We start from the raw sequence: 56,785 nt of genomic DNA, 5'->3' as shown, positions 1-56,785 counted from the left end.
CGGTGAGCCGTCCCGCGCCCAGCGGCAGGGAGACGGCGGTGTCCGGCTCCTCGTCCAGCCCGTAGGCGATCTCCAGGGAGCCGCCGCCGATGTCGAGGAGCAGCAGCTTCCCCGCCGACCAGCCGAACCAGCGGCGGGCGGCGAGGAAGGTGAGCCGGGCCTCCTCCGCTCCGGACAGGACGCGCAGGTCGACGCCGGTGTCGGCGGCCACCCGGGTGAGTACGTGGTCGTGGTTGGTGGCCTCCCGTACGGCGGAGGTCGCGAACGGCAGGAGGTCCTCCACGCCCATGTCCTCGGCGACTTCCAGGGCCTCCTTGACGGTGCCCGCCAGCCGGTCGACCCCTTCGGCGCTGATCGCACCGCGGTCGTCCAGCAGTTCCGCCAGCCGCAGCTCCGCCTTGTGGGAGTAGGCGGGCAGTGGACGCGCACCGGAGTGCGCGTCCACCACCAACAGGTGCACCGTGTTCGATCCCACATCGAGGACACCGAGTCTCATGGGAGAGCACGCTACTGCGGGAGGCGGGTCGCAGTCGCCCCGGCCCGTACCCTGGGGCACGTGGCGAAGACGAACAACGCGAAGCAGGGCAAAAGCCGGGACATGGACGGCGCGCGGCGGCGCGCGGCGGGCGAGGAGGTCCCACTGGACCACGCGCGGGCCTGGGTGGAGTTCGCGGATCCGGCGGACGAGGAGCAGGTCTTCCGCTGCGACCTGACCTGGCTCACCTCCCGCTGGAACTGCATCTTCGGTCAGGGCTGCCAGGGGATCAGCGCCGGCCGGGAGACCGACGGCTGCTGCACGCTGGGAGCGCACTTCTCCGAGGAGGACGACGAGAAGCGGGTCGCCCTGCACGCGGCCCGGCTGACCCCGGAGAACTGGCAGTTCCACGACGTGGCGGCCCGGAGCGGCTGGGTGGGGACGGACGAGGACGGCGAGCGCAAGACCCTTCGCCACGAGGGGGCCTGCATCTTCAACAACCGCCCCGGGTTCGCCGGCGGCAGCGGCTGCGCGCTGCACCTGCTGGCCCTCCAGGAGGGACGCGAGCCGCTGGAGACCAAACCGGACGTGTGCTGGCAGTTGCCGATCCGCCGCACCTACGAGTGGGTGGAGCTGCCGGACGGCGAGCAGAAGCTCCAGGTCTCGATCGGCGAGTACGACCGGCGGGGCTGGGGCTCGGGCGGGCACGACCTGCACTGGTGGTGCACCGGTGCGACCTCGGCGCACGGCGGCGGTGAACCGGTGTACGTCTCGTACCGGCCGGAGCTGACGGAGCTGATGGGGAAGGACGGCTACGACCGACTGGCCGAGCTGTGCGAGCAGCGGCTCGCCTCGCAGTTGCCACTGCTGGCTCCGCATCCGGCCGACCCGCCCCGCTGACCGCGCGGCGCTGCGCGCACACCGGAGGCCCCGCTCCGTCCGTGCGGGGCCGTGCCTCCGGCCGTTGCGCCGCTTCGGCCGCGGGAAAGAACGGTTGTGCCGGACAGTGGCGCTCAGCCGGACGGGTCCGGATTCGGATCGGAGGGGCCCGGGTCCGGGTCGGAGGGGCCCGGGTCCGGGTGGGACGGGCCAGGGTCCGGGTCGGACGGGCCAGGGTCGGGGGAGCCGGGGTCGGAGGGGCCGGGATCGGGCGCCTGTCCGCGGCCCTGCACGGTGATGACCGCTTCCCGGTCCTGCGGGGAGGCGATGCGGATGCGCGCCGACCAGTCGCCGGACGGCTCGCGCGCCCGGTCGACGGTGACCCGGACGGTCACCGATTCGCCCGGGGCGAGGGTGCCGGAGCTGCTGCTGAGCAGAAGCCAGTCCGCCTCGCCGTACGCGGACCAGTCGACCGGCGCGCCGCCCGACGCGGAGAGCGTGAGCAGGGTGGCGTCGCCGGAGGACTGGGCGGAGACGGTCAGCCTGCCGGGGCCGGGCCGGGAGGAGCTGCCGGAGTCCCCGGAGCCGCTGCCCGGACGGGCACTGCCGGAGGCCGTGCCGTCCTCGGCGGAGGTGGGCTCCCCGGTTTCGCCGTTCCCGGCGTCCTCGCCGCCGTTCTTCCCGATGCCCGCGCCGGGGTCGGGCGTACGCCCTCCGGACTGCTCGGAACCGTCCGCGCGGCCGGCGTGACGATAGGGGTAGGTGTCGAACTCCTCGGAGTCCTGGGCCTCGGCTGCGGAGACCGTGCCGCCCCGTTCCTCCTCGGAGAGCGGCGCACCGCGGTACGCGGCCCACAGCGCGAGCACCGGTGCGGCCACCACGGTGGCGACCACGGTGGTGGTGACGGCGCGGCTGCGCAACCGCTCCCGGCGCGCCCGGCGGTCGCGGGGCTCGACCGGGAAGCCGCGGCGGTTGAAGCGCGGCAGGTGCAGCAGCCGGGCCCGCAGCGCCGCCGCCATCGCGGCGTTGACGGCGGGGCGCGGTGCCTCCAGCACCGCGAGCCGGCCGGCCCCGGCGGCGCCGGTGCCGGGCCACGGATCGCCGGAGGAGCCGAGTTCGGCCGCCCGGCGGCAGTCCCGGCACTCGTCCACGTGCCGGACGAGCTCCCTGCGCAGGGCATGGCCGAGGAGCACCTGGTGGTCGCCGGCCAGCCTCGCGACGGCCGGGCAGCCGCCGTTGTCCAGCACCGAGAGCGCGGCGCGGGTACGCTCGACCTCGCAGGCGGCGCTGGAGGACAGCGCCTCGGCGGTGTCGGTGTCCAGCGCCAGGACGGCGGCGACCTCGTGGACGGGCAGTTGGTGGCGCACCGCGAGTTCGAGCGCCTCGCGCTGCTCGGGGGTGGTGCCGGCCGCCTCCGGCCAGGCCAGTGCAGCGAGTTCCTGGCGGCGCCGGGTGGCGACCGCTCCGATGACGCCGGGCGGCTCGGGTCTCCCGGTGGCGGTCGAGAGCCGGCGCAGGCAGGACCACCGGGCCAGCGCGTACAGCCACGGCCGGTGCAGCGCGGTGTCGGCCGGCGCGCGATCCCGCTTGCGCCGGCTCTCCGCGATGGCGAGGGCCTCGCCCAGCGCGGTGACGGCCTCCCCGTGCTCGCACATGACGGAGAGGCAGTAGGTGAACAGGCCGTCGAGACAGCCGTCGTAGAAGTGTGCGGGCGGACGCTCGGCAGTCGAGAGCGCGCCACGGCGCGCCGGATGTGCGCTGGTGGTGTTCGCGGGGTTCTCACGCCTGCTGCTCATCACCCGGCGACCGTAGGGGAGCAACCGGTCGTTCTCCGGTTGCCTGCACAGGTTTAACCCTTACGGGTGACAATCTCGCTCGAAAGGGGACAGTTATCGCCTCTGATTCCCTCGTTCCGGCGACTCCTGCGGAGAAGACCGCCGCCCAGGCCGTACGAGGCGGTACAGCACCCGGCCCCGGCGGGCACTGTCCGACCCCCCGGCTACGGTGAGCCGCATGGCTACCCGCAAGTCGTCCGCCAAGGACCGTCCCACCTACCGTTGCTCGGAGTGCGGTTGGACCACCGCGAAGTGGCTCGGCCGCTGCCCGGAGTGCCACGCCTGGGGAACGGTCGAGGAGGCCGGCGGGACACCCGGCGCACGGACGACGGCCCCGGGCCGCGTCTCCGCCCCCGCGGTGCCGATCGCCGAGGTCAGCGGCGCGCAGACCGCCGCGCGCTCCACCGGCGTGCCGGAGCTGGACCGCGTGCTCGGCGGCGGCCTGGTGCCCGGCTCGGTGGTGCTGTTCGCCGGGGAGCCGGGCGTCGGCAAGTCCACCCTGCTGCTGGACGTCGCCGCCAAGGCCGCCGGCGGCGACCACCGCACGCTGTACGTCACCGGCGAGGAGTCCGCCGGGCAGGTGCGGATGCGCGCGGACCGCATCCACGCCCTGCACGACGACCTCTACCTCGCCGCCGAGACGGACCTCGCCGCCGTGCTGGGCCATCTGGACGCCGTCAAGCCGTCCCTGCTGGTGCTGGACTCCGTGCAGACGGTCGCCTCCGCCGAGGTGGACGGCGCGCCCGGCGGCGTCTCGCAGGTGCGCGAGGTCGCCGGCGCGCTGATCCGGGCCTCCAAGGAGCGCGGCATCGCGACCGTCCTGGTGGGCCACGTCACCAAGGACGGCAGCATCGCCGGCCCGCGGCTGCTGGAGCACCTGGTCGACGTGGTGCTCCAGTTCGAGGGGGACCGGCACGCCAGGCTGCGGCTGGTGCGCGGGGTGAAGAACCGCTACGGCGCCACCGACGAGGTGGGCTGCTTCGAACTGCACGACGAGGGCATCGTCGGACTGGCCGACCCCTCGGGGCTGTTCCTGACCCGCCGCGCCGAGCCGGTGCCCGGGACCTGCCTGACCGTCACCCTGGAGGGGCGGCGCCCGCTGGTCGCCGAGGTCCAGGCCCTCACCGTCGACTCGCAGATCCCCTCGCCCCGCCGGACGACCTCCGGCCTGGAGACCTCCCGGGTGTCCATGATGCTGGCGGTGCTGGAGCAGCGCGGCCGGATCAGCGCCCTGGGCAAGCGGGACATCTACTCCGCCACGGTCGGCGGCGTGAAACTCTCCGAGCCGGCCGCCGACCTGGCGGTGGCGCTCGCGCTGGCGAGCGCGGCGAGCGACACCCCGCTGCCGAAGAACCTGGTGGCGATCGGCGAGGTGGGGCTGGCCGGCGAGGTGCGCCGGGTCACCGGCGTGCAGCGCCGACTCGCCGAGGCGGCCCGGCTCGGCTTCACCCACGCACTCGTGCCCACCGACCCCGGCAGGGCGCCGGACGGCATGCGGGTGAAGGAGGTCGCGGACATCGGGGAAGCACTCGGGGTGCTTCCTGCGCGGAGCTCCGGCCCGCAGGCCCCGAGCCGCCGGTAGACTTTGCCCCGGTCTCGCCCGTACGCACGACCGAAGGAGCGCCGTGGCAGCCAATGAACGGGCAGGAGCCGCTGAAGGGCTGATGCGCGCCTCACTCAGCGCGGTCGCCCCGGGCACCGCTCTGCGGGACGGCTTGGAGCGCGTTCTGCGCGGCAACACCGGCGGACTCCTGGTTCTGGGAATGGACCGCACGGTCGAGTCGCTGTGCTCGGGCGGATTCGTCCTGGACGTGGAGTTCTCCGCGACCAGACTGCGGGAGCTGTGCAAGCTCGACGGCGCCCTGATCCTCGACAAGGACATCACCAAGATCGTCCGTGCCGGGGTGCAGCTGGTTCCGGACGCCGCGATCGACACCGAGGAGACCGGCACCCGGCACCGCACGGCGCAGCGGGTCTCCATCCAGACCCGCTACCCGGTGGTCTCGGTCAGCCAGTCGATGCACCTCATCGCGCTGTACGTGGACGGCCAGCGGCGGGTGCTGGAGGACTCCGCGGCCATCCTGTCGCGGGCCAACCAGGCGCTCGCCACCCTGGAGCGGTACAAGCTCCGGCTGGACGAGGTCGCCGGCACCCTCTCCGCCCTGGAGATCGAGGACCTGGTGACGGTCCGCGACGTCTCCGCGGTGGCCCAGCGGCTGGAGATGGTGCGCCGGATCGCCACCGAGATCGCGGAGTACGTGGTGGAGCTGGGTACCGACGGCCGGTTGCTGTCGCTCCAGCTCGACGAGCTGATCGCCGGCGTGGAGCCGGAACGTGAGCTGGTCGCCCGGGACTACGTGCCCGAACCCGTGGGCAGGCGCACCCGTACGGTCGGCCAGGCCCTCGCCGACCTGGACCGGCTCAGCCACACGGAGCTGCTCGAACTCCCCACCGTGGCGCGGGCCCTGGGGTACAGCGGCGCGCCCGAGACACTTGACTCGGCCGTCTCACCGCGCGGTTTCCGGCTGCTCGCGAAGGTGCCCCGGCTGCCGAACACCGTGATCGAGCGCCTGGTGGACCACTTCGGCGGCCTGCAGAAGCTGCTGGCGGCGAGTGTGGACGACCTCCAGGCCGTGGACGGCGTCGGCGAGGCGCGGGCCCGCTCGGTCCGCGAGGGGCTCTCCCGGCTGGCCGAGTCGTCCATCCTGGAGCGCTACGTCTGACCTGCCGGGGCGGCACGGTCGGAGGCCGGTGCGGGGCGGTCCCGCGCCGGCGGGGGTCAATCCTTCGCGAGCACGAACGAGGTCTGGGCGGTGCCCAGTCCGGGAACGACCACCTCGGCGAGGTAGGTGCCGGCCGTCGCCGTCGCGGGTGAGGGCGTCGCGCACTGCGGGGCGCTGCGGCTGCGGTCCCAGGCGACCTCGTGGGTGACCTTCTCCCGGGCGGGGATCCGCAGTCGGGTCGCGCCGCCCGGGGCGCAGTGGTCGGAGGCCCAGACGACCTCGTCCTCCGCGTCGGAGACCGTGATCACCGCGCTGCCGCCCGCCACGTCGACCCGGCAGTCGCTGCCGCCGGTGTTCTCCACTGTCAGCTCCAGCTTCGGGCGCTGCCCGGGCGCGTAGGTGTTGCGGCTGCTGACCAGTGACACCTTCGCGGCGCCCGACCGGCAGGGGGACAGCCCGGCGACCGCGGAATTGCCCGCGTCGCCGGCCCCGCCTCCGCCGTCCTCCGCGCCCCCGGCGCCGTCGTCGGCCCCGCCGTCCTCGCCGTCCGCACCGCCGTCGGAACCGTCCTCGGCGCCGCCGGAACCGGACGCTCCGCCGGAGTCCCCGGAACCTCCTCCGGAGTCCGCGCCGCTGCCCTCGCTGCCCTCCTCGCGCCCGCCGGGGCGTCGGCTGTCCACCGGCCCGGAGCTCGACGGTCCGGGCGTGATGGAACTGGCCGCGCCGTTGCCGCGGTCGTCGCCCCCGCCTGCCTGCTTGTCGCCGCCGCCCCCGCCGGCGGCGAAGAAGGCCCAGGCGAGCAGCAGCACGAGCAGGGCGACCACGGACAGCGCGACGGCCCTCCGTCGCCAGTAGATGGAGGAGGGGAGCGGCCCGATCGGATTGCGCAGAGATCCCACGCGGAAACCTTACGAGACATCAGGCGCCACGCAGGGCCGTACCCGCCGCAGATCACGACAACTTTTCGTATCAGCGGCACTGGTTCCCGCGATCGGCGCCGCCGGACGCGCCCGGTCCGCCCGGAAGGCCCGTGTACGGCGCCGGCCCGGCCGGAACGAGGGCGAGGCGCCCGTACGGCCGGTTCCGGCCCGGTGCCGGCGCGCGTCGTTTCGCCCCGGCCGCGCGCCGTGCCAGGATCGGAGCTGCCATGACTACCACTGCCGCCACTGAGGCCACTGAGGCCACTGCCGACGAGCACGGCGCGACCGCACTCCACGCCCCGGTCATCCGCTGGTTCGAAGCCCACGCCCGGGACCTGCCCTGGCGCCGCCCCGAGGCCGGCGCCTGGGGGGTGATGGTCAGTGAGTTCATGCTCCAGCAGACACCGGTGAACCGGGTGCTGCCGGTGTACGAGCAGTGGCTCGCCCGCTGGCCCCGCCCGGCCGACCTGGCCGCCGAGCCCTCCGGCGAGGCCGTCCGCGCCTGGGGGCGTCTCGGCTACCCGCGGCGCGCCCTGCGCCTGCACGGCGCCGCCACCGCCATAACGGAACGGCACGGCGGCGACGTCCCGTCCGAGCACGCGCAGTTGCTGACGCTGCCCGGCGTCGGCGAGTACACCGCGGCGGCCGTGGCCTCCTTCGCCCACGGACGCCGCCACCCGGTGCTCGACACCAACGTGCGCCGGGTCTTCGCCCGGGCCCTGAGGGGCCAGGAGTACCCGCCCAACGCCACCACCGCGGCCGAGCGCCGGGTGGCTCGGGCGGCGCTGCCGGCCGAGGACGCGGTCGCGGCCCGCTGGGCGGCGGCCACCATGGAGCTGGGCGCGCTGGTGTGCACCGCGCGCACTCCGGCGTGCGGGCGCTGCCCGATCGCCGACCGTTGCGCCTGGCGGCTCGCCGGTTCACCGCCGTACGAGGGCCCGCCGCGCCGGGCGCAGAGCTACGCCGGCACCGACCGGCAGGTCCGCGGACGCCTGCTGGCGCTGCTCCGGGAGTCACCCGAGCCGCTGCCGCAGTCGGCGCTGGACCGCGCCTGGCACGAGCCCGTCCAACGGGCCCGTGCGCTGGACGGGCTGGTCGCCGACGGGCTGGTGGAACCGGTCGGCCAGGACGTCTACCGCCTTCCGCACACCTGAGCCGGCCCGCGTACCCCGGGCCGCCGCGGTCCGCGCACCCGGCCGGCCCCGCCTCCCACACCGGGGCAAGGCGGCTGTTACACGACCGACGGGTTCCTGCCGGGTCCCCTTGCCCCTGCCATCGGGGGGCCGAGACAACACCTCCGTAGTGTCTTGTCCGTGCCGGCCGGACGGGGGCGGCACCCGCCGCACGCAGCTACGGAAGGCTCGCGATGACCGCAGAGGTGCTGGAGTTCGAGGAGTACGTACGCACCCGGCAGGACGCCCTGCTGCGCAGCGCCCGGCGTCTCGTCCCGGACCCGGTCGACGCCCAGGACCTGCTCCAGACGGCCCTCGTCCGGACCTTCGGCAAGTGGGACGGGATAGCCGACAAGTCGCTCGCCGACGCCTACCTGCGGCGGGTCATGATCAACACCCGCACCGAGTGGTGGCGCGCCCGGCGCCTCGTCGAGGTGCCCACCGACGTCCTTCCCGACGTGGCCGGGGCCGGTGACGGAGCCGATCAGCACGCCGACCGCGAACTGCTGATGGACATCCTCGGGGTGCTGGCGCCCAAGCAGCGCAGCGTGGTCGTGCTGCGCCACTGGGAGCAGATGAGCACCGAGGAGACCGCGGAGGCGCTCGGGATGTCGGTGGGTACCGTTAAGAGCACGCTGCACCGGGCGCTGGCCCGGCTGCGGGCGGAGCTGGAGAGCAGGGAGCAGCAGTGGCACCAGGAGCCGGCCCGGAAGCGGCGCGGCGGCGCGTTCGCCGCCGCCTGACCGCAGTCACCGCGGGGCTGACCGCGGTCCTGCTGGCGATGGTGCTGTCCGGCTGCGGTGGCGGCGGCGTCCGGGTGGAGGACGCCGACGCGGCCTCGGGCCGTGCCGAGTCCAAGGCGTCCCCACTGCCCGCGTCCCCGCTGCCGGAGTCGTCCGCGCCCGCGGACGAGGCTCCGCAGTCCGACCCGTCCGCCTCCGCCCCGGGTACGCCGCAGGACGGGCTGCCCGCGGAGTCCGGTGGGCGGCTGCCCACCGCCGCTGCCCCCGTCACGCCGCCCGGCTCCGGCCGGAAGGTGGACGTGGTGGCACTGCTGCGGAAGGACCCGGCGGTGGGGAGCGAGGTCAAGAGCCGCCTGCGTCCCTGCTCCGCCGAGTCCTGGCCGATCGACGTGGCGTACAGCAGGCTGACCGGGCAGAAGGCCTCGGACGTGGTCGTGAACGTCTCCGCCTGCGTCGACGGCGAGGGCATGGGCAGCTACGTCTACCGGTACACGGAGCGGGGCGGGTACGCCGGCGTCTACGCGGCCCAGTCGCCGGGCGTCTACGCCGAGATCAAGGAGGAGACCCTGCGGGTGCACATGCCGATCCGGCTGGACGGCGACCTGGCCTGCTGCCCCTCGGGCGAGGACGTCGTCACGTTCGCCTGGCGCAACGAGGGGTTCCGCGAGCTGGAGCGGTCCTACCAGGAGTTCCCGGGTGCCTCGCCCGGCGCCGCCGACAGGAACGACGGGTCCGACGGCGCCCGCAGCAAATGAAAGGACTGAGTACGGCGGTGACCGAGACCCATGTGCTCTTCGTCGAGGACGACGATGTCATCAGGGAGGCGCTCCAGCTCACTCTGGAGCGCGACGGCTTCGCGGTGACCGCCGTCGGTGACGGACTGGCCGGGCTGGCCGCCTTCCGCGCCGACCGCCCGGACGTGGCGCTGCTGGACGTCATGGTCCCCGGCCTGGACGGGGTCAGCCTGTGCCGCCGGATCCGGGACGAGTCCAACGTCCCGGTGATCATGCTCTCCGCCCGTGCGGACTCCATCGACGTGGTGCTCGGCCTGGAGGCCGGTGCGGACGACTACGTGACGAAGCCGTTCGACGGCGCCGTGCTGGTGGCGCGGATTCGGGCGGTACTGCGGCGCTTCGCGCACTCGCGCGACCCGGGCGGCAGCGAGGACCGGGACGCCGCGCCGGGCCACTCGGCGGCGTTCCGGCCGCGTCGGCTGCTGCGTTTCGGCGACCTGGAGGTGGACACCGAGGGGATGGAGGTCCGCAGGGACGGCGTCCCGGTGCCGCTGACCCCGACCGAGATGCGGCTGCTGCTGGAGTTCTCCGCGGCGCCGGGATCGGTGCTGTCCCGTGACCGGCTGCTGGAGCGGGTCTGGGACTACGGGTGGGGCGGTGACACCCGGGTGGTGGACGTGCACGTCCAGCGGCTGCGCGCCAAGATCGGGCAGAGCCGGATCGACACCGTCCGCGGCTTCGGCTACAAGCTCAGGGCCTGAGGTGCGGGTACGGCGACCGCAGGTGTCCCTCCCGCCCCGGATGGCCGGACTGCGGTGGAAGGTGAGTGTCGCGATCGCGCTGGTGAGCGCGCTGGTCGCGCTGCTGCTGAGCCTGATCGTGCACAACGCCGCCCAGGTCTCGATGATCGACAACAGCCGGGACGTGCAGGACGAGCGCATCCAGTCCGCGCTGCGGATCTACGAGTCCAACGAACGGCTGGCGCTCGGCGCGGTGCTCAACGACCCGGAGCTGCCCGAACCGCTGGCGGAGGCGGTGGCCGGCGGCGAGCGGGCCACCTACGTCACGGACAGCGGGGACGCCGCGCCGGACGTCTGGGCTGCCGTGCCGGTGCCGGATGGCGGGGTCCTCTCGCTGCACGCCCGGTTCAGCGACCGCTACTCGGTACTGGCCGCGCTGGACCGCACCCTGGTGCTCGGCTCGCTGACCGTGGTGTTCGGCGGCACCGCCCTGGGAGTGCTGATCGGCGGCCAGCTCTCCCGCCGCCTGCGCAAGGCGGCGGTCGCCGCCCGGCAGGTCGCCGACGGTGACGCCGACGTCCGGGTGCGGGACGCGCTCGGCGGACGGGCGCAGGACGAGACGGACGAACTGGCACGCGCCGTCGACGCGATGGCGGACGCCCTCCAGTCGCGCCTGGACGCGGAGCGCCGCGTCACCGCGGACATCGCGCACGAGTTGCGGACCCCGGTGACCGGGCTGCTGACCGCGGCGGAGCTGCTCCCCCCGGGGCGGCCCGCCGAGATGGTCAGGGACCGTGCGCAACTGCTGCGCACCCTCGTCGAGGACATCCTGGAGGTGGCCCGCCTGGACGGTGCGGCGGAGCGGGCGGTGCTCCAGGAACTCGCGCTCGGCGAGTTCGTCGTCCGCCGGGTGCGGGCGCTGGCCCCGGACGTCGAGGTCCGGGTGGAGGGCGACGCCGTCGTCACCACCGACCCCCGGCGGCTCGAACGGGTGCTGGGCAACCTGCTCGCCAACGCGGCCCGGCACGGCGCCGCACCGGTCGAGGTGACGGTCCACGAGCGGTTGATGCGGGTCCGCGACCACGGCCCCGGGTTCCCCCGGGAGCTGCTCAGGGACGGCCCCAGCCGGTTCCGCACCGGCAGCACCGACCGGGCAGGCCGCGGCCACGGGCTGGGTCTGACCATCGCCGTGGGCCAGGCCCGGGTCCTCGGCGCGCGGCTGACGTTCCGCAACGCCTCACCGGGGGCCGTCGCGAGTCTGCGGCTCCCGGAGACGGCGCCGACCGAGGCCACCCCGCCCGCGGGCGTCCCGGCGCTGCGCCCCCGCTGACCCGGACCGCCGCCCGGCGGTCCGGACGCGGCCGGCTCCGGCCCGCACCGCGGCCGTCTCACACGCCGGACGCCGCCGTCGAGGCCCCGAGCCGAAGGGCGGGACAACACGTCTGGGCATGGCGTTACGCCGACACCGAGCGGTACGCGAACGAGGTGATCGCGCACCTCCACGAGGAGGAGCTCTACTTCTCCGCCGAGCACAGCGGCCACCTCCGCGCCCGGCACCGACCGGCCGCCCCGCGCGCCCGCGACGGCGGCCGGAGGACGCGGCCCCCGCGCCGGCGGCACTGCCGCGCCTCTTCCCCGCACTCGACCGGCTCCAGCTGAACGCGCTGGCCCCGGGCGTCGACCCTGGCGAAGCTGCCTCTGCTGCGGAACCTGGTCCTCGTGCAGCCGGTGTCCGTACCGGAGCGCGCGGGGCCACGGAGGTACGAGGTCTCCGGCGTCCGAACGCGCCGCGGCCCCGGCACCGTGAACGGTGCCGGGGCCGCGGCGGAGCGTGCTCCCACCGGACCGGTACCCCTGGAGCAGGGGCCCGGATCAGGCCTCCCGGGTCAGGAGTCCTTGGTGAGGTTCGGGCCGCCGCCGGCGGCCTCCACCGGAGGCGCGTCGGGCAGCGCGGCCTTCTCTTCCCCGCGGAAGGTGAACTTCGCGGTCTCGCCCTCGCTCTCGGTGCCGACGACCACGATCTGACCGGGCCGCAGCTCGCCGAAGAGGATCTTCTCGGAGAGCAGGTCCTCGATCTCCCGCTGGATCGTCCGGCGCAGCGGACGGGCGCCCATGACCGGGTCGTAGCCGCGCTTGGCGAGGAGGTCCTTCGCCTCGCTGCTGAGCTCCAGACCCATGTCGCGGTCCTTCAGGCGCTCGTCCACCTGGTTGATCATCAGGTCGACGATCTGGATGATGTCTTCCCTGGTGAGCTGGTGGAAGACCACGGTGTCGTCGACACGGTTGAGGAACTCCGGCCGGAAGTGCTGCTTGAGCTCCTCGTTGACCTTCGCCTTCATCCGGTCGTAGTTCGTCTTGACGTCGCTCTGGGCGGCGAAGCCCAGGTTGAAGCCCTTCGAGATGTCGCGGGTGCCGAGGTTGGTCGTCATGATGATGACGGTGTTCTTGAAGTCCACCACCCGGCCCTGGGAGTCGGTCAGCCGACCGTCCTCCAGGATCTGCAGCAGCGAGTTGAAGATGTCCGGGTGGGCCTTCTCGACCTCGTCGAACAGCACGACCGAGAACGGCTTGCGGCGCACCTTCTCGGTGAGCTGGCCGCCCTCCTCGTAGCCGACGTAGCCGGGAGGCGAACCGAACAGCCGCGAGACAGTGTGCTTCTCGCTGAACTCCGACATGTCGAGGGAGATCAGCGCGTCCTCGTCACCGAACAGGAACTCCGCGAGCGTCTTGGACAGCTCGGTCTTACCGACGCCGGACGGACCGGCGAAGATGAACGAGCCACCGGGGCGCTTCGGGTCCTTCAGGCCCGCCCTGGTGCGGCGGATCGCCTGCGAGAGCGCCTTGATGGCGTCCTGCTGGCCGATGACGCGCTTGTGCAGCTCATCCTCCATCCGCAGCAGCCGGGAGGACTCCTCCTCCGTCAGCTTGAAGACCGGGATACCGGTGGACGCAGCGAGGACCTCGGCGATCAGCTCCTCGTCGACCTCGGCCACGACGTCCATGTCGCCGGCCTTCCACTCCTTCTCCCGCTTGGCCTTCTGCGTGAGCAGGGTCTTCTCGTCATCCCGCAGGGAGGCGGCCTTCTCGAAGTCCTGCGCGTCGATCGCGGACTCCTTCTCCCGGCGCACGTTCGCGATCTTCTCGTCGAACTCGCGCAGGTCCGGCGGTGCGGTCATCCGGCGAATGCGCATCCGGGAGCCGGCCTCGTCGATCAGGTCGATCGCCTTGTCCGGCAGGAAGCGGTCGGAGATGTACCGGTCCGCCAGGGTCGCCGCGCCCACGAGGGCGGAGTCCGTGATGGAAACCCGGTGGTGGGCCTCGTAGCGGTCCCGGAGGCCCTTGAGGATCTCGATGGTGTGCGGCAGCGACGGCTCCGCGACCTGGATGGGCTGGAAACGGCGCTCCAGCGCCGCGTCCTTCTCCAGGTGCTTGCGGTACTCGTCGAGCGTCGTGGCACCGATGGTCTGGAGCTCGCCGCGGGCCAGCATCGGCTTGAGGATGCTGGCGGCGTCGATCGCACCCTCGGCCGCGCCCGCACCCACCAGGGTGTGCAGCTCGTCGATGAACAGGATGATGTCGCCGCGGGTGCGGATCTCCTTGAGCACCTTCTTCAGGCGCTCCTCGAAGTCACCGCGGTACCGCGAACCGGCGACCAGCGCACCGAGGTCCAGGGTGTAGAGGTGCTTGTCCTTGAGGGTCTCCGGCACCTCGCCCTTGACGATCGCCTGGGCCAGGCCCTCGACGACGGCCGTCTTGCCGACGCCCGGTTCGCCGATGAGCACCGGGTTGTTCTTGGTGCGGCGGGACAGCACCTGCATGACCCGCTCGATCTCCTTCTCGCGCCCGATGACCGGGTCGAGCTTGGACTCCCGGGCCGCCTGCGTGAGGTTGCGGCCGAACTGGTCCAGCACGAGCGAGGTGGACGGCGTGCCCTCGGCGGGGCCGCCGGCCGCAGCCGTCTCCTTGCCACCGGAGTAGCCGGACAGCAGCTGGATGACCTGCTGCCGCACCCTGTTCAGGTCGGCGCCCAGCTTCACCAGGACCTGGGCCGCGACGCCTTCGCCCTCGCGGATCAGGCCGAGCAGGATGTGCTCGGTGCCGATGTAGTTGTGGCCGAGCTGGAGGGCCTCGCGGAGCGAGAGCTCCAGCACCTTCTTGGCACGGGGAGTGAAGGGGATGTGCCCGGACGGGGCCTGCTGGCCCTGGCCGATGATCTCCTCCACCTGCTGGCGGACCGCCTCGAGCGAAATCCCGAGGCTCTCCAGTGCCTTAGCGGCGACACCCTCACCCTCGTGGATCAGGCCCAGGAGGATGTGTTCAGTGCCGATGTAGTTGTGGTTGAGCATCCGGGCCTCTTCCTGAGCCAGGACGACAACCCGCCGCGCGCGGTCGGTGAACCTCTCGAACATCGTTAATCGCTCCTCAGAGCGGTCAGTCAGTTAGGGGTAGTTCCCCTCCCTGTCCTTCCGCAGCTTAGTCCCGCAACGGGGGACCGCTCATTCCTACTGGCGACACCCGCTCTTCGGCTCCTGCCCCGAACGGCCGCCAACCGTTCCAACCCGATGGTGCGAGACGATGTTCCCGCAGGCCAGCCGTATCCACCCGGATCCGGTACGCCGATGGCGAACGCCCGCCTGCCGTCACGTCCGTCCAAGGCCCCATCGCCCTGGTGCACCCCCGTTTCATCAGTCGTTTCCTACCCGTCGATCCGACCACTCCATGCCGGACACACGGAGGACATCCGCTCTCGGCGAACACGTCCGCCGGAGCGGGAGCGCACGCGGGCACCGCGCGCCCTCCGCCCACCTGCGGGTCGGGCGGTCCTCCAGTTTCCTCTCCCCGGCAGTCACGGGTCCAGACCACTCGCCGGTCGCGGCGAAACGTTCCCTGCACCACCCGTGCCCGCACAGGTGCGCACGGTCACCACCCGCGTGACCACGGAGCCGCTGAGCAGTTGCTCCCGGCATGAGCGCCTTCGTCCCACACCCCCGTCCGGCCCCGGAGAACGACCGTCCCGCGGGGCGGTGCGAGGGCGGCGACAGCGGGGCGCCCGGGGAGGGAACACCCGGGCACGACTACCTGCAACTCCCGGTGGACGCCGGGTTCGCCCTGCTGGGCCGCGGCCTCGCGCACGGACCGGTGGAGTTCGACCGGGCGGCAGGCTGTCTCCGCTTCACCGTGCCGGCGGGCAGCGCGGAGGAGCTCCCGGCGCTACTCGAATGGCTCGAATGGGACGGCGTCGCACTGGAATTGACCGCCGGGAAGGGCCCACGGCGCGGGGGGTGCGCGGCGGGCCCGTACGGCGCGGGGTCCGGCTCCCGGGGGACCGCATTCCTCGCGCGGTCCCCCGAACCGGAGGACGAGGTGAACCTCGTGCGACTGGTGAGCGCGGCGGCGACCGAGTGCCACCGGGCACGGGTGCGGCGGAATGCCGGCACCACGACCAATCAGCCGTTTTCCTTCTCGTACGCCTCGCGAATGCCGGCCGGGACCCGGCCGCGGTCGTTGACGTCGTAACCCTGGTCCTTGGCCCAGGCGCGAATCTTGGCGGTGTCCTGACTGCTCGCCGCCGAGGAGCCGCCCTTGGCCTTCCCGCGCCCGCCCGAGGTCCGGCCGGTGCGCCGGCCAGCCTTCACGAAGCCGGCCAGCGCATTGCGCAGCTTCTCCGCATTGGCAGTAGTGAGGTCGATCTCGTAGGACTTGCCGTCCAGCGCGAACGTGACCGTCTCGTCGGCTTCGCCGCCTTCGAGGTCGTCTACAAGAAGGACCTGAACCTTCTGTGCCACCGGCTACTCCCATTCACTGCCGCCGCCCCGTTCCGTGACCGGGCCGCGATAACCGATTACTGATATTGACGACGACAGCAAACCGCTTTTCCCGGGAAAACACAAACCCTCCGGGATGTTTGCCGGACGGCGCGAACGGATCGGGGCGGGACCTTTCGGACATAGCGCACGCGTCGCGGAGCTCCCGCGATACCCAATGCGCGCGGTCAAAGTGCCAGCAGCATCCGACTGTTGCCCAGGGTGTTGGGCTTCACCCGTTCGAGTCCCAGGAACTCCGCCACACCCTCGTCATAGGACCTGAGCAGCTCGCTGTAGACGTCGCCGTCGACCGGCGTCTCCCCGATCTCGACGAACCCGTGCTTGGCAAAGAAGCCGACCTCGAAGGTCAGGCAGAATATGCGCCGGACCCCCAGCCACCGGGCTGTCTGGAGCAGCTTCGCCAGCACCTGGTGCCCCACTCCGTCCCCCTTGAGGGCCGGGTCCACCGCGAGCGTGCGCACTTCCGCGAGGTCCTCCCACATCACGTGCAGCGCGCCGCAGCCGACGACCTCGCCGTCGTCGTCCCGCTCCGCCACCCAGAACTCCTGGATGTCCTCGTAAAGCGTCACCGTGGCTTTGTCGAGCAGGATCTCGTCGACCGAGTAGAAGTCGACGATGCGGCGGATCGCCGGTACATCACCCGTCCTGGCGCGGCGAACGGTGAGCGTATTGTGACTTCTCGCTTCTGGCATGCTCGCACGCTATCGCTCTCCCGGACCGGTGACCCGCACGCCATTGAGTTGCACCACCCGCAGGGCGTCCCGCAGGTCCGCCTCCTGTTCGGGGGACATCATCCCGAAGAAGGCCACGAGCGCCGCTGCCGGGTTGTCACTGGCCGACCACGCTTCGTTCATCAGCGCCGCCGCGTAGGCCGCCCGCGTCGAGACGGCCTCATATCGATAGGCCCGCCCCTGATGCTCCCGCCGGACCCAGCCCTTCTGGTGGAGGTTGTCCAATACGGTCATGACCGTGGTGTAGGCGATCTGGCGTTCTTCCCGCAGATCCTCCAGGACTTCCCGGACCGTCACCGGTCGGTTCCCCCGCCATACCCGGGTCATGACGGCGTCTTCGAGCTCTCCCAATCGTCGCGGCACAACACGAACAATAGAGGGAGATGTCGCGATTGACACGGCTGCGGCGCGACCCGGATCGTTCCGGTCCGCCCGCGCCAATTCACGAGGCAGACAAAAGGGCACGCGACACGAGAGTTGCCGGGCAATACCGTCTGCTCGGGGCCTCCCTCGGGGCGCAGCGCACCCCCGGGCGAGGTCAGGCCGGGGACGCGGGGTCAGGCACGGGAGTCGCCCTCGGCGGTCTCGGCACCGGACGCGGCGGCCTCCCGACGGGCCAGCGCGGCGTCGACCGCGGCGTCCTCCTTGGCCTTGTTGGGTCCGCCCTGGCTCTTCACGATGGTGACGATGAGCGCGGTGAAGGCCACGGCCATCACCGCGGACGGGGTGAGTGCGGCGAGATAGTCCATGCGACGGGCTCCTCGGGTACGGGACTCCAGCGTAGGACAGGCCGCCCCGGATGCCGCCGCCGGGCCCGGGTGGCAGCGTCCGGGCCCGGCGGCGGCAGGACGGGCGCACAGCGCCCCGGCGGAGGGCCTCAGCCCGCGACCCAGGACCGGCGCCCTTTCTCAGCGGGGGCGCCCCCGAGGGGCGCCCCCGCCGGCGGCACCAACCGCAGCCGGGACGGCGCGGTCGGCACGCCGGCGCCGTCGTCCGGGCGGTCGGTGCCGCGGTCCGGCGGCGTGCGCCGCCGCGGCGGGAACACCTCCCCCGGGGTGGGCACGGGACGGGACGGCGCGGGCGACGGTCCGCGCGGCGGGTCCGCACGTCCCGGCCCCGGACTCGCGGGCTCCCGGCGCCCGGGCTCCTCGCCGTCGTCCTCCCGCCCGCCGTCGGCGCTCCCGCCGGAGGCGGGCGGGAGGACGACGAGCGGGGCCCGGGCGACCGGCAGGGCAGCCCGGACCAGCAGGGCGGTGCGCCGGGCGGACTCCCGTGCCCCGGTGCTCGCCACACACAGTTCGCGCAGCGCCAGCAGATCCTCGATGGTCGGCCGGCAGCCGGCGGTGAGCGCCTCCTGGAGCCGGGAGAGGTAGCCGTCCGCCGACCCGGGCAGGGCTCGTCGGTAGCGGATCAGCTCGGCGTCCAGGAAGGCGCGGTGCCGCCGCAGCTCATCGGTCACCTCGTCCACCGCCTTCGTCAGGCGGAGGCACTCCCCGATCTCGTGATCCGGGATGGAAGCGGGCTGGAGGGCGTTGGCGAGGGCGCGTCGGAGGACTCGCAGCTCATCGGCGCTGAAGGCCATGCCGCCTCGGGAACCGTGTGGCGTGGGCATGGAAGCGACTTTAAGTGCCAATCGGACGAAAGTGGCGTCAACGCGCCCGAGGTCGTCACACCGGCGGGGGATGACGGCGCCCGGACGCGGGACCAGCGGGCCGGGGCGCCGTCGGCCCGGCCGCTCAGCTCCGGGAGATGTTCCGTTCGTAGACCAGTCGCAGGCCGATGAGGGTGAGCCACGGTTCGTGCTCGTCGATCACCGAGGCCTCCCCCAGCACCATCGGCGCCAGGCCGCCGGTGGCGATGACCGTGACGTCCTCCGGGTCCCCGTCCGGACCGGCCAGCTCCTTCGCCATCCGCTCGACGACCCCGTCGACCTGGCCGGCGAAGCCGTAGAGGATGCCGGACTGCATCGCCTCCACGGTGTTCTTGCCGATCACGCTGCGCGGCCGGGCCAACTCGATCTTGCGGAGCTGCGCCCCGCGCACGCCGAGCGCCTCCACCGAGATCTCGATGCCCGGGGCGATCACGCCGCCGGTGTACTCACCGCGCGCGGAGACCGCGTCGAAGGTGGTGGCGGTGCCGAAGTCCACCACGACGCACGGACCGCCGTAGAGCTCCACGGCGGCGACCGCGTTGATGATCCGGTCCGCACCGACCTCCTTGGGGTTGTCCATCAGGATCGGCACGCCGGTCCTCACCCCCGGCTCCACCAGGACCGCGGGGATGTCGCCGTAGTAGCGGCGGGTCACCTCGCGCAGCTCGTGCAGCACCGAGGGGACGGTGGAGCAGATCGCGATGCCGTCGATGCCCTCGCCGAGCTCCATGCCCAGCAGCGGGTGCATCCCCATCAGGCCCTGGAGCAGGACGGCCAGTTCGTCCGCGGTGCGCCGGGCGTCGGTGGAGATCCGCCAGTGCTCGACGATCTCCTCGCCGTCGAAGAGACCGAGCACCGTGTGGGTGTTGCCGACGTCGATGGTGAGCAGCACGGTCAGACCACCCCGCGGCCGGTTCCGGTGTCCTCGCGCAGGTCGAGGCCGATGTCCAGGATCGGTGCGGAGTGCGTCAGCGCACCGACCGCGAGGTAGTCGACCCCGGTGGCCGCGTAGGCCGCCGCGGTGGCGAGGCTCAACCGGCCGGACGACTCCAGCGCGGCCCGCCCCTCGACCAGCCGGACGGCCTCCGCGGTCTGCTCCGGGCTGAAGTTGTCCAGCAGGATCAGGTCGGCGCCCTCGGCGAGCACCGGCTCGATCTGGTCGAGGCGGTCCACCTCCACCTCGATCGGCACCTCGGGGAAGGCGCTCCGCACCGCCTTGAAGGCCGCGGCCACACCCCCGGCCGCGATGACGTGGTTGTCCTTGATCAGGGCCGCGTCGGAGAGCGAGAAGCGGTGGTTCGCCCCGCCGCCGCAGCGGACCGCGTACTTCTCCAGCGCCCGCAGACCGGGGGTGGTCTTGCGGGTGTCGCGCACCCGGCTCCCGGTGCCCTCCAGCACGTCCGCCCAGGCGCGGGTGGCGGTCGCGATCCCGGACAGCCTGCAGAGCAGGTTCAGCGCGCTGCGCTCCGCGGTGAGCAGGTCGCGGGTGCGGGTCCGCACCGTCAGCAGCCTGCTTCCCGCGGCGACCCGGTCGCCGTCCTCGGCGTGCCGCTCCACCTCGAACTCGTCCGTGCAGACCACCGAGAGGATGGCCTCCGCGATGCGCAGCCCGGCGACGGTGCCGGCCTCGCGGGCGGTGAAGTCGGCGGTCGCCAGCGCGTCCTCGGGCACGGTGGCGACGGTCGTGACGTCCGCGCCCCGGTCGAGGTCCTCCTCGATCGCCAGGTGCGCGATGTCCTCGACGAGCAGCGGGTCCAGACCGGCGTCGGCGAGCAGCCGGGCCAGGTCCGGGTCGAGGCCGCACTCCTCGAAGTCCCCCTCGGCCCCCGCTCCCGGGTGCTCCCCGCCCGCGTCGGAGGCGGCGCAGCCGCAGCCGCACCCCCCGGCGGGCGGGTCAGGCGGGCGGACCGGGTTCTCTGCGCGTTCCTCGGGGGGCGTCACGGTGTCTCCTCGTCAGCGGCGGGTGCGACCGGCGGGAAGCCGGTGTCCTCGGTGGTGCGGATGGTGAGCGAGCCGGCCGGCCCGTCCGGGCCCCCGGGGACGAGCCGGACGACCAGGTGGCGCCGCCACCGCGCGTCGTCCCGCTCGGGGTGGTCCTCCCGCCAGTGGCAGCCGCGGGTCTCCTCGCGGCGGGCGGCGGCGGCGACCAGCACCTCGGCCACCAGCCGGAGGTTGGTCGCCTCCCAGGACTCCACTCCCGGCTCGGCGGGCTTCCCGGCACCGGAGTGCGACCGTGCCGCCGTCCCGGAGAGCGCGGCGAGGCCCTCGGCGGCCGCGTCGAGGCTCGCCGCCGAGCGGAGCACCCCGGCGCCGCGGGTCATGATCCGCTGCACCTCGGCGCGTGCCTCGGGCGGCAGCAGCGGCATGCGCGGACGGTGCCCGAACGCCGCGGGCGCGATGCCCCCGGGGGCGGGAGCGGAGGCGGCCCCGGGGGCCGTGCCGGCCCCGGGGCCGGGGCCGGACGCCGCCGGGGCCTCGGCGGCGACGCGGGCGGCGATCCGCTCGGCGAAGACGAGTCCCTCCAGCAGCGAGTTGGACGCCAGCCGGTTGGCGCCGTGCACCCCGGTGCAGGCCACCTCCCCGCAGGCGTACAGACCGGGGACGGTGGTGGCGCCGGACAGGTCGGTGCGGACGCCTCCGGAGGCGTAGTGCGCGGCCGGCGCCACCGGTACCGGCTCTGTCAACGGGTCGATCCCGTGGCTGCGGCACGCGGCCAGGATGGTCGGGAAGCGCTCGGCCCACATCCGGGCGCCGAAGTGCCGGCCGTCGAGGTACATGTGGTCCGCGCCCCGCTCCTCGCAGCGGCGCATGATCGCCTTGGCCACGATGTCCCGCGGAGCCAGCTCGCCCAGCTCGTGCTGCCCGGCCATGAAGCGGACGCCGTCCGCGTCGATCAGCCGGGCGCCCTCGCCGCGCACCGCCTCCGAGATCAGCGGCTGCTGCCCCTCGGCGTCCGCGCCGAGGTAGAGCACCGTCGGATGGAACTGGACGAACTCCAGGTCGCTGACCTCGGCGCCCGCCCGCAGCGCCAGCGCGACCCCGTCCCCGGTGGAGACCGCGGGGTTGGTGGTGGCGGAGAAGATCTGGCCCATGCCGCCGGTGGCCAGCACCACGGCGGGCGCCCGGACCGCCCCCACGCCGTCGTGCCGGCCCTCCCCCATGACGTGCAGCGAGACACCGGCCGTCCGGCCGGACCCGTCGGTGAGCAGGTCGAGCACGAGCGCGTGGTCGACCGTCTCGATCCCCGCCTCACGGACCGCGGCCAGCAGGGCGCGGGAGATCTCCGCGCCCGTGGCGTCGCCGCCCGCGTGAGCGATCCTTCGCCGGTGGTGTCCGCCCTCCCGGGTCAGCGCGATCTCGTCCGAGCCGGCGGTGGTGTCGAACACGGCTCCGGTGGCGATCAGCCGCCGGACGGCGTCCGGCCCCTCGGTCACCAGCGCCCGCACCGCGGCCTCGTCGCACAGGTCGGCGCCCGCGACAAGGGTGTCGTCCTGGTGCTGGTCGGGGCTGTCGCCCTCGCCGAGCGCCGCGGCGATGCCGCCCTGCGCCCAGCGGGTGGAGCCGTCGTCGAGCCGCGCCTTGGTCACGATGACGGTGCGCAGACCGGACGCGGCGCAGCGCAGCGCCACCGTCAGCCCGGCGACACCGGAACCGACGACCACCACGCCGGCGTCGACGGCCCAGCTCGGCTCGGGGGCGTCCAGGCGTATACCGGGGGTGGAGCTCATCGGTCGGCCCCAAGGGTGAGTCGGATGTTGTCGATCAGGCGGGTGGTGCCGACGCGGGCGGCCAGGGCCAGCACTGCTTCCCCACGGTGGTCCTCGCGCACCGCGGTGAAGTCCGTGGGGTCGACGAGTGCCAGGTAGTCCAGCGGCGCGGACGTCGGGAGCGCGGCCAACTCCCGCCGGGCGGCGGCCAGCGCCGCCTCGGCACCACCCGGCGGGGCGGCCCGGTCCGGGCCGGAAGCCACCGCCTCGCGGGCGGCGAAGAGCGCGCGGGAGAGGGTCAGCGCCGTCCGCCGGTCCGCGGCGTCGAGGTAGCGGTTGCGGCTGGACAGCGCCAGTCCGTCGGGTTCGCGGACGGTCGGCACGCCGCGGATCTCGACGGGGAAGTCCAGGTCGGCCGCCATCCGGGTGATCAGGGCAAGCTGCTGGGCATCCTTCTCGCCGTACAGGGCGAGGTCGGGCGCGGTGAGGTGCAGCAGTTTGGCGACCACGGTGAGCATGCCGTCGAAGTGGCCGGGCCGGGAGGCGCCCTCCAGCCGCTCGCCCATCGGCCCGGCGGAGATCCGCACATGCGGCTCGCCGCCCGGGTAGACCTCCTCGGCGGCCGGGGCGAGGACCACGTCCGCCCCGGCCCGGCCGGCGACACCGAGGTCGGCGTCCAGGGTGCGCGGATAGCGGTCCAGGTCCTCGCCCGCGCCGAACTGCAGCGGGTTGACGAAGACGGTCACCACCACCTGGCCGCCGGGGCCGACGGCGGACCGGGCCGCGGCGATCAGTTCGGCGTGCCCGCGGTGCAGCGCGCCCATCGTCATCACCACCGCACGCCGTCCGGCGCGGGGCAGCTCCCGCATCGCGCGTGCGGTGTGCAGCAGCAGGGGCCCGCCCGCCGACGGCTCTCCGGCAGGGGCGGCCGGGGCGGAGCTGCCGGGCCGCTCGGGGAAGGCGGGGGTGTCGGGGTGATTCACTTCTCCGCTCCGTCCGAGAGCACACCGAGCAGGTCCTCCGCCTGCTCGGCCCTGAGCAGGCCGTGGTCCAACGCCCGGTCGGCCGTCGTCCTGGCCATCGCCACGTAGCCGGAGACGGCGGCGGGGGCGTGCCGGTGCAGCTCGTCGAGGTGGGCGGCGACCGTCCCGGCGTCGCCCCGGGCCACCGGCCCGGTCAGGGCCGCGTCCCCGGACCGCAGGGCGTTGTCCAGCGACGCGCCGAGCAGTGGGCCGAGCATCCGGTCGGGCGCCGCCACTCCGGCCGTCCGCAGCAGCTCCATGGCCTGGGCGACGAGGGTGACGAGGTGGTTGGCGCCGAGCGCGAGAGCGGCGTGGTAGAGCGGCCGGGCGGCCTCGTCGATCCACTCCGGCTCGCCGCCCATCTCGATGACCAGCGCCTCGGCGGCGAGCCTGAGCTCCTGCGGCGCCGTCACCCCGAAGGAGCAGCCCGCCAGCCGGGGCACGTCCACGGCGGTGCCGGTGAACGTCATCACCGGGTGCAGCGCCAGCGGCAGTCCGCCCGCCCGCAGCGCGGGGTCGAGCACGGCGGCGCCGTACCGGCCGGAGGTGTGCGCGAGCAGTTGGCCCGAGCGCACCGCCCCGGTGGCGGCCAGTCCGGCGACCAGCTCGGGAAGCGCGTCGTCGGGCACGCTCAGCAGGACGAGTTCGGCGCGCGCCAGTACCTCGGCCGGTTCGACGAGCGGTACCCCCGGCAGCAGCGCGGCGGCCCTGCGGCGGGACGCGTCGGAGACGCCGGAGGCGGCTACCGGCCGGTGCCCAGCCTGCCGGAGCGCGGCGGCCAGCGCCGGGCCGACCCGGCCCGCGCCGACCACGCCGACGGTCAGCCGGGCAGGGCGGTCCTCCGCGCTGCCGGGGGCAGGTGCGTTCTCGGAAACGTTCACGAAAAAGGAGAGCCTTCCGTTCCAGTCCGTTGCGATGCGGTACCGGACGATCCAGGCCATGCTACGCGGACTCGCGTCCTGTCCGGTGCCCCACCTCCCGGAGCGCGGCCGGACGGGAATCCGCTGGAGCGGGCGGGGGCCGGTGCACCAGGATGGCCGCCATGAGCGACGAGAGCACCCGAGACGCCCGCGCCCGGCGGCTGGCCGCCTGGCAGCAGGCGGAACGCAGGCTGGCCACCGGGATCGTGCAGCCGCTGGGCGACCGGCTGGACCGCCTCGCCGAGGAGGCCGGCGCGGCCTACGACCTCGGCGACTGGACGGACGTGTACGGCGACGGCCCGGTGGCCGCCGTGGAGGAGCGCACGGCCGAGCTGCTGGGGATGCCCGCCGCCGTCTGGTTCCCGACGGGGACGATGGCCCAGCAGGTGGCGCTGCGCTGCTGGGCCGGCCGTACCGGCAACCCGGCCGTGGCGCTCCACCCGCTGGCGCACCCCGAGCGGTGGGAGCGCGAGGCGCTCACCCGGGTCGCCGGACTGCACGTCCTGCACGCCGGAGCGGGCCGGGAGCCGACCGGCCCGGCCGACGTACGCGGGCTGGACGAGCCGTTCGGCACCCTGATGCTGGAGCTGCCGCTGCGGGACGCCGGCTTCGTGCTGCCCTCGTGGGAGGAACTGGAAGAGACCGTCGCGGCTGCCCGGGAGCGGGAGGCCGTGGTGCACATCGACGGCGCCCGGCTGTGGGAGTGCACCACCCACTTCGGCCGGAGCACGGCCGGGATCGCCTCGCTGGCGGACAGTGTCTACGTCTCGTTCTACAAGTCGCTGGGCGGGCTCTCCGGCGCGGCGCTGGCCGGTCCGGAGAGCCTGGTCGAGGAGGCCAGGGCATGGCGGCACCGGTACGGCGGAGAGGTCTTCCAGCAGTGGCCCGCGGCGCTGGGCGCGCTCGCCGGGCTGGATCGGCGGCTTCCCCGGCTGCCCGCGTACGTCGCGCACGCCCGGACGGTGGCGCGGGCGTTCCGGGAGGCCTTCGCCGAGGCCGGGGTGCCCTGGTTCGCGGTGCACCCGGAGGTGCCGCACACCCACCAGTTCCAGGTGTGGCTGCCCTACGGGGCGGAGGCGCTGAACAGTGCCTCGGTGCGGCAGGCCAAGGACACCGGGACCCTGCTGTTCCGCCGCTGGGAGGACGCCGGGCCGGGCGGGCTGGCGAGGACCGAGTGCACGGTGGACGAGCCGGGCCTGAACTGGACGGCGGACGACGCCCGGCGGGCGGTGGTGGAGTTCCTCGGCGCCGTCCGCTGAGCCTCCTTCCGCCGAACCCCCTTGGGGTGGACGGCCGTGGCACCGGACCGCCTCCGCAGGGCCACCGCTCGCGGGGCGCCTGAAACCGGACCGCTCCGGGAACGGGGTGTCAGCGGAGGCCGCCCGCGCGCACCAGGCCCCTCTCGTAGGCCAGCACCACCGCCTGCACCCGGTCGCGCAGCTCCAGCTTGGTGAGGATGCGCCCCACGTGGGTCTTCACCGTCGCCTCGGAGAGCACCAGCCGGGCCGCGATCTCACCGTTCGACAGGCCCTGGGCCACGAGCAGGAGCACCTCGTGCTCCCGGTCGGTGAGCCGGGCCACTTCGGTGCCGGCGGGTTCGGCAGGCCCGGAGGGCAGCATCGGCGAGAACTGGTCGATCAGCCGCTTCGTGGTGGAGGGGGCGACGACCGCGTCCCCGCTGTGCACCGCCCGGATCGCCCCGAGCAGTTCGGCGGGCGGCACGTCCTTGAGCATGAAGCCGCTGGCCCCGGCCTTCAGCGCGGCGAAAGCGTACTCGTCGAGGTCGAAGGTGGTCAGGATCAGCACCTTCGGGTCCCCGGGGCCGCCCTCACCCGCCTCGCAGATCCGCCGGGTGGCCTCGACGCCGTCCATCAGCGGCATCCGGATGTCCATCAACACGACGTCCACCTCGGTGGCCCGCAGCGCTCCCAGCGCCTCGTCGCCGTCACCCGCCTCCGCGACGACCTCCATGTCCGGCTGGGCGGCGAGCACCATCCGGAAACCGGTGCGCAGCAGCGCCTGGTCGTCGACGAGCATGACCCTGATGCCGGTGGCCGGAGACTGTGGCTGAGCATCGTCCATGGTCACAGGGTACGCAGCGGCACCGGCGCCGGACCCCGCGGTGCCCGGACGGCCGGGCCGGTCACCCGGTGCCTCGCAGCGGCAGCCGGGCCGAGACGCGGAAGCCGCCGCCGGGCCGCGGTCCGGCGTCCAGACTGCCCCCGATCATGCCGATCCGCTCCCGCATCCCGATCAGTCCGTGCCCCTGCCCGTCGGCGCCGCCCTCCTCGTACAGGTCGCGCTCGGCGCCGCGGCCGTCGTCCTCCGCCAGCAGGGCGAGGTGGTCCTCGCCGTAGGCGAGCCGCACGGCGGCACCGACGTCGGGACCGCCGTGCTTGCGTGTGTTGGTGAGGGCCTCCTGGACGATCCGGTAGGCCGTCAGCTCCACGCCGCTGGGCAGCGAGCGCGGTGTGCCCTCGATCCGGAACTCTACCGGCAGGCCGGCTCCGCGCACCTGCTCGACGAGTTCACCGATCTGCTCCACTCCGGGCTGCGGGACGTACTCGCCGCTCGTCGCGCCCTCCTCGGAGCGCAGCACCCCGAGCAGCCGGCGCATCTCGGCGAGTGCCTGGCGTCCGGTGCCGGAGATGGTCCGGAGCGCCTGTCGCGCCTGGTCCGGTGCGGTGTCCATCACATAGGCGGCACCGTCCGCCTGGACCACCATGACGGAGACGTTGTGGGCGACCACGTCGTGCAGCTCGCGGGCGATCCGGGCCCGCTCGGCGGCCACCGCGACCTTGGCCTGCGCCTCGCGCTCCTTCTCCAGTCGGGCGGCGCGCTCCTCCAGTTGGGAGTAGTAGGCCCGCCGGGTCCGCAGCGAGTCGCCCAGCACCCAGGCCAGCAGGAAGCACACGGTGAGGAAGATGTAGAGAAAGATCGCCGCCGCCGTCCCGTTCGCGTCGGGAAAGCGCAGCACCACCAGCACCGGGGCGAGGAAGGCGACGCCCAGGGCGTACCGGGACGCCCAGACCACCGTCCGGGTGGCCACCGTGAAGACGATCACCAGCAGGGCGAAGTCGGGGACCACGGCGAGCCGCCCGGTGACGAGCTGGGCCAGCCCCGCCAGGGTGGCCAGGATGAGCATGGCCTCCGGATACCGGCGGCGCAGCACGACGACCAGCGGCATCACCAGGACCACCGGCGCCGTGCCGAGCACCTGCGCCGCCCCTCCGGAAGGGCCGTAGACCGCCTCGCCGACGAGTTGCACCACGGAGAGCATCAGCAGGACGACCGCCCAGAAGGCGTCGACCCACAGGGGGTGGGTGCGGAGAAACTCGTAGAGCCGGTTCACGTCACCCAGCGTAGGCAGATGGATGAGGTGCAGGGGTCAACCGGACGATCGATACGGGGAAGGGCCACGTAGTCCGCAAGGTGGAGACGGCGTGAAGGCCGGGCACTCCCAGCCCTTACCGTGGCGGTGGCGGTCGGTCCCGGCAGCGGCGGGCCCGGGCCGGTGGGCGGGGCCGCGGGAACGACGGCCGGAGTGAAGGGGCGCGGACCATGGACGGCGCGGGCGGCGGGCGGCCGGAGCAGGAACCGGCCGACGGCCGGAAGGAGGCCGGCGAGAGGTGGACGGGGTGGCGGGAGGCCGCCGAGCGGGCCCTCTACGGGCCGGACGGCTTCTTCGTGCGGGAGGCCCCGGCAGCACACTTCCGGACCTCCGTGCACGCCTCCCCGCACTACGCGGGCGCCGTCGCGGCGCTGCTGTGCCGGGTCGACTGCGCTCTCGGCCGGCCCGCCGGGCTGGACCTCGTGGACGTCGGGGCAGGGCGCGGCGAACTGCTGGCCGACGTGCTGGACGCGCTGCCCGCCGAGGTGGCGCGGCGGGCGCGCCCGTACGCCGTGGAGCGCGCCCCTCGCCCGTCCGGGCTGGACCCGCGGATCGGCTGGGGCACGCGGATGCCCACCGGTGTGCGGGGACTGCTGTTCGCGAACGAGTGGCTGGACAACGTCCCCTGCGAGGTGGCCGAGACCGACGGTTCCGGGCGCCGGCACTACGTCCTGGTCGACCTCGGGGACGGCAGCGAACGTCTGGGCGGGCCGGTGGCCGGGGCGGACGCCCGGTGGCTCGACCGCTGGTGGCCGCTGCCGGAACGCCCGGAACCGGGGGTGCGCGCCGAGATCGGCCGCCCCCGGGACGACGCCTGGCGGCAGGCTGTGGCCGGGGTGGCGGCGGGACTGGCGGTCGCAGTGGACTACGCCCACGTACGTCGGGCCCGGCCGCCCTTCGGCACGCTCACCGGCTACCGCGACGGACGCGCCGTCCGCCCCGTGCCGGACGGATCGTGCGATCTGACGGCCCATGTGGCGCTGGACGCCTGCGCCGGGCCGGGGGCCCGGCTGCTGTCACAGCGCGGCGCCCTGCGGGCGCTGGGGGTGCACGGGCGCCGACCGGCGCCGGACGCAGCGCGCTCCGACCCCGCGGGGTATCTGCGGGCGCTGGGCCGGGCGGGCGAGGAGGCGGAGCTGATCGATCCGGCGGGCCTGGGTGCGCACACCTGGCTGGTGGAGCCCGTGGGCATCCCGGACCCGCTGCCCGGCGCCTGACCGGACGCGAGGCCGCGACGCGGGGCGCGAGCAGGGCAGGCGCGGGCGACCCGGCGCGGGGCGGGTCAGGCGGTGCCCGCGTGGGCGGGGGCGCTGGGACGGCCGCCGGGGTGCCGGTGGCGCCAGAACCAGAACACCGTGCAGGAGACCAGCGCCCAGCCGCCCAGCGCCAGGTACGGCTGGACGTGCTGGTGCTCGGGGAAGTAGACGGCGGTGTGCTGGGCGTTCACCGATCCCCCCGGCGGCAGCCAGCGGCCGATGGCGCCGAACGGGGAGGGCAGCAGGGGCCAGGAGACCGCCCCACCGGACGACGGGTTCCCCAGCAGGACCATCAGCCCCCAGGTCGGCAGCATCGCCCAGCGCCCGAAGAGGGTGTTGAACATGGTGAAGACCATCCCGGCGGTGAACATGGTGAGCGCGAGGATCATCCAGGAGGCCGCGAACGGCAGGTCGACGGCGCCCAGCAGGACGTCCACCACGACGGTGATCACCAGGCCGCCGAACAGCGCGTAGGCGGCGGTGAAGAGGATCCGCTCCAGCGGGTTCAGGCCCCGCGCGTGCACGCTGAGCTGGATCGCTCCGACGAACCCGATGATCACCGCGGCCAGCGAGATGTAGAAGATCGCCAGCCCGCGCGGATCTCCCGGGTCCAGGGGTTTCAGGTCGTCGACCTCGACCGCCACCCCCGCCGCCTCGCCGGCCCGCGGCGCGGTCTCACTCAGCAGCTGGGCCACCGAGGCACCCGAGGCGCTGGACACCTGGAGCCGGACGGGGTCCTCGTCGCCCAGCCGCAGTACGGCGAAGACCTGCTGGTCCCCCACCGCGTCCGAGGCGGCCGCCTCGGAGTCGTACCGCTCCAGCACCATCGAGGAGTCCAGCTCCCGCTCCATGGCGGCGACGAACCGGGCGGAGCGCGGTTCATCGGCGGAGCCGAGCACCGCCGTGGGGATCCGGTGCGGCGCGGGGTCGGCCATCGCGTAGGTGTACGAGCCGGCGAACAGCCCGGCCGCGGCGCCCAGGATGAGCACCAGCACGCAGGCGGGGAAGAGCTCCGAGCGGCGGAAGCGGCGCAGCCGGGCGGCGAGGCCCGGACGTCTCCCGTGCGCCCCGTGCGGGCGGTGCTCCTCGCTCATGGATGCACTCTAAAGCGGAGCAAACCTCCCCACCCGCCGCGACGCGGTACCGGAGCGCCCGGATCAGTCGGGCCGGTCGGCGGCGGGCCGGGTGAGCCACCGCGCCGGAGCGGCCGTGCGGCGGCCCGTCCGGGAGCGCTCCGCCTGCGCGCCGACGAGCCTGCGCGCCTCGTCGGCGTCCCGCAGTCTCGCCGCGGTCGAGCCGTTCGCCCCGTGGTCCACATGGACGTCGGCCAGCCCCAGACGCCGCATCCAGGGTCCCTGGGCGAGCCGGACGCTCTGCACCTTGGCGTGCGGTACGAGCGTCAGCTCCCGCCGGATCAGTCCGCGCTGGGTGACGAACACCTGGCCCGCGACCCCGTACCGGTACCCGCGCCACCAGGCGGGCACCGCCCAGCGGGCCCTCTGGGGCACTCCGGTCGTCTCCCCGGCCGACGCGGCCAGGTCGACCCCGGGAAGCACCCGGGCCAGGACGTCGGCCGCGACCCGGCGCTCGGCGACCGGCAGCAGGACGTTGCTCCCGTCGCCGCCACCGGCCACGTCGAGCTCCACCCGGACCCAGCCGCGACCTCGCCACAGCCGGGGCTCCAGGATCCGTACGGCCTGGATTCGGCCGGGCGGCACCGTGGCGTGCTCCCGGTCGAGGAGCCCGTGGTCCAGCCGTACGCCGTCCGGGGACTCGGCGACCTTCCAGTCGTACTCGTTCAGGAAGCGCCCCGCCGAGGCCATCCAGACGCCGCCCAGCATCGGCAGTACGACCACCGCGGCGGCCCCGATGCTTCCGGTGGTCCACCAGATGACCGAGGGGAGCACCACGACCGCCGCCAGCAGCCCCCAGCCGCTGCCCTGGAGCAGCAGGGCCACCAGCAGCATCCGGGGAGCGACCGTGGCGATCACCTGCTCCGGCGCCTCACCCGCCTCGGGCGCGGCGTCCGGTGCGATGCCCGCGGCACGGGCGAGCAGTTCGGCGCGCAGCGCCACCGCGTCCGCCTCGCCGAGGAAGGCCAGTTCGTCCTTGTCGTTGGTGCCGACCACGTCGAGCTTGAGCTTGGCGACCCCGGCCACCCGGGCGAGCATCGGTCGGGTGACGTCGATGGCCTGGATCCGGTCCAGCCGGATGTGCGCGACCCGGCGGAACAGCAGCCCGGTGCGGATGCGCAGCTCGGTGTCGGTGACCTGGTAGCTCGTCACCCACCAGGACAGGAAGCCGTAGAGGGCGGCCACGGGAAGCACCACCGCGAACGCCACCAGCAGCCAGCCGAGGGTGAGCTGGGTCAACCACTCGCGGGTGCGCTGGAAGTCCTGCATCGCGAAGACGGCGAGCCCGGCGATCGGCGCCCAGGCCCGGCGCCAGGGGGTGATCGGGTGCAGCCGCTTCCCCTCCCCCGGGGCCACGGCGCCGCCCGGGCGCAGCTCCCCGGGGCCGGGCGCCTCCGCGGTCGGTTGGGGCGCCTCCGCGGCGGGCTCCGGACCCGCCTCCGCGGCGGCTGCGGGCGATTTCCCCGAAGGCTCCGGCGCGGACGCGGGCTCCGTGCGCGGCTCGGCGGACGCGGGCTCCCGCGCGGGGGGAGCCGGGCGTTCCCCCTCCGGGCGGGGCGACTCGTCTCCGGGCTGCTGCGGCGCGGCGTTCACAGGCCCGCCGACCTGGCTTCGCCCAGTTCGGTGAGCCGGTCCCGCAGCCGCTCGGCCTCTTCCGGCACCAGCCCGGGGATCGCCGCGTCGGTTGCCGCCGCCGCGGTGTGCAGCTGCAGCCGGGCCAGCCCATACCGGCGCTCCAGCGGGCCCGAGGTGACCTCGACCAACTGCATCCGCCCGTACGGCACCACCGTCAGTTCCCGCCACAGCACCCCGCGGCTGATCAGCAGGTCGTCGGCCCGCTCGGAGTACCGCCAGGACCGCCAGTTGCGGCCCAGCGCGTACCATCCCCACCCGGCCGGCACCAGGCAGGCCAGACCCGGCAGCACCCACACCGGGCCGGCCAGCCAGGCCGGCAGCGCCGTACCGGCGCCGACGAGCACCAGCACGGTGCCCAGCAGCACCGCCCGGCGCATCCGCAGCAGGGCGCGCTCCACACCGCGCCACTCCTCGGATTCCACCCGGTTGTCCGGTACTTCGTCGACCTTCGGCAGCTCCATGCCTACAGCGTATGCGGACCGGCCCGCCCGGAGCCCGGTGGCGAGGAACCGGTTCCGCCGGACGACCCGGTGGTACCGGCCGTACGCGGCGGAGGCTGCTGCCAGACTGGGGGCATGACGGAGACGACTGTCGGTATCGGGGGCGCGGCCGAGAGCACGGACATGGTGCTGAACATCGGCCCGCAGCATCCCTCCACGCACGGTGTGCTGCGGCTGCGCCTCGTACTCGACGGCGAGCGGATCAGTTCCGCCGAGCCGATCGTCGGCTACATGCACCGCGGCGCGGAGAAGCTGTTCGAGGCGCGCGACTACCGCCAGATCATCGTACTGGCGAACCGGCACGACTGGCTTTCCGCGTTCTCCAACGAACTCGGCGTCGTCCTCGCCGTCGAGCGGATGCTCGGCATGGAGGTGCCGGAACGGGCGGTGTGGCTGCGCACCCTGCTGGCCGAGCTGAACCGGGTGCTGAACCACCTGATGTTCCTCGGCTCGTACCCGCTGGAGCTGGGCGGCATCACGCCGATGTTCCACGCCTTCACTGAGCGGGAGAAGCTCCAGTACGCCCTGGAGGAGGTCTCCGGCGGCCGGATGCACTACATGTTCAACCGGGTCGGCGGCCTCAAGGAGGACCTCCCCGCGGGCTGGACGGGCCGGGCGGCCGAGGCCGTCGCGGCGGTCCGCGGCCGGATGGGCATCTTCGACGACCTGGTGCTGGGCAACGAGATCTTCCGCGCCCGTACCCGCGGCGTCGGGACGCTGGACCCGCGGACGGTGCACGCCTACGGCGTGAGCGGGCCGATCGCCCGCGCCTCGGGTGTGGACTTCGACCTGCGGCGGGACGAGCCGTACCTGGCCTACCCGGAGCTCCAGGACACCCTGCGGGTGGCGTCCAGGACCGAGGGCGACTGCCTGGCCCGCTTCGAGGTGCTGCTCGACCAGGCGCGCAACGCCCTCGACCTCGCGGACGCCTGCCTGGAGCGCCTGGCCGAACTGCCGCCGGGGCCCGTGAACCAGCGGCTGCCGAAGGTCCTCAAGGCGCCGGAGGGGGCCACCTACGCCTGGACGGAGAACCCGCTCGGGCTGAACGGCTACTACCTGGTCTCCCGGGGCGAGAAGACACCGCACCGGCTGAAGCTGCGCTCGGCGTCCTTCAGCAACATCCAGGCCCTCACCGAGCTGCTCCCGGGCACCCTGGTGGCCGACATGGTGGCCATCCTGGGCTCGTTCTTCTTCGTGGTCGGCGACATCGACAAGTGAGCTGCCGGAACGCCCACCGGCTCGCGCCCGGACCCGGGAGCCGGGCAGGGCGAGCGCCCTCGTGCGGCCGCGGCTCAGGGAGTCCGGCGGTGCCGGTGCGCGGCGGTGCCCTTCTCGGACGGCCGGGTGGCGGACCTGCGCCCGCCGCCGGTCCGGCCGCCGCCCGGGGCGCGCTCCGCGGACGGCGCCTCGTTCCCGCCCTCGGGGACCTCGGCCTGCTCCGCGAGGTCGATGACCTTGCCCGCCGCCCGTGGGCCGCGCCGCACCGGCGGCCGGGGCGCCTCAGCGGCCCGGGGCGCGGGGGCCTGCGGTGACGGTCGGACCCCGGCCGCGTCGTCCCCGACGGTCGGGCCGCCGGGCGCCTGCGCCGCGGGCCCCGGAGTTCCGGACGGCGGACCGGCGGGCGTCGGGCTGCCGGAGGCGGCGGCCGGTCGGACCGCACGGGACGGCTGCGGCTCCGCCGCCCGGCTGCCCGCCGACGGGGCGCGGGACGCCAGCAGGCCGGGGCCGGCCGCGTCGTCCCGCCCCTCGGGGTGGCCGCCGAAGAAGTCGAAGTTCTCCCCCTCCGCTTCCGCCGCCTCCTGGCGCACCTGCCGCTCCGCCGCCCGGCTCGCCTCCAGCTGCCGCTCGCGGTGGCGGGAGAGGTGCCGCAGCGCCTCGTTGGCCTGGAGGTAGGTGAGCGGAGTGGGGGCGCCGGACGCCCGGCGATGGTCGGCGGCTCCGGTCGTCAGCTCCTTCGCGGAGCCGCCCGCGGCTATCGCGAGCTGGCGCCGCCCCTCCAGGGCCGTCGCCCGGCCGGTCTCCGCACCGGCGTAGCGACGCAGCAGCGCGGCGTGCTCGGAGCGCAGGCGCTCCAGCTCGGACCGCTTGCGGCGCAGCACGTCCTCCAACGTGCCGCGCAGCTCGCGGGACTCGTCCAGATCGGACTCCAGTTCGGCCTGGCGCTCGTCCGCCCGCCACTCCAGACTCGTGCGGTCCGCCCTGACCTCGGCCACCCGCTGCCCGGCGGCCCGGTCCCACAGCCGCAGCAGAACGGCACCGGCCACCGCCGCCAGTCCGGCACCCGTACCGAGGAGCGTCGCGAGGAGTGCGCCACCGCCCTCCCCCGCTCCGGCGAGCCAGGCGCCGCCCGCACAGACGATTCCGGCGGTGGCGATTGCGGCCGGCGCGAGCACCCTGTGCAAAGGCGGCGCGTGGCGGTGACGTCCTTGTGGCATGGCCCGAAACCTACCGTGTGCGACGGGTATTGCGGGAGGTCGCCGAAGAAACTGTTCTCCGCCGGTTACGCGTGGCGTTACGAATCCAGCAGATCCTTCGACCGCAGATACTCCTCGGCGACATCACGGGCCTTCTCCCGGTCGGCGTCGACCTTGCGGTTCAACTCCGTGAGGTCCTCCGTCGTCAGCGCCCGGGTGACCCGCTCCAGGGCGTCCGCGATCTCCTGGTCGCCGGCGTCCTCGCTGTTCACCACGGGCAGTACGTTGTCGGCGTTCTGGAGGTTCTTGTCGTCCTCCAGCAGCACGAGTCCGAACTGCTCCAGGGTGGCGTCCGTGGTGGTGGTGAGCACCATGTCGTTGGTGCCGTCCTTCACCGACTGCTTGGCGGGAACGGTGCCGACGCCCTTGGGGTCCAGCGCGCTGACCTCGATGTCGTAGACCTCCTCCAGCCCCGGCTGGCAGAAGGGCCGCTCCGGGCATTCGTCGCCGGCGGCGAGCCGGACGCCGAGATCGGCCTCGCCCAGGTCGGTGAGCGTCGCGAGGCCGTTCTCCTCGGCGAATTCCTCGCCGACCGCGAATGCGTTCTGGTCCACCGCCCCACCGGCGGGCAGTACCGTCAGGCCGCGCGGCTCGGCGAGTTCGGTGAGGGCGTCCACCGTCTCGTCCACATCGCTGGACGCGACCGGGTTCGCCGCGGCCTCCTCGGCGCCGTTCGCCTTGGCGTTGAGGAATTCCGCGAGTGTGGCGGCGTATTCCGGCACCACGTCGATCTCGCCCTTCTCCAGGGCGGGTTCGTACAACTCGCGGTTGGCGAGTTTCTGCACCCTGGTCTCGTAGCCGGCGTCGGCGAGGACGGTCGCGTACATCTGGGCCATGATCTCGGACTCAGTGAACCCGGCGGAGCCGACCACCACGCTGCCCTTGTCCCCGCCGCCGGTCGTCGAGGTGTCCCCGCCCTCGTCCTCCAGGCTCTGGCCGCCGCATGCGGTGAGCCCTGCCGCCAGCAGGGCGGCGGTCGTCGCGGCCAGTCTGCGGCGGGTCGTGGTGCGGATCGTGATCACTGCTGCTCCTCGGCATGAGTTCCGGCGGCCGCCGGGCGGCGGCCCCTGCTGTCGTTCCGGCTGCTTCCCCCCTGCCGGGGTCCGCACGCCTGCCACCCGCGGCGGAGCCGCGGCCACGCGGCTCACGCCGGGCTCCCCGCGGGCGCGGACACCGGGGCGCGCCGCTCCGCCCTCCGGCGGCCCCGCATCGGGTCCAGGAACCGCTGGACGAGCACCAGCACCGCTTCCACCAGCAGCGCCAGCCCCGCCACGAGCACGGCCCCCGCGACCACCTGCGGGGTGTCGTAGGTGTGGAAACCGGCGGTGATGATCCGGCCGAGACCGCCGCCACCGGGCAGTGCGGCGAGTGTGGCGGTGGCCACCACCTGGACGGCGGCCGAGCGGACGCCCGTCATGATCAGCGGGAAGGCCAGCGGCAGCTCCACCCGGAGCAGCAGCTGCCACCCCGACATCCCCATGCCGCGGGCCGCCTCGACCACGTCCCGGTCGGCCTCGCGCATGCCGACGTAGGCGTTGGTGAGCAGCGGCGGGATCGCGAAGAGCACCAGGGCGACGACGGTCGGCCAGACGCCGTGGCGTCCCAGCGGGCTGAGCGTCAGCAGAACCAGGACGGCGAAGGTCGGGACCGCACGGCCGACGTTGGAGAGGTTCACCGCCAGCGGTCCGCCACGTCCGAGGTGGCCGAGCCACAACGCGACCGGCAGCGCGACGGCGCAGGCCAGCGCCAGGCAGACGGCGGTGAGGAAGACGTGCTCCCCGAAGCGCGCGCCCGCTCCGCCCTCACCGGACCAGTTGGCTCCGGTGCCGAGCCAGCTCCAGGCGTCCACCAGGACTCCCATGCCGCTCACCCGGCCTTTCCGGACGCCGTCCGCGTCCACGGTGTCAGCACCCGCTGCACGCCGAGCAGCAGCAGGTCGGCGAGGACTGCCAGCACGACGCAGATCACCGAGGCGGTCAGCACCTCGGCCTTGAAGTAGCTCTCCATACCGCTGTAGATGAGGTTGCCCAGCCCGCCGTAGCCCACGATGGCGCCGACCGTGGTCAGCGAGACGGCCGAGACGGTGGCGATCCGCACACCGGCCATCAGCGCGGGAAGCGCCAGCGGCAGTTCGACGCCGAGGAGCAGCCGCCCGGGCCCGTAGCCCATCCCGCGGGCCGCCTCCCTGGTGTCGGCGGGGACGGCGTCCAGCCCGGCGAGGATGTTGCGGACCAGGACCGTCAGCGAGTACAGCACCAGCCCTCCGACCACCACCGCGACGGAGACACCGAAGAGCGGCATCAGCAGGGCGAACATCGCCAGCGAAGGGATGGTGTAGAGCACCGTGGTGAGGCCGAGCACCGGACCGGACGCGATCCCCCAGCGGCGGGCCACCAGCGCCAGCGGGAAGGCGAGGAGGAGGCCGAGCAGCACCGAGGCCCCCGTGATGCCGACATGCTGGACCGTCGCGTCCGCGAGTTCTGGGCCGCGCGTGCGCACGTACTCCCCGCAGATCCACTGGTTGGCGGCGAGACAACCTTTCGAAGTCACGTCCGCGACCCTAACCCGCACGGCTGACAGAATGGGACACATGATCCGATTCGAGCGTGTGACCAAGCGCTACGCCGACGGCACCACGGCCGTCGACGGGCTGTCCTTCGAGGTGGCGAAGGGCGAGCTGGTCACCCTGGTCGGCCCGTCGGGCTGCGGCAAGACCACCACGATGAAGATGGTCAACCGGCTGATCGAACCGACCTCGGGGCGGATTCTGCTGGACGGCGAGGACGTCTCCGAGGTGGACCCGGTGCAACTGCGCCGCCGGATCGGGTACGTCATCCAGCAGGTGGGTCTGTTCCCGCACAAGACCGTGCTGGACAACACCGCGACGGTGCCGCTGCTGCTCGGCGGCGGACGGTCCCGGGCCCGCAAGCGGGCGGCCGAACTGCTCGACCTGGTCGGCCTGGACCCGGCGGTCTTCGGCAGCCGCTACCCGGACCAGCTCTCCGGCGGGCAGCGGCAGCGGGTCGGCGTGGCGAGGGCACTCGCCGCCGACCCGCCGGTGCTGCTGATGGACGAGCCGTTCGGGGCGGTGGACCCGGTGGTGCGCGAACGCCTGCAGAGCGAGTTCCTGCGGCTCCAGGCCGAGGTGCGCAAGACGGTGCTGTTCGTGACCCACGACATCGAGGAGGCCGTCCGGCTCGGCGACCGCATAGCGGTGTACGGCGAGGGCCGGATCGAGCAGCTGGACCCGCCGGCGAAGGTCCTGGGCCTCCCGGCGACCCCGTACGTCGCGGACTTCGTCGGCGCCGACCGCGGGCTGAAGCGGCTCTCCGTCACCACGATGGAGCGCGGCGACCTGGTGCAGCCGCCGGTGGTGGGACTCGACGACCGCCCGGAGCGGGCCGCCGAGCGGATGCGCGCCGAGGGCGTGCGCTGGGCGGTGGTACTGGACGACTCCGGCGGCCTGCACGGATGGGTCTCCGCCGAGTCCGTGGCGGGCCCCTCGGCCACCGGGACGACCGTGCGCACGCACGCCCGGCGGATGGACGCCTGGCTGCCACTGGGCTCCTCGCTCAAGCTCGCCTTCAGCACGATGCTCCAGCACGACGCCGGCTGGATCGCGGTGCTGGACGGCGACCGCTTCGAGGGCGTCCTGACCCCCGACCGGCTGCACGCCGCTCTCCGGCGCTCGATCGACGCGGACGAGCAGGGCGTACCGCGCGAGAAGGCCGACGTGGAGACGGTCTCGGGGGTCTGACACCGGCCACCCCGGGGCCGGAGTCAGACCCCCGGAGCCGGAGTCGCAGGAACGCGCCCGCGCGGGTGGCGCCGCGCGGGCCGTCAGGCGGCGGCGCCGCGCGGACCCTGGCCGTCCTCCGGGCCATCCGGGAGCCGGCAGACCCGCTCCAGCCAGAGCGACACCCCGATCACCGCGAACGCGGCCGCCACCGAGAGGCCGGCGTAGAGCGCCTGCTCCCCGCGGGCCGGCACCGTGGTGGCCCCCGAGGTCAGCAGGAACACCGCGATCCCGCCGTAGACACCGGCCGCCAGCGCGGCCACCAGCGCGCTGGCCTGCCCGAACACCACCGCACGGGCAGCCATCATCGGTTCGACGCCCTTGGCTCCCGGACGGCGCTCGCGCTGGGCCCGCAGCCGCGAGCGCAGCGAGAGCGCAGTGGCCAGCAGCACGAACGCGATCAGCGCCAGCACGACGGGGGCGAACACCGGAACGGCCGGCAGGCTGCCGACCGAGTCCCAGAGCCGGGAACCGGACCAGGAGAGCACACCCGAGACCGCGAGTACCGCGGCGAGCGTGCCGATACGAATCTGTTTCACGTCTCTTCCACGCTGACCTTCGACTCCGCGCCGTCCCCGGACGGCTGTCCGTACGGCTGTCCGGCGGAGGGGCCTGCCGCGCCCGCCGCCCGCTTACCGGCCGGCTCCCACCGGCATGCCATCGCTGCCCGAGGGCGCCACCCGTCCGGGCGCCCACCCCGGGAACGCTCAGTCGGGCAGTGCGAGTTCCAGGTCCCAGCGGGGGGTCACGCCCTTGTGGCCGACCTCCGCGAGCAGCTCGGCGACGGTGCCGCGGCCGGCCACCTCGGCTGCCGGGTCCAGGTCGTGCCAGGGCACCAGGACGAAGGCGCGCTCGTGGGCCCGCGGGTGCGGCAGGGTGAGCCGCGGGTCCTCGGAGACGACGTCCTGGTAGGCGAGGATGTCCACGTCGATGGTGCGCGGGCCCCACTGCGCGTCCCGCACCCGCTCGAAGGCCTCCTCGATGGCCTGGCCGCGCTCCAGGAGCGAGTCCGGGGGCAGCGTGGTCTTCAGCAGCACCACCGCGTTGAAGTAGGCGGGCTGCGAGCCCGGCTCCACCCCCCACGGCTCCGTCTCGTAGACCGGCGAGACCGCTTTGATGCGGACGCCGGGGGTGTCCTCCAGCGCGTCGATGGCGCCCTGGAGCGTGTCCAGCCGGTTGCCGAGGTTGCTGCCGAGCGAGATCACAGCGCGTTTCGGATTGCTGAGGGTCAGGTCGGCCGCGTCGACCTGCTGCACCACGGAAGCCGGCACCGGCTGCACGGTCGGGTCACTGTTCGGCGTCATCGTCGGCTCCGCTTGATAGTGATGGTCACATCGTCAAAAGGCACGGTGATCGGGGCCTGGGGCTTGTGGACGACCACCTCGACCTCCTGCACCGCGTGGTGTTCCAGGCATCGGTCCGCGATCCGCTGGGCGAGGGTCTCGATCAGCTCGACCGGCTCCCCCTCGACCACCGCCACGACCTCCTCGGCCACCACCCCGTAGTGCACCGTGCGGGCGAGCTCGTCACCGGCCGCCGCCGACCGGGTGTCCACTGCCATGTCCACGTCCACGACGAAAAGTTGTCCCTCTTCTCGTTCCCGCGGAAAGACCCCGTGACGCCCCTGCGCCCGCAGGCCCCGCACCGCGACTCGGTCCATGACGCATCACCCTCCTTCGTGTCTGGAATCCGGCCCGGCGCCGGACGGGCTCCGGGCGCCCGCCGTGTCCCGTCCGCGGGGACGCGCGCGCCCCGCCCGCCGGGCGAACGGCCCCGGGACGCAGCGATCCCCGCCTCACGCACCGTGAGCCGGGGAGAGTCTCCGTCATGGAGCAGCCCGGTGTCGAAGCCGGCCAGCCGGCCCCTACCCGTCAGCCGCCCTGGCCACTCCGGTATTCCCGCCACGGGCTCTGAACGGGTGACCAACGGAACGCCCGGTGACACGAGCCGTGCCCGGACCCCGCCCCGTACCCCGGGCCGGGCGCGGACACCACCCCGTGCCCCCGGCCCCGTACCGCGCGCCGCTCGGCGCCCCGCCCGTCGTGGGGCCGGTCGGCGAGTCCCGGGTCACGCGGCTCCCCCACCGGGCGGGGCGTCCGCCGCGGGGCCCTCCGCCCCGCCCGCGGCCCGGCGCACGGCACGTACCACCCGGACGGCGTCCGCGCTGGCCCGTACCTCGTGCACCCGGACGGCCCAGGCACCCGCCTGCGCGGCCAGCGCGGAGACCGCGGCCGTCGCCGCGTCCCGCTCCCTCGCCGGCGGCGGCTCCGAGGCGTCGTCGACCAGCACGCGGCCAAGGAAGCGCTTGCGCGAGGCGGCGACCAGCATCGGACGCCGCAACTCGGCGCCGAAGCGTCCCAGAGAGGCCACCAGGGCCAGGTCGTGCTCGGCGTTCTTCGCGAAGCCCAGTCCCGGATCGACGACGATCCGGTCGGCCGCGACGCCACCGGCCACCGCCTGTTCGACGGCCCCCCGCAGCTCCGTCAGCACCTCGCCGACCACGTCCGCGTAGACGGCGCGGTCGTTCATGTCCACGGACTGCCCGCGCCAGTGCATCACCACGTACGGCACCCCGGCCTCGGCCACCACCGGGACCATCCGCGGGTCGGCCCGGCCACCGCTGACATCGTTGACCAGCCGCGCTCCCGCGGCCACCGCCTGCTCGGCCACCGCGGCCCGCATGGTGTCCACGCTGACCACGACGCCCTCACCGGCCAGACCGCGCACCACCGGGAGCACCCGGCGCAGCTCCTCCTCCTCGTCCACCCGGGTGGCGCCGGGGCGGGTGGACTCGCCACCGACGTCGACCAGGTCGGCCCCGGCGGTGGCCAGGTCAAGCCCGCGTTTGACCGCCGCGCCGGTGTCGAACCAGCGCCCGCCGTCGGAGAAGGAGTCGGGCGTGACGTTCACCACGCCCATCACCGCGCACCGGTCCAGGACCGGCAGCCCGGGCACGGCAGGAGGGACCGCACGCATCGCACACATGGCTCCCAGCGTACGGGCTGCCCCGCCTCCTCCAGCGGGCCCGGCACCGGCAGGAGGGGCGGCAGCGGGACGGCGGGGCCAGGCGGGCTCAGCGTGCCATGATCAGGCTCATCGCCTCGGAGCGGGTGGCGGCGTCGCGCAACTGGCCCCGCACGGCGGAGGTGAGCGTCTTGGCCCCCGGCTTGCGCACGCCGCGCATCGTCATGCACATGTGCTCGCACTCGATCACCACGATCACGCCGCGCGGTTCGAGGATCCGCATCATCGAGTCCGCGATCTGGGTGGTGAGCCGCTCCTGCACCTGGGGGCGGCGAGCGTAGACGTCCACCAGCCGGGCCAGCTTGGACAGCCCGGTGATCTTCCCGCTGGCGGACGGGATGTAGCCGATGTGCGCCTGGCCGACGAACGGGACCAGGTGGTGCTCGCAGCTGCTCATCACCTCGATGTCCTTCACCAGCACCATCTCGTCATGGCCGAGGTCGAAGGTGGTGGTGAGCACGTCTTCGGGCTGCTGCCACAGCCCGGCGAATATCTCGCGGTAAGCCCTGGCCACCCGGGCCGGGGTCTCCCGCAGACCCTCGCGGTCCGGGTCCTCACCGACCGCGAGCAGCAGCTCGCGGATCGCGTCCTCCGCCCGCTTCTCGTCGAAGTCGCCGACCCGGCCCTCGCCGTCCCACGTCATCGGATCGGTCATCGGCTGCCTCGCTCCTCGTACGTATGGACGGAAAAGACCGCGCCCCTGGATACGTCAATCCTGCGGGGCGCGGTCGACATTCCGGTGCGGGTGTGAGGGAGCCCCACTGCCCCGCGGACCTGGTCCGGACTCAGTTCTCCGGGCGGGCCTCCGGCTCGGCCACGGACTCGGCGAGCGAATCAGCGACCGAGGAGTCCCTCGGACCGATCTCCCGGCCCTTCTCCAGACTGGGGGTGCCGTTGCTGAGCGTCAGCTCCTTGGGAGTGGCGACCGGCGGGCGGGTGGAGGGGGTGCGGCGGGTGGAACCCGTCCAGGCCGGACGTGCCGGACGTTTGACGATGGACCGGAAGACGTCCGCGATCTCCTCCTTGCCGAGGGTCTCCTTCTCCAGCAGCGCCAGGACGAGGTTGTCCAGGACGTCCCGGTTCTCGACCAGGATCTCCCATGCCTCGTTGTGCGCCGTCTCGACGAGCTTCTTGACCTCCTCGTCGACCAGCCCGGCGACCTCCTCGGAGTAGTCACGGCTGTGCGACATCTCCTTGCCCAGGAAGGGCTCGGACTGGTCGGAGCCGAACTTGATCGCTCCCAGCCGCTCGGTCATGCCGTACTGGGTGACCATCGCGCGGGCGGTGGCGGTCGCCTTCTCGATGTCGTTGGCGGCACCGGTGGTGGGGTCGTGGAAGACGAGCTCCTCGGCCGCACGGCCGCCCAGCATGTACGCGAGCTGATCCAGCATCTCGTTGCGCGTCGTGGAGTACTTGTCCTCCTCCGGCAGCACCATGGTGTAGCCGAGCGCCCGGCCCCGGGACAGGATGGTGATCTTGTGCACAGGGTCGGAGTTCGGGGAGGCCGCGGCCACCAGGGCGTGTCCGCCCTCGTGGTACGCGGTGATCTTCTTCTCCTTGTCGCTCATGATCCTGGTCCGCTTCTGCGGACCGGCCACCACGCGGTCGATCGCCTCGTCCAGGAAGGAGTTGTCGATCAGCTTGGCGTTGGACCTGGCGGCGAGCAGTGCGGCCTCGTTGAGCACGTTGTTGAGGTCGGCGCCGGTGAACCCGGGGGTCCGCCGGGAGACCGCGGAGAGGTCGACGTCCGGGGCGACCGGCTTCCCCTTCTGGTGGACCTTGAGGATCTCCAGGCGGCCGTTCATGTCCGGGCGGTCCACCGCGATCTGCCGGTCGAACCGGCCGGGACGCAGCAGCGCCGGGTCGAGGATGTCCGGACGGTTGGTGGCGGCGATCAGGATCACGCCGCCCTTGACGTCGAAGCCGTCCATCTCGACGAGGAGCTGGTTCAGGGTCTGCTCGCGCTCGTCGTGCCCGCCGCCCATACCGGCGCCGCGGTGCCGGCCGACGGCGTCGATCTCGTCGACGAACACGATCGCGGGGGCGTTGGCCTTGGCCTGCTCGAAGAGGTCGCGGACCCGGCTGGCGCCGACACCGACGAACATCTCGACGAAGTCGGACCCGGAGATGGAGTAGAACGGCACCCCGGCCTCACCCGCGACGGCACGGGCCAGCAGGGTCTTGCCGGTGCCGGGCGGGCCGTAGAGCAGCACACCCTTGGGGATCTTGGCCCCGACGGCCTGGAACTTCGCCGGCTCCTGGAGGAACTCCTTGATCTCGTGGAGCTCCTCGACGGCCTCGTCGGAACCCGCCACGTCGGAGAAGGTCGTCTTCGGGGTGTCCTTGGTGATCAGCTTCGCCTTGGACTTGCCGAAGTTCATGACCCGGCTGCCGCCACCCTGCATCTGGTTCATCAGGAACAGGAAGATCACGATGATCAGCAGGAAGGGAAGGAAGGAGAAGAGGAAGCCGACGAACGGATTCTGCTCCTGCGGCGAGACGGTGTAGCCGTCCCTGAGTTGGTTGTCCTGGTACTTCGTCTGCAGCGAATTGGCGATGTCGACGCCCTGGTCGCCGATGTAGCTCGCCTTGATCTGGTCACTGTCGTCGATCTTGACGCCGTCCTTGAGCTCGACCTCGATGGTCTGCTCGTCGCCGGTGGTCAGTTTCGCCGATGTGATCTGGTTTTCGTTGATCGCCTGAACGACCTCGCCGGTGTCGACCGTCTTGTAGCCCTCGGATGACCCGACGACCTGCATCAACACGACCACGGCGAGGACGGCCAGCACGATCCACATGACCGGCCCACGGAAGTATCGCTTCACGTCCATCCACACGAGGCAGTGACGCCCCGTCCCTCCTGCCATAGTGAGTTGAAAAGACCGACCTTCGGACGGTACCCCAGCATTGTCGCCCGTCGCCGACGGGCGCGGTCAACACGGTTGGTTCCCCTGCTCCAACGGAGGGGGACCTCCGAGTGTTCCCGCCGTGTTCGACCCGTCGCCCGGCCGGCCACCCGTGCCTCAGCCGCCGTAGACGTGCGGCGCCAGCGTGCCGACGAACGGCAGGTTGCGGTACTTCTCCGCGTAGTCCAGGCCGTAGCCGACGACGAACTCGCTCGGGATGTCGAAGCCGACCCACTTGACGTCGATCGCCACCTTGGCCGCCTCGGGCTTGCGCAGCAGCGTACAGACGTTCAGCGAGGCCGGCTCCCGGGATCCCAGGTTCGACAGCAGCCAGGAGAGCGTCAGCCCGGAGTCGATGATGTCCTCGACGATGAGGACGTCCCGGCCCTTGATGTCGGTGTCCAGGTCCTTGAGGATCCTCACCACCCCGGAGGACTGGGTGCCGGCGCCGTAGGAGGACACCGCCATCCAGTCCATCGTGACCGGCGAGGCCAGGGCCCGCGCAAGGTCCGCCATCACCATCACGGCGCCCTTGAGGACTCCCACGATGAGCAGGTCCCTGCCCGCGTACTCCGCGTCGATCTGCGCGGCCAGCTCGGCCAGCTTCGCGTCGATCTCTTCCTTGGTGATGAGGACCGACTCCAGGTCGGCACCCATGTCCTTGTCGTCCACCCTGCTGCTCTCGCTCGTCGCTCGGATGCGCGCTCAGTCGTCGCTCTGCCGAATGACCAGTGTGCCACCCTGCCGACGGGCTTCGACGCGCCCGGGCAGATTGATCGCCCGCTGGCCGCGCCAACCGGTGACCAACCGGTCCGTCTCCTCGATGTGGCGGGCGAACAGCGAGCCGGCGGGTGAGCCCGCGGCGATCGCCGCGCGGCGGAGTACCCGCCGGCGCACGGCGGACGGCAACGCGTGGAGCCGGACGACGTCGAGCCGGGCCGCCCCGGGCACGCGACTGCCGCCGGGCAGCGGCCGCGAGCCCGACGGGGAGACGTCCGCCCCGGACGCGGGCCCCGGAGCGGGGGCGAAGCCCGAAGCGGGGGCGGAGCCCGCGGGCACGGGAGCGGAGGGTGCCGGGCCGGGAACGGGGGGCGCGTCCTCGGACGAGGGCTCCGGTATCCGGACGGCGCGCTCCGCCTCCGCCGCCCAGGCGTCGAGGGCGTCGGCGTCGTCCCGGGAGAGCTGGGCGGTGCGCGCCAGGGCCTCCGTCACACCCTTGCCCAAGGCCTTCTCCAGGGTGGGCATCGCCTCGTGCCGGACCCGGGAGCGGGTGAAGGCGGGGTCGGTGTTGTGCGGGTCGTCCCACACCGGCAGGGACTGCACCATGCACGCCTTGCGGGTGGTCTGGCGGTCCACGCCCAGAAAGGGCCTGCGGTACCGGCGGCCCGCGTCCGGCCGGCCGGCGGGTGAGCCGGACACCGCGGCCATGCCGGACAGCGACCGGGTGCCGGAGCCGCGCGCGAGCCCGAGCAGCACCGTCTCGGCCTGGTCGTCACGGGTGTGGCCGAGCAGGACGGCGGCGGCGCCGAGCCGCTCGGCCGCCTCGTCGAGGGCGGCGTAGCGGGCGTCGCGGGCGGCGGCCTCCGGGCCGCCGTCCCGGCCGATCACCACCGCGACCGCCTCGGCCGGGGCGAGACCGAGCTCGCCGAGCCGCCCGACCACCTCGGCGGCGCGCAGCTCGGAACCGGGCTGGAGGCCGTGGTCGACCGTGACCCCGCCGCAGCGGACGTGGAGTCGGCGGCCCTCGAAGGCGAGGGCAGAGGCCAGTGCCATCGAGTCGGCGCCGCCCGAGCAGGCGACCAGTACCAGGGGGCGGTCACCGCCGACGGGGCCGCGGCCGGCGGACCGGCGGGGGGCTTCGTGCAGCGCTTCTTCGAGCACGTCGTGGAGAACGCGGCGAACCGCCAGGCGTATCGCGGCGACCGCGGGATGAGGACCCATGTCCGTTTCACTTCCTCGGGAGCGACCGGTCGGACGGCTGGCCGTCGGCCGGTTCGGTCGTATGGAGCTCGGTGTCTAACGGGGAGAGAACAGCTCGGGCACGGTGGTGGCACCAGAACACCTGGCGGCTGCCGGGGCCCGGGCCCCGGACCGCCTCGGTCTCCGGCACTGCCGACCGGACCCCGCGACCCCTTCGTCACGCTGGGTGCGACGATGGTGACAGAGAAGCGCTACTCCTCCGAGCATCGCACGCGACCACGGCTCCTCACGGTCCCTCGGAAGGGTGATTCACCGGTCGTTCGGGCTCATCATTCGGCCGTCTGGTGCACCCTGGCCACCCAAGCCGCCGGGTCGGCAATCTCCGCCTTGGTGGGAAGTGTGTTCGGGGAGGTCCACACCCGGTTGAAGCCGTCCATGCCGACCTCGTCCACCACCGCCCGCACGAACCGCTCGCCGTCACGGTACTGGCGGAGCTTCGCGTCCAGGCCGATCAGTTTCCGCAGCACCTGGTCGAGGCGGCTCGCCCCCGCCTGCCGGCGCTTCTGGAACTTCTCCCGGATCTCCGTCACGGAGGGCACCACCTGCGGCCCGACCCCGTCCATGACGTAGTCGGCGTGCCCCTCCAGCAGCGACATCACGGCGGTGACGCGGTCGAGGATCTCCCGCTGGGCCGGGCTCTGCATCAGGTCGACGAAGCTGCGTCCGCCCGACGCCTTCCGTGGCTCCGTGGCGGCCGCCTGGCCCGTCCCGTCGGCGCCTCCGCCGTCCGCGGCGCCCTCCTCCGCGCCGGTGCCGGTGTCCGCACGGCCGCCGGTGACGGACTGCATCGCCTCCCGCAGCCGCTCGATCAGGGTGGAGGGGTCGAGTTCGGTCTCGGTGAGGAAGGACTGGATCTCGCCGCGCAGGTGGTCGCGCAGCCAGGGCACCGCGGTGAACTGGGTGCGGTGCGTCTCCTCGTGCAGGCTGACCCAGAGCCGGAAGTCGTGCGGGTCCACACCCAGCTCGCGCTCGACGTGCACGATGTTCGGCGCGACGAGGAGCAGCCTGCCCCCGGCCCCGCCGGGCGCCCCCGGCAGTTCCGGCGTGACAGGGGCGAAGGTCTCGTACTGGCCCAGCACCCGGGAGGCCATGAAGGACAGCAGCATGCCGACCTCCACGCCGGTCACCTTCCCGCCGACCGCTCCCATCACCATGCCGCCCGGGGACGACGAGCGCCGCTCGCGCATCCTGCCCAGGAGCGGCGAGAGGAGCTCGCGGAACCCGGCCGCGTTGGCGCGGATCCAGCCGGCACGGTCGACCACCAGCACGGGGGTGTCCGCCGCCTCGCCGACCGGCGTGAGGCCGGTGAAGGCCCGCACGTGCGCCTCGGACGCCCTGGCGTGCCGCCTCAGTTCGGCGACCACCGCCGCGGCCTCCTGGCGACTCACCTCGGGCCCCGGCCGGACCAGCCGGGTCGCGGTCGAAGCCGCGAGATTCCAGTCGACCATCTGCGTACCACCGAAGCTCGTCATGAGTTCACGGTACGGGTTCACCGCCGACGGGCACAGCGTTCCCCGGCCCCGGCGGGCGCTGCGGCCGGACGCGTCCGTCAGCGGCAGCCGCAGCCCGCGACCGTCGCGGCGAGCCGGTCGAGCACCGCTCTGGCGGCGGACGGGTCGGTGCTGCCGCTGGACAGGAAGGCGTAGGTGAGCGGCCGGCCGTCGGCGTCCACCACGGTGCCGGCCAGTGCGTCGACACCGGTGAGGGTCCCGGTCTTGGCACGCACGACCCCCGCGCCCGCGGCCCGGTCCTCCGCGGTGTACCGGCTTCCGAGGGTGCCGGTGAACCCGGCCACCGGCAGCCCGCTGAGCAGCGGACCCAGTTCGGGGCGGTCGGAATCCCCGGCGCGGTCCAGCAGGGCGGTGAGGAAGCGGGCGGAGACCTGATCGGCGCGGCTCAGCCCGCTGCCGTCAGCGAACCTGGCGCCGGACAGCGGCAGGTCGAGCTTCTTCAGCTCCGCCCGGACGGCCCTGCCGCCGCCGGCGAAGTCGGCGGGCTCGCCCGCCGCCAGGGCGACCTCGCGGAAGAGCGCCTCCGCGAGGTCGTTGTCGCTGTGCGTCAGGGTCCGCTCGACGAGCGAGGACAGCGGGGCGGAGCGGTGAGCGGCAAGCTCCTCGGCCTTCTGCGGCGCGGTGGCCTGCACGGCGGGTTCGGGGGGACCGTCGTCCCGGCCGGGGAGCCGCCTGGCGAGCAGCTCGGCGAAGCGGGCGCCGGCGTCCGCGGCCGGGTCCGCCGCCCGCCGAGCGGGCCCGTACTGGCTGTCGTCCAGCCGGGCGGCGTTCAGCATCAGCGGTGTGATCGGCGCAATGTTGTCGTTGACGCCGATCGGGTGGGCCGAGTCGCCGTCGTAGCGGGACGTGTCGTAGCCCACGCCGCGGGGGCGCAGCTCGCGCTCTTCCAGTGCCGCCACGGTCCGGTCGGCCAGGGCGGCCAGCTGCTCGTCGGTGAGCGTCGGGTCGCCGCCGCCCACCAGCAGCACCCGGCGCTCGAGCGGGTCCCACACGGTGCGGGTGGTCAGCCGGTGGTCGGCGCCGAGCGCGGTGAGGGCGGCGGCGCCGGTGGCGAGCTTGACGGTGGAGGCGGGGGTGAGCGCCTTGCCGGAGTCGTCCCGGAACAGCTCCTCACCGGTGACCGCATCCCGCACGGAGGCGGTGCGGACCGTGCCGAGCGCGGGGTCCCCGAGCAGCGGTGCCAGCTTCTTCCGCAGTGCCCCGCGGGCGGGCGGCGCACCGTCCTCGGCCGCGCCGAGGACGGGCGGCGCGCTGGGCGCGGAGTCGAGCAGCGCGGCGGGCAGGTCGCCGGGGCCGCCGAGGCGGGCGTCGTCACCGGGGGCCGCCGGGTTCGCGCCGGTGTGGTGCGCGCCACTGTCGGAGCCGAATTCGGCCGCTCGGGCGCGTTCGGCCGTACGCTGACCCGAGTCCCACGGTCCCGCGACCGTCACCGCGGTCAGGGCGACCGTCAGCCCCACCGCGACGGAACCCGCCGTGAGCTGCCAGGTGCGCCGGGTCTGCGGCGGGGCTGACCGGAGCCGCCGGACGGCCGGCGCCGAGCGGACGTACCAGACGTACCGCGCCTTCCGCCGGCGCAGCCGGAGGGCCCGCACGGCCTCGTCGCGCGAGCGGTTCCACCTGTTCCCGGCATTGCCCGACACCTCGGACCAGCCCCTTTCGCGAGCACCCACCTGCGTGGGGGACACTTAACCACCAGACACATGTGTTGATCACGGAGGAGCCTCCCTTGGAGTTCGACGTCACCATCGAGATCCCGAAGGGTTCACGGAACAAGTACGAGGTGGATCACGAGACCGGACGCATCCGCCTGGACCGTCATCTGTTCACCTCCACCGTGTATCCGGCCGACTACGGTTTCGTCGACGGAACCCTCGGCGAGGACGGCGACCCGCTGGACGCCCTGGTCCTGCTGGAGGAGCCGACGTTCCCCGGCTGCATCATCAAGTGCCGCGCCATCGGCATGTTCCGGATGACCGACGAGGCAGGCGGCGACGACAAGCTGCTGTGCGTCCCCTCGTCGGACCCGCGGGTGGAGCACCTGCGGGACATCCACCACGTCTCGGAGTTCGACCGGCTGGAGATCCAGCACTTCTTCGAGGTGTACAAGGACCTTGAGCCCGGCAAGTCCGTCGAGGGCGCCGACTGGGTGGGCCGTACGGAGGCCGAGGCCGAGGTCGAGGCCTCGGTGAAGCGGCTTGAGGCGAACGGCGGCCACTGAGCCTCTGCGGACGCCGCCGGCCGGTGGGGGAGCCGCGGCTCCCCCACCGGCCGCGTGCCTTCCCGGGCCCCGGTCGGCGGCGGGCGCCGGACCGGGCCGGGGCGGCGTCAGAACCCCCGGGTGCGCTTGGCCGCGCGGCGGCCGGGGAGTGGGGTCTCGACCCCGGGGGACTTGATGAACAGCCGGGCGAGTTCGCCACCGAGATTTACTCCGATGGCGATGGCCAGCGCGAGTGCCGCGGCGGCGGCGAGGTTCTCGAAGCCGCGGTCGAGGTGCCCCTGGGCGATGCCGAGCAGCCCGTAGTAGGTCGCGCTGCCGGGGAGCAGCGGCCCGATGGCCGCGGTGATGTACGGCAGCGCGGACACGAACTGGTAGCGCGACATCAGCTGCCCGAACAGGCCCACCATCCCCGCCGCGACGACCGTGGCGGGCACCCGGTCCAGGCCGGCGGTGTTGGCCAGCGTCCCGTAGACCAGCCAGGCGATGCCGCCGTTGAGCGTCGCCCAGACGACCGTCCTGCGCTCCTGCTGGAGCAGCACGCAGAACGCGAGCGCCAGCAGCATCGCGGCGAAGAGCTGGACCATCGGACGCTCAAACGATCCGCCACCCTCCGGATCGGGCTCGGCCCCGACCAGCTTGCCCGCGTAGAGGACGCCCAGCACTCCGCAGACGATGCCGACGATCAGGTAGACGACCTCCAGCAACCGGGCGGAGGCGGTGATGTAGTAGCCGGTCAGCCCGTCGTGCACCGCCGCGACCAGGGCCCGCCCGGGGATCAGGGCGAACAGGCCGCCGGTGATCACCGCGGACGCCCGCAGATCGGTGGGCACCCAGTCGGCGCTGAGCACGACCGCGACGCCGATCGCGGCGGGCGGCATGGCGGCCACCACGAACTGGTAGAACTCCGGCAGCCCGCGGCCGGCCGCGATCCAGGCCAGCCGGTCGCCGAGCACCGCGCCGATGGCGGCGAGCACGAAGACGGTCACGCCACCGCCGACCAGGGTCGCCGCGGCTCCCGCCAGCAGTCCGCTGGCCAGCGAGAGGGTGCCCTTGGAGAAGGGGTGCCGGTTCCTGCGGATCTCCGCCAGGCGGCCGTAGGCCTCCTCCGGCGTCACGTCGCCCGAAGTGACGTCGTCGACCAGCCGGAAGACCGCGGCCAGCCGGGTGTAGTCGGTGCCGCGGCGACGGACCGTGCGGCTGAGCGTCACGGGGTCGTCCACCAGAGAGGGCTGGTGCGTGACGGACAGCAGGGTGAACGTGACGGTCGGCTCGCAGCGGTCCAGCCCGAACGCGTGGGCCACACCGAACATCGCCGCCTCCACGTCCTCCGCCCCCTCGCCACCGGCGAGCAGCAGCTCGCCGATACGCAGGGTGAGGTCGAGCACCCGGGGGACGGCCGGGCCCGACTCGTCCTCGCCGCGCGGCGCGCGCTCCGGCGCCGGGCGTTCGGCCAGCGGCATCCGCACCATCGTGCGCATCCGGTCCTGCCAGGGGGCGTTCGGCGTCAGCAGGGTGCTGATCATCGGCATGCCCTGGGCGGGCGTGTACGTGAAGCTGCTCCCCTGGGGTTCCGCAGAGAGGGCGCGGAAGCCTTCCGGCACCGTGAACTCCGAGGTGGGGTGCTCCTCCTCGGGGGGCGGCGGGAGCGGAACACCCAGCGGCGGGGTGAAGGCGCTGCGCGCCTCGTCCGAGACGGGTTTGGTGTCGTCGGAGGGCTCACCGCCCTCGCCGGTCGCGCCGTTCTGGTTCCGCTGCGAGTCCCCGACCACTTCTGACTGTCTCCTTGTTCCGTGCGTGTGCTGCCGCCGGCTCTCGCAGTTGGTCCGGCGGCCGCGGGAGGCGGGGCGGCACCCCTCCGGGGCCCCGTCTGCCGAAGCATAGGATGAGCCCTGCTTCACCGCCTGACGGAGTACCCGGGGAAACAGGAGATCATGGCGAATACGGTCGGCACCCGCTTGTTCAATGTGTTCCGGGGTTCCCTCATCGGCTCTGCCGAGGTGGTGCCGGGCGTCAGCGGCGGCACCGTCGCGCTCATTGTCGGGGTCTACGAGAAGCTGATCGGCGGTGCGGGTTTCCTCACCACCGGCGTACGTTACGCGTTCGCCGACCTTTCGCGCGGGCGGGGGATCTCGCGCGCCGGTGCGGAGTTCCGCAGAGTGGACTGGGGCGTGCTCGTCCCGCTGCTGGTCGGGATGGCGGCCGCGCTGGTGCTGGGCGCGGCGCTGGTGGCGCCGCTGGTGGAGGACCACCAGCAGTACGCCTATGCGCTGTTCTTCGGCCTGGTCCTGGCCTCGCTCTGGGTGCCCTACTCGCACTCCGGGCAGCGCTGGACCGGCACCCACTACCTGATCGCGCTGGTGGTGGCCGTGGCGGCGTACGTGCTGACCGGTCTGCCACCGGCGCAGGCCCCGGTGAGCCCGCTGACGGTGTTCCTGGGCGGCTCGGTGGCGATCTGCGCGCTGGTGCTACCGGGGCTGTCCGGCTCCTTCATCCTCCTGACGCTGGGCCTGTACGAGCCGGTGATCGACGCGGCCAACGACCGCGACCTCCTCCTGCTCGGCTCCTTCGGCGCGGGCTGCGTGCTGGGACTCGCGGTGTTCGTCAAGATCCTCAAGTGGCTGCTGGAGACCCACCACCACCTGACCCTCGTGGTGATGACGGGCCTGATGGCGGGCTCCGTCCGGGCGCTGTGGCCCTGGCAGGACGAGGACCGCAACCTCTTCGCCCCCGGCGAGGGGATCGTCCCGACCTTCGGTCTGATGGCCTTCGGCTTCGTCCTGGTGGTGACGGTGATCCTGGTCGAACACCGGTTCGCCTCCCACCGCCCCGACGAGAGCACCGAGGACGAGCCCCCGGCCCGGCGCCGGCACGCCCGCGTCTGACCCGGCGCGCGTCCCGCGTTCCGCGCCCCGGCGGCCCGCTCTCCGCGCAGGAGGCGGGCCGCTGACGTTCCGTGCTCCGGTGCGCCGCCGTCCGGCGGCCGTTCCGGGCGCGTCGGTCGTCCGTGGCGCGTCAGCTCCGGCGGGGGCGAGTCACCCGGCGGCGAAGGGGTTGCGGACTCCCTCCGGGAGCACCGTCGGCTCCCGCTCGCCCTCACCCGCCATCACATGGGCCCTCGACTCCAGCCGTCGGATGAGACCGAGCGTCCACCGGGCGTCGCTCTCCACGGTGTGCGCCCACCGCCTCATGACCTCGCCGATGGGTCCCCACTCCCGTGGAGTGGCGCCCTCCGGGGTCCGGTGCTCGGCGATCTCGGCCTGCCAGGCCTCCAGCGCGGCGACCCGCTGCCGCAGCAGCGCCACCGCCTCGGAGCGAGGGAGGTCGACGAGAAAGCCGACCCCGGAGGTGAGCACGTCCGGCTTCTCGTCGACCGCGGTGAGGGCGTGCCGCAGCAGCGCCGTGAACTCGGCCTCCCCGGCCCCGGTGAGCTCGTACTCGATGCGCGGCGGTCCGCCCGCGGTGCTCGGCGCGACATCGTGCGCGTGCAGCATGCCCTGCCGGGCCAGTCGCTTGAGCGCGTGGTAAACGGAGCCCGGCTTGGCCGGGGACCACTGGTGGGCCCCCAGAACTCCAGGTCGTTGCGGACGGTGCAGCCGTGCGCCCGACCGTGCTGACGCACCGAGCCCAGCACCGGCAGCCGGATCGCCGACATCGTTCCTCCCGCTACTCCGCTCTACGGGTCCTGGTCCGGCGCCAGCCTACGCGGGTGCCCGTACGCGGCCGGGCGCCGCCGGGGAGGGCCTCAGGACTCGTAAGCACTCCAGTCCGGCTCGACGAGTGCACCCGTCTCGAAGACGAGGTCGAAGGCGCCCTTGCCGTCGATCGTCTCCCGGATGACGTCCGCGTGGCCGGCGTGCCGCGCGGTCTCCTCGATGAGGTGCAGCAGGCCCCAGCGCCACGAGCGCGGGCCGCCCTCGTCCCACGGGGCGGAGGGGAGAGTGAACAGCTCGTCCATCGAGGGCAGTGCGCGCACGGCCTCCTCCGTCTCCCGGGCCACCTCCTCGTAGCACTCCAGCACCGACACGGCCGTCTCCTCGCCGCCGGGGACGAAGGTCGCGGCCGCCTTCCTCATCGCCGCGGGGTCGTGGAAATCGAAGCACTCGACGCCGCGCATGGTGCGGATCCAGCTCCGCTCCCCCAGCGCGACGTGCTTGAGGACTCCGGCCAGGGACAGCTCGCTGGCGCTCGGCACGCTGCGCACCTGCTCCTCGGACAGGCCGTGCAGGGCGCGGCGGACTCCGCCGCGCTGCGCCGCGAGGTAGCCGAGCAGCGCGCCGCGCTCGTCACCGTGGTTCTCGGGCATGACAGGAGTGGGCATGGGACGGCCTCTCGACTTCGCGGCTCTCCCGAGCGAGGAATTCGCTCCACCGCCAGGCCGACGCTACGGTCCCTTGCGGACCGTTACGGTCCGCAAGGGACCGGAGAGGCCCGGGGATCGGCGGCGAGAGGCCCGAGAGCCGGTGCCCGGGACCGGAACGGCGCGTCAGAAGGGGAAACCGCTGCGGCCGTGCTGGACGCTGATCCACTTGCTGGTGGTGAAGGAGTTCACGAAGTGCTCGCCGTTGAGCCGGCCGAGCCCGGAGTGCTTGACCCCGCCGAACGGGACGATCGGCTCGTCCGCCACCGTCGAGTCGTTCACGTGGATCATGCCGGTCTCCACGCGCTGTGCGAAGGCGACCCCGCGCTCGACGTCCGCGGTGTGCACCGCCCCGCTGAGCCCGTACGGCGTGTTGTTGGCAGCGCGCAGTGCCTCCTCCTCGCCGTCGACCGGGATGATCAGGGCGACCGGCCCGAAGATCTCCTCGGACAGGGCCGGGGCGTCCGCCGGGAGGTCGGTGAGCACCGAGGGCGAAACGAGGTTGCCCTCCACCTCGCCGTGCAGCAGCGCGGTCGCGCCGGCCTCCACCGCCTGCTCGACGACCGCGGTGATGCGCTCCGCCTGGCCGGAGTTGATCAGCGGCCCGATCACCGTCTCCGGGTCCTGCGGGTCCCCCACCTTCAGACCGCGGACCTTGGCGACGAACTTCTCGGTGAACTCGGCGAGGACGCCGCGGTCGACGATGATCCGGTTGGCCGCCATGCAGACCTGGCCCTGGTGCACGTACCGGCTGAACACCGCCGCGTCGACCGCGTAGTCGATGTCCGCGTCGTCCAACACCACGAGTGCGCTGTTGCCGCCCAGTTCGAGCACGGCGTACTTGAAGTGGCTCGCCGCGACGGTCGCCACGTGCCGGCCGACCCTGTCGGAGCCGGTGAAGGAGATCACCTTCGGCACCGGGTGCTCCAGGAGCGCGTCGCCGATCTCTGCGATGTCGGTGACGACGACGTTGAGCAGCCCCTTGGGGAGCCCGGCCTCCTCCAGGAGGGAGGCCACCAGCGTGCCCCCGCAGACCGGGGTGTTCTGGTGCGGCTTGAGGACCACCGCGTTCCCCAGCGCGAGTGCCGGGGCGACCGACTTCAGGGAGAGCAGGAAGGGGAAGTTGAAGGGAGAGATCACCGTGACCACACCCACCGGTACCTGGTAGACGCGGTTCTCCCGGCCGTCCACCGGCGAGGGGAGGATCCTGCCCTCGGCCCGCAGGGCGAGTTGCATCGCCTCGCGGAGGAACTCCCGTGCGAGGTGGAGCTCGAACGCCGCCTTGGTCCGCGTGCCGCCGAGTTCGGTGATGATCAGCTCGGTGAGTTCCTGCCCGCGCTCGTCCACCAGGCGCAGCGCGCGCTCGAAGACGGCGCGACGCGTGTACGCGTTGGTGGCCGCCCACGCGCGCTGGTGCCGCTCGGCCGCCCGGTAGGCCTGGTCGATCTCCTCGGCGGTGGCGACCGTGATCGAGCAGAGCTTCTCGCCGTCGTACGGGTTGAAGTCGATGATGTCCCACGAGCCCGTTCCGGGACGCCATTCACCGTCGATGTACTGAAGCGCCAGATCCGTAAAGCTGGGCATGCCGTTCCTCCGGGGTGGCGGACATATGAGGGCACGTCATCGTACTTGTGTTTCACGCGAGTTGACGTGTTCGGTGCAGAAGGTCCCGGGTGGCCGCCGGGTCCAGGCTGTTGGTGAAAAGCCGCTCCAGCACTCCGGCGTACTCGGCCACCTCCTCGGACTTGTCGAGGTAGAGCGAGCCGGTGAGCTGCTCCAGGTACACCACGTCCGGGATCTCCGGCTCGGGGAACCGCAGCAGGGTGAAGGCACCGCTCTCGGCCGGGTGCCCGCCCCGCTCGAAGGGCACCACCTGGAGCGTCACGTGGGGATGCTCCGACAGACGGGCGAGGTGGTCGAGCTGCTCGTCCATCACGGCGCGGCTGCCGAACCGGCGCCGCAGGGCGGCCTCGTCGACCACGCAGCGCAGCCGCGGCGCGTTCTCCTGGAGCAGCAGCTTCTGCCGCTCCATGCGCAGGGCGACGCGGCGGTCGATCTCCTCGCCCGGCGTACCGAGCCGGTGCCCGCTCGTCACCACCGCGTGGGCGTAGGCCTCGGTCTGGAGCAGCCCGTGCACGAACTGCACCTCGTAGGTGTCGATCTCGGAGGCGGCACCTTCCAGCCCGACGTAGGTCTGGAACCAGGACGGCAGCACGTCGGTGTACCGGTGCCACCAGCCGGCCACGCTGGACTCCCGGGCCAGGTTCAGCAGCGGCTCGCGGTCGGCCTCCGCGGTCACACCGTAGAGGGTGAGCAGATCGGCCACGTCCCGGGGCTTGAAGCTCACCCGGCCCAGCTCCATCCGGCTGATCTTCGACTCGGAGGCGCGGATGGAATAGCCGGCCGACTCCCGCGTCACGCCCTGGGACTCCCGCAAACGCCGCAGCTGGGAGCCGAGCAGGATACGTCGCACCATGGAACCGCTCGAACCGTTTGCCCCGCTGTCAGCGCCTGTCACCGGATATAC

52 protein-coding genes and 1 pseudogene (1 of these 53 only partly in view) are annotated in these 56,785 nt (G+C 73.3%); 15 read left to right on the top strand and 38 right to left on the bottom strand.

Going from position 1 to position 56,785, the window contains the following annotated elements:
• A protein-coding gene (locus tag H300_RS0123905; protein WP_028429404.1) for a Ppx/GppA phosphatase family protein crosses the window boundary here: on the bottom strand, positions 1 to 496 show its 5' portion. 437 nt of this gene lie to the left of the window's left edge; 496 of the gene's 933 nt are visible here — the first part of the coding sequence; the start codon lies at positions 494 to 496; its stop codon lies off the left edge, out of view.
• 60 nt (positions 497 to 556) lie between these two features.
• Here H300_RS0123905 and H300_RS0123900 point away from each other — a divergent pair, with 60 nt between their 5' ends.
• Positions 557 to 1,375 (top strand): DUF3109 family protein, encoded by an 819-nt coding sequence (locus H300_RS0123900; protein WP_028429403.1) that lies wholly within the window; start codon positions 557 to 559, stop codon positions 1,373 to 1,375.
• 113 nt (positions 1,376 to 1,488) lie between these two features.
• Here H300_RS0123900 and H300_RS28995 read toward each other — a convergent pair whose 3' ends face one another.
• Entirely contained in the window at positions 1,489 to 3,150 is a 1,662-nt protein-coding gene (locus tag H300_RS28995; RefSeq protein WP_051270383.1) for a BACON domain-containing protein, read from the bottom strand.
• A 217-nt stretch (positions 3,151 to 3,367) separates the two neighbouring features.
• Here H300_RS28995 and radA point away from each other — a divergent pair, with 217 nt between their 5' ends.
• Positions 3,368 to 4,771: a DNA repair protein RadA gene (radA, locus tag H300_RS0123890; RefSeq protein WP_028429402.1), complete on the top strand. Its 1,404-nt coding sequence runs from the start codon at positions 3,368 to 3,370 to the stop codon at positions 4,769 to 4,771.
• An 82-nt stretch (positions 4,772 to 4,853) separates the two neighbouring features.
• Entirely contained in the window at positions 4,854 to 5,912 is a 1,059-nt protein-coding gene (gene disA / locus H300_RS0123885) for a DNA integrity scanning diadenylate cyclase DisA (RefSeq protein ID WP_051270379.1), read from the top strand.
• 56 nt (positions 5,913 to 5,968) lie between these two features.
• Here disA and H300_RS0123880 read toward each other — a convergent pair whose 3' ends face one another.
• A complete protein-coding gene (locus tag H300_RS0123880) occupies positions 5,969 to 6,811 on the bottom strand; it encodes a hypothetical protein (protein WP_028429400.1) in 843 nt (280 codons plus the stop codon).
• A gap of 248 nt (positions 6,812 to 7,059) precedes the next feature.
• Here H300_RS0123880 and H300_RS0123875 point away from each other — a divergent pair, with 248 nt between their 5' ends.
• From H300_RS0123875 to H300_RS31695, 6 genes are all read left to right on the top strand, one after another.
• Positions 7,060 to 7,986: an A/G-specific adenine glycosylase gene (locus H300_RS0123875; protein ID WP_028429399.1), complete on the top strand. Its 927-nt coding sequence runs from the start codon at positions 7,060 to 7,062 to the stop codon at positions 7,984 to 7,986.
• A gap of 212 nt (positions 7,987 to 8,198) precedes the next feature.
• Positions 8,199 to 8,747, top strand: coding sequence for a SigE family RNA polymerase sigma factor (locus H300_RS28990; RefSeq protein WP_051270375.1), 549 nt, complete (start codon positions 8,199 to 8,201; stop codon positions 8,745 to 8,747).
• Positions 8,693 to 9,502 (top strand): hypothetical protein, encoded by an 810-nt coding sequence (locus H300_RS29615; protein ID WP_051270363.1) that lies wholly within the window; start codon positions 8,693 to 8,695, stop codon positions 9,500 to 9,502. Before H300_RS28990 ends, H300_RS29615 begins: the two co-directional genes overlap by 55 nt.
• A gap of 17 nt (positions 9,503 to 9,519) precedes the next feature.
• Positions 9,520 to 10,242, top strand: coding sequence for a two-component system response regulator CseB (cseB, locus tag H300_RS0123860; RefSeq protein ID WP_028429398.1), 723 nt, complete (start codon positions 9,520 to 9,522; stop codon positions 10,240 to 10,242).
• Between the two features lie 40 nt (positions 10,243 to 10,282).
• On the top strand, positions 10,283 to 11,551 hold the full coding sequence (locus tag H300_RS28980; protein WP_051270360.1) for a sensor histidine kinase: 1,269 nt from the start codon (positions 10,283 to 10,285) through the stop codon (positions 11,549 to 11,551).
• A 155-nt stretch (positions 11,552 to 11,706) separates the two neighbouring features.
• A complete protein-coding gene (locus H300_RS31695) occupies positions 11,707 to 11,880 on the top strand; it encodes a hypothetical protein (RefSeq protein ID WP_158678439.1) in 174 nt (57 codons plus the stop codon).
• 227 nt (positions 11,881 to 12,107) lie between these two features.
• Here the strand turns inward: H300_RS31695 and H300_RS0123845 are convergent, their stop codons facing one another.
• The 11 genes from H300_RS0123845 to H300_RS0123795 form a co-directional block, all read right to left on the bottom strand.
• Positions 12,108 to 14,630 (bottom strand): ATP-dependent Clp protease ATP-binding subunit, encoded by a 2,523-nt coding sequence (locus H300_RS0123845; protein ID WP_028429397.1) that lies wholly within the window; start codon positions 14,628 to 14,630, stop codon positions 12,108 to 12,110.
• A gap of 1,038 nt (positions 14,631 to 15,668) precedes the next feature.
• Positions 15,669 to 16,007: a histone-like nucleoid-structuring protein Lsr2 gene (locus tag H300_RS0123840; protein ID WP_028429396.1), complete on the bottom strand. Its 339-nt coding sequence runs from the start codon at positions 16,005 to 16,007 to the stop codon at positions 15,669 to 15,671.
• Between the two features lie 206 nt (positions 16,008 to 16,213).
• Positions 16,214 to 16,738 carry an amino-acid N-acetyltransferase gene (locus H300_RS0123835; protein WP_028429395.1) on the bottom strand — a complete coding sequence of 175 codons (525 nt, stop codon included), beginning with the start codon at positions 16,736 to 16,738 and terminating at the stop codon, positions 16,214 to 16,216.
• Positions 16,739 to 16,747: 9 nt separating this feature from the next.
• Complete coding sequence (locus H300_RS0123830) at positions 16,748 to 17,140, bottom strand: BlaI/MecI/CopY family transcriptional regulator (protein ID WP_078516261.1); 393 nt, start codon at positions 17,138 to 17,140, stop codon at positions 16,748 to 16,750.
• 194 nt (positions 17,141 to 17,334) lie between these two features.
• Positions 17,335 to 17,526, bottom strand: a complete 192-nt coding sequence (locus H300_RS0123825) for a hypothetical protein (protein WP_028429393.1) — start codon at positions 17,524 to 17,526, stop codon at positions 17,335 to 17,337.
• A 128-nt stretch (positions 17,527 to 17,654) separates the two neighbouring features.
• Positions 17,655 to 18,389: a hypothetical protein gene (locus tag H300_RS28975; protein WP_486584024.1), complete on the bottom strand. Its 735-nt coding sequence runs from the start codon at positions 18,387 to 18,389 to the stop codon at positions 17,655 to 17,657.
• 124 nt (positions 18,390 to 18,513) lie between these two features.
• Positions 18,514 to 19,320, bottom strand: a complete 807-nt coding sequence (locus tag H300_RS0123815; RefSeq protein ID WP_028429392.1) for a type III pantothenate kinase — start codon at positions 19,318 to 19,320, stop codon at positions 18,514 to 18,516.
• Between the two features lie 2 nt (positions 19,321 to 19,322).
• On the bottom strand, positions 19,323 to 20,369 hold the full coding sequence (nadC, locus tag H300_RS0123810) for a carboxylating nicotinate-nucleotide diphosphorylase (RefSeq protein WP_028429391.1): 1,047 nt from the start codon (positions 20,367 to 20,369) through the stop codon (positions 19,323 to 19,325).
• The gene (locus H300_RS0123805) at positions 20,366 to 22,156 is read right to left on the bottom strand and encodes an L-aspartate oxidase (RefSeq protein ID WP_028429390.1); all 1,791 of its coding nucleotides are present in this window, start codon (positions 22,154 to 22,156) and stop codon (positions 20,366 to 20,368) included. The genes nadC and H300_RS0123805 overlap by 4 nt, the downstream gene beginning before the upstream one ends.
• The gene (panC, locus tag H300_RS0123800; protein WP_037981799.1) at positions 22,153 to 23,004 is read right to left on the bottom strand and encodes a pantoate--beta-alanine ligase; all 852 of its coding nucleotides are present in this window, start codon (positions 23,002 to 23,004) and stop codon (positions 22,153 to 22,155) included. Before panC ends, H300_RS0123805 begins: the two co-directional genes overlap by 4 nt.
• Positions 23,005 to 23,114: 110 nt before the next feature.
• A complete protein-coding gene (locus H300_RS0123795; protein WP_028429388.1) occupies positions 23,115 to 24,038 on the bottom strand; it encodes a DUF2520 domain-containing protein in 924 nt (307 codons plus the stop codon).
• 161 nt (positions 24,039 to 24,199) lie between these two features.
• Here H300_RS0123795 and H300_RS0123790 point away from each other — a divergent pair, with 161 nt between their 5' ends.
• Entirely contained in the window at positions 24,200 to 25,336 is a 1,137-nt protein-coding gene (locus H300_RS0123790) for a beta-eliminating lyase-related protein (protein ID WP_037981796.1), read from the top strand.
• Between the two features lie 109 nt (positions 25,337 to 25,445).
• Here the strand turns inward: H300_RS0123790 and H300_RS0123785 are convergent, their stop codons facing one another.
• Both H300_RS0123785 and H300_RS0123780 read right to left on the bottom strand, forming a co-directional pair.
• Positions 25,446 to 26,159, bottom strand: coding sequence for a response regulator transcription factor (locus H300_RS0123785; RefSeq protein WP_051270418.1), 714 nt, complete (start codon positions 26,157 to 26,159; stop codon positions 25,446 to 25,448).
• A 61-nt stretch (positions 26,160 to 26,220) separates the two neighbouring features.
• Positions 26,221 to 27,429 (bottom strand): sensor histidine kinase, encoded by a 1,209-nt coding sequence (locus H300_RS0123780; RefSeq protein ID WP_028429385.1) that lies wholly within the window; start codon positions 27,427 to 27,429, stop codon positions 26,221 to 26,223.
• Between the two features lie 209 nt (positions 27,430 to 27,638).
• Here H300_RS0123780 and H300_RS28970 point away from each other — a divergent pair, with 209 nt between their 5' ends.
• On the top strand, positions 27,639 to 28,685 hold the full coding sequence (locus H300_RS28970; RefSeq protein WP_051270358.1) for an SAM-dependent methyltransferase: 1,047 nt from the start codon (positions 27,639 to 27,641) through the stop codon (positions 28,683 to 28,685).
• A 65-nt stretch (positions 28,686 to 28,750) separates the two neighbouring features.
• Here the strand turns inward: H300_RS28970 and H300_RS0123770 are convergent, their stop codons facing one another.
• The 3 genes from H300_RS0123770 to H300_RS0123760 all read right to left on the bottom strand — a co-directional run bounded on the left by H300_RS0123770 (position 28,751) and on the right by H300_RS0123760 (position 31,953).
• Complete coding sequence (locus H300_RS0123770; protein WP_028429384.1) at positions 28,751 to 29,818, bottom strand: membrane protein; 1,068 nt, start codon at positions 29,816 to 29,818, stop codon at positions 28,751 to 28,753.
• A gap of 63 nt (positions 29,819 to 29,881) precedes the next feature.
• Entirely contained in the window at positions 29,882 to 31,450 is a 1,569-nt protein-coding gene (locus H300_RS28965) for a PH domain-containing protein (RefSeq protein ID WP_078516259.1), read from the bottom strand.
• Complete coding sequence (locus tag H300_RS0123760; protein ID WP_051270354.1) at positions 31,447 to 31,953, bottom strand: PH domain-containing protein; 507 nt, start codon at positions 31,951 to 31,953, stop codon at positions 31,447 to 31,449. The genes H300_RS28965 and H300_RS0123760 overlap by 4 nt, the downstream gene beginning before the upstream one ends.
• 114 nt (positions 31,954 to 32,067) lie before the next feature.
• On the opposite strand from H300_RS0123760, the gene H300_RS0123755 reads away from it, so the two are divergent.
• A complete protein-coding gene (locus tag H300_RS0123755; RefSeq protein WP_028429382.1) occupies positions 32,068 to 33,210 on the top strand; it encodes an NADH-quinone oxidoreductase subunit D-related protein in 1,143 nt (380 codons plus the stop codon).
• A gap of 74 nt (positions 33,211 to 33,284) precedes the next feature.
• On the opposite strand, the gene H300_RS29610 is transcribed toward H300_RS0123755, so the two are convergent.
• From H300_RS29610 to H300_RS28955, 4 genes are all read right to left on the bottom strand, one after another.
• Positions 33,285 to 34,427 (bottom strand): hypothetical protein, encoded by a 1,143-nt coding sequence (locus H300_RS29610; protein ID WP_199779253.1) that lies wholly within the window; start codon positions 34,425 to 34,427, stop codon positions 33,285 to 33,287.
• A 77-nt stretch (positions 34,428 to 34,504) separates the two neighbouring features.
• Positions 34,505 to 35,479: an ABC transporter substrate-binding protein gene (locus H300_RS0123745; protein ID WP_051270411.1), complete on the bottom strand. Its 975-nt coding sequence runs from the start codon at positions 35,477 to 35,479 to the stop codon at positions 34,505 to 34,507.
• Between the two features lie 131 nt (positions 35,480 to 35,610).
• Positions 35,611 to 36,327, bottom strand: a complete 717-nt coding sequence (locus H300_RS0123740; protein ID WP_028429380.1) for an ABC transporter permease — start codon at positions 36,325 to 36,327, stop codon at positions 35,611 to 35,613.
• Between the two features lie 5 nt (positions 36,328 to 36,332).
• Positions 36,333 to 37,016 carry an ABC transporter permease gene (locus H300_RS28955; RefSeq protein ID WP_037981763.1) on the bottom strand — a complete coding sequence of 228 codons (684 nt, stop codon included), beginning with the start codon at positions 37,014 to 37,016 and terminating at the stop codon, positions 36,333 to 36,335.
• A gap of 40 nt (positions 37,017 to 37,056) precedes the next feature.
• Between H300_RS28955 and H300_RS0123730 the strand changes: the two genes are divergently transcribed.
• Positions 37,057 to 38,223 carry a betaine/proline/choline family ABC transporter ATP-binding protein gene (locus H300_RS0123730; protein WP_028429379.1) on the top strand — a complete coding sequence of 389 codons (1,167 nt, stop codon included), beginning with the start codon at positions 37,057 to 37,059 and terminating at the stop codon, positions 38,221 to 38,223.
• Positions 38,224 to 38,306: 83 nt separating this feature from the next.
• Here the strand turns inward: H300_RS0123730 and H300_RS0123725 are convergent, their stop codons facing one another.
• From H300_RS0123725 to dacB, 10 genes are all read right to left on the bottom strand, one after another.
• Complete coding sequence (locus H300_RS0123725; RefSeq protein WP_028429378.1) at positions 38,307 to 38,801, bottom strand: DUF3180 domain-containing protein; 495 nt, start codon at positions 38,799 to 38,801, stop codon at positions 38,307 to 38,309.
• A gap of 168 nt (positions 38,802 to 38,969) precedes the next feature.
• Positions 38,970 to 39,566, bottom strand: a complete 597-nt coding sequence (folK, locus tag H300_RS0123720; protein ID WP_028429377.1) for a 2-amino-4-hydroxy-6-hydroxymethyldihydropteridine diphosphokinase — start codon at positions 39,564 to 39,566, stop codon at positions 38,970 to 38,972.
• Positions 39,563 to 39,922, bottom strand: a complete 360-nt coding sequence (gene folB, locus H300_RS0123715; protein WP_028429376.1) for a dihydroneopterin aldolase — start codon at positions 39,920 to 39,922, stop codon at positions 39,563 to 39,565. The genes folK and folB overlap by 4 nt, the downstream gene beginning before the upstream one ends.
• A gap of 407 nt (positions 39,923 to 40,329) precedes the next feature.
• Positions 40,330 to 41,238: a dihydropteroate synthase gene (gene folP, locus H300_RS28950; protein WP_199779255.1), complete on the bottom strand. Its 909-nt coding sequence runs from the start codon at positions 41,236 to 41,238 to the stop codon at positions 40,330 to 40,332.
• A gap of 97 nt (positions 41,239 to 41,335) precedes the next feature.
• Positions 41,336 to 41,941 carry a GTP cyclohydrolase I FolE gene (folE, locus tag H300_RS0123705; RefSeq protein ID WP_028429375.1) on the bottom strand — a complete coding sequence of 202 codons (606 nt, stop codon included), beginning with the start codon at positions 41,939 to 41,941 and terminating at the stop codon, positions 41,336 to 41,338.
• 130 nt (positions 41,942 to 42,071) lie between these two features.
• Positions 42,072 to 44,117, bottom strand: coding sequence for an ATP-dependent zinc metalloprotease FtsH (gene ftsH / locus H300_RS0123700; protein WP_028429374.1), 2,046 nt, complete (start codon positions 44,115 to 44,117; stop codon positions 42,072 to 42,074).
• 192 nt (positions 44,118 to 44,309) lie between these two features.
• On the bottom strand, positions 44,310 to 44,849 hold the full coding sequence (gene hpt, locus H300_RS0123695) for a hypoxanthine phosphoribosyltransferase (RefSeq protein ID WP_037981782.1): 540 nt from the start codon (positions 44,847 to 44,849) through the stop codon (positions 44,310 to 44,312).
• A gap of 48 nt (positions 44,850 to 44,897) precedes the next feature.
• A complete protein-coding gene (tilS, locus tag H300_RS0123690) occupies positions 44,898 to 46,133 on the bottom strand; it encodes a tRNA lysidine(34) synthetase TilS (protein ID WP_028429372.1) in 1,236 nt (411 codons plus the stop codon).
• 308 nt (positions 46,134 to 46,441) lie between these two features.
• Entirely contained in the window at positions 46,442 to 47,644 is a 1,203-nt protein-coding gene (locus tag H300_RS0123685; RefSeq protein ID WP_028429371.1) for a zinc-dependent metalloprotease, read from the bottom strand.
• Positions 47,645 to 47,721: 77 nt separating this feature from the next.
• A complete protein-coding gene (dacB, locus tag H300_RS0123680) occupies positions 47,722 to 49,323 on the bottom strand; it encodes a D-alanyl-D-alanine carboxypeptidase/D-alanyl-D-alanine endopeptidase (RefSeq protein WP_028429370.1) in 1,602 nt (533 codons plus the stop codon).
• Between the two features lie 86 nt (positions 49,324 to 49,409).
• Here dacB and H300_RS0123675 point away from each other — a divergent pair, with 86 nt between their 5' ends.
• Positions 49,410 to 49,901: an inorganic diphosphatase gene (locus tag H300_RS0123675; protein WP_028429369.1), complete on the top strand. Its 492-nt coding sequence runs from the start codon at positions 49,410 to 49,412 to the stop codon at positions 49,899 to 49,901.
• Positions 49,902 to 50,008: 107 nt separating this feature from the next.
• On the opposite strand, the gene H300_RS0123670 is transcribed toward H300_RS0123675, so the two are convergent.
• Positions 50,009 to 51,670: a threonine/serine exporter family protein gene (locus tag H300_RS0123670; RefSeq protein WP_028429368.1), complete on the bottom strand. Its 1,662-nt coding sequence runs from the start codon at positions 51,668 to 51,670 to the stop codon at positions 50,009 to 50,011.
• A gap of 162 nt (positions 51,671 to 51,832) precedes the next feature.
• Here H300_RS0123670 and H300_RS28945 point away from each other — a divergent pair, with 162 nt between their 5' ends.
• Positions 51,833 to 52,783: a DUF368 domain-containing protein gene (locus H300_RS28945; protein WP_051270344.1), complete on the top strand. Its 951-nt coding sequence runs from the start codon at positions 51,833 to 51,835 to the stop codon at positions 52,781 to 52,783.
• 150 nt (positions 52,784 to 52,933) lie between these two features.
• Here H300_RS28945 and H300_RS28940 read toward each other — a convergent pair.
• The 4 genes and pseudogenes from H300_RS28940 to H300_RS0123645 form a co-directional block, all read right to left on the bottom strand.
• A pseudogene (locus H300_RS28940) lies at positions 52,934 to 53,553 on the bottom strand (PadR family transcriptional regulator).
• 90 nt (positions 53,554 to 53,643) lie between these two features.
• Complete coding sequence (locus H300_RS0123655) at positions 53,644 to 54,219, bottom strand: DinB family protein (protein WP_028429367.1); 576 nt, start codon at positions 54,217 to 54,219, stop codon at positions 53,644 to 53,646.
• A gap of 165 nt (positions 54,220 to 54,384) precedes the next feature.
• The gene (locus H300_RS0123650) at positions 54,385 to 55,842 is read right to left on the bottom strand and encodes an aldehyde dehydrogenase family protein (RefSeq protein ID WP_028429366.1); all 1,458 of its coding nucleotides are present in this window, start codon (positions 55,840 to 55,842) and stop codon (positions 54,385 to 54,387) included.
• Between the two features lie 52 nt (positions 55,843 to 55,894).
• Positions 55,895 to 56,734 (bottom strand): Scr1 family TA system antitoxin-like transcriptional regulator, encoded by an 840-nt coding sequence (locus H300_RS0123645; RefSeq protein ID WP_028429365.1) that lies wholly within the window; start codon positions 56,732 to 56,734, stop codon positions 55,895 to 55,897.
• Positions 56,735 to 56,785 lie beyond the last annotated feature (51 nt).

The sequence above is a fragment of the Streptomyces sp. TAA040 genome, assembly GCF_000424845.1.
The sequence above is the reverse complement of the archived record's forward strand: the minus strand, read 5'-3'. Positions and strand labels throughout refer to the sequence as shown.

Coding starts and splice junctions, on each gene's coding strand:
- disA (WP_051270379.1), top strand. CDS start 4,854: ATGCGCGCCTCACTCAGCGCGGTCGCCCCGGGCACCGCTCTGCGGGAC.
- H300_RS28975 (WP_486584024.1), bottom strand. CDS start 18,389: ATGCCCACGCCACACGGTTCCCGAGGCGGCATGGCCTTCAGCGCCGAT.
- H300_RS0123785 (WP_051270418.1), bottom strand. CDS start 26,159: ATGGACGATGCTCAGCCACAGTCTCCGGCCACCGGCATCAGGGTCATG.
- H300_RS28945 (WP_051270344.1), top strand. CDS start 51,833: ATGGCGAATACGGTCGGCACCCGCTTGTTCAATGTGTTCCGGGGTTCC.
- H300_RS0123740 (WP_028429380.1), bottom strand. CDS start 36,327: ATGGGAGTCCTGGTGGACGCCTGGAGCTGGCTCGGCACCGGAGCCAAC.
- panC (WP_037981799.1), bottom strand. CDS start 23,004: ATGCGGGAGCTGCCCCGCGCCGGACGGCGTGCGGTGGTGATGACGATG.
- folE (WP_028429375.1), bottom strand. CDS start 41,941: ATGACCGATCCGATGACGTGGGACGGCGAGGGCCGGGTCGGCGACTTC.
- H300_RS29610 (WP_199779253.1), bottom strand. CDS start 34,427: ATGCCACAAGGACGTCACCGCCACGCGCCGCCTTTGCACAGGGTGCTC.
- H300_RS0123845 (WP_028429397.1), bottom strand. CDS start 14,630: ATGTTCGAGAGGTTCACCGACCGCGCGCGGCGGGTTGTCGTCCTGGCT.
- H300_RS0123645 (WP_028429365.1), bottom strand. CDS start 56,734: ATGGTGCGACGTATCCTGCTCGGCTCCCAGCTGCGGCGTTTGCGGGAG.
- H300_RS28995 (WP_051270383.1), bottom strand. CDS start 3,150: ATGAGCAGCAGGCGTGAGAACCCCGCGAACACCACCAGCGCACATCCG.
- H300_RS0123655 (WP_028429367.1), bottom strand. CDS start 54,219: ATGCCCACTCCTGTCATGCCCGAGAACCACGGTGACGAGCGCGGCGCG.
- H300_RS0123875 (WP_028429399.1), top strand. CDS start 7,060: ATGACTACCACTGCCGCCACTGAGGCCACTGAGGCCACTGCCGACGAG.
- ftsH (WP_028429374.1), bottom strand. CDS start 44,117: ATGGACGTGAAGCGATACTTCCGTGGGCCGGTCATGTGGATCGTGCTG.
- H300_RS28990 (WP_051270375.1), top strand. CDS start 8,199: ATGACCGCAGAGGTGCTGGAGTTCGAGGAGTACGTACGCACCCGGCAG.
- H300_RS0123755 (WP_028429382.1), top strand. CDS start 32,068: ATGACGGAGACGACTGTCGGTATCGGGGGCGCGGCCGAGAGCACGGAC.
- hpt (WP_037981782.1), bottom strand. CDS start 44,849: ATGGGTGCCGACCTGGAGTCGGTCCTCATCACCAAGGAAGAGATCGAC.
- folK (WP_028429377.1), bottom strand. CDS start 39,566: ATGACGCCGAACAGTGACCCGACCGTGCAGCCGGTGCCGGCTTCCGTG.
- radA (WP_028429402.1), top strand. CDS start 3,368: ATGGCTACCCGCAAGTCGTCCGCCAAGGACCGTCCCACCTACCGTTGC.
- folP (WP_199779255.1), bottom strand. CDS start 41,238: ATGCGTGCGGTCCCTCCTGCCGTGCCCGGGCTGCCGGTCCTGGACCGG.
- H300_RS0123760 (WP_051270354.1), bottom strand. CDS start 31,953: ATGGAGCTGCCGAAGGTCGACGAAGTACCGGACAACCGGGTGGAATCC.
- H300_RS0123650 (WP_028429366.1), bottom strand. CDS start 55,842: ATGCCCAGCTTTACGGATCTGGCGCTTCAGTACATCGACGGTGAATGG.
- tilS (WP_028429372.1), bottom strand. CDS start 46,133: ATGGGTCCTCATCCCGCGGTCGCCGCGATACGCCTGGCGGTTCGCCGC.
- folB (WP_028429376.1), bottom strand. CDS start 39,922: ATGGACCGAGTCGCGGTGCGGGGCCTGCGGGCGCAGGGGCGTCACGGG.
- H300_RS28980 (WP_051270360.1), top strand. CDS start 10,283: ATGGCCGGACTGCGGTGGAAGGTGAGTGTCGCGATCGCGCTGGTGAGC.
- H300_RS0123685 (WP_028429371.1), bottom strand. CDS start 47,644: ATGACGAGCTTCGGTGGTACGCAGATGGTCGACTGGAATCTCGCGGCT.
- H300_RS0123730 (WP_028429379.1), top strand. CDS start 37,057: ATGATCCGATTCGAGCGTGTGACCAAGCGCTACGCCGACGGCACCACG.
- H300_RS0123805 (WP_028429390.1), bottom strand. CDS start 22,156: ATGAGCTCCACCCCCGGTATACGCCTGGACGCCCCCGAGCCGAGCTGG.
- H300_RS0123835 (WP_028429395.1), bottom strand. CDS start 16,738: ATGCCAGAAGCGAGAAGTCACAATACGCTCACCGTTCGCCGCGCCAGG.
- H300_RS28970 (WP_051270358.1), top strand. CDS start 27,639: ATGGACGGCGCGGGCGGCGGGCGGCCGGAGCAGGAACCGGCCGACGGC.
- H300_RS0123770 (WP_028429384.1), bottom strand. CDS start 29,818: ATGAGCGAGGAGCACCGCCCGCACGGGGCGCACGGGAGACGTCCGGGC.
- H300_RS0123790 (WP_037981796.1), top strand. CDS start 24,200: ATGAGCGACGAGAGCACCCGAGACGCCCGCGCCCGGCGGCTGGCCGCC.
- H300_RS0123825 (WP_028429393.1), bottom strand. CDS start 17,526: ATGGACTATCTCGCCGCACTCACCCCGTCCGCGGTGATGGCCGTGGCC.